The following is a 57,671-nucleotide window of genomic DNA, read 5'->3' as shown; positions in this document are numbered from 1 at the left end:
AATACCGTCCTGGGAATTTTCCAATATCGCGTGGTAGAAGTCCCGCGCCCCTTCCAGATCCTCTTCCGCCTGTTTTCGCTTTTCAATTTCGTCCTGGAGCGTTTTATTTTTATCCTGTAGAGTTCGGGTAATTTCCCTGAAGCCCCGTTGCTGCATTTCAAACGTCGCCAGCGCCTCACTCAGAAATTCGGCGCCCCGGGTTAAAATACTATCGACGGATTCCCCCTCGGGCATCTCCTGAATAAGATCCCTCAGGATAATGTGATACCGCTCCACCATATCCAGAGCACTCTCACCTGCCTGCAGTGCTAACCGTCCGCACTGATAGGCTTCCTGGAGCTCCCCTTCACGGTTTGAATAAACGTATTCCGTGAGACACTGCTCAAATTGTTCCCGAATCTCTGCCGATTCCGCTGACATCATTTTCATCCTAAATACCTGGCTGCGAGTATTAATGCGTCATCAGTCTCCTTAAAAAAATTTTTATTCCCATATTCCACAATTTTTTGCGGAGGCGTATGCACATCAATTGTTGGAAAAAGATCATGTCGTACTCCATCGGTGGCAAATAGTAGCAAATCGCCGGGTTCAACCATGAACATGGATGCCTGCAGTGCCGGCAACCGATATCCGACCACTCCTCCCCGTAATACCAAACTCTCATGGGCCGGCGTTGCATCTTCGTTTGAACGGTATAAAATCCCGTCAACATTCCCGACGGAAGTCCAGGACATTGTATGATTTTCGCTGTCAAATAATGCCAGGCTCATGGTTACCCCCCGGGAGCCTAATAAAATTTCATGAGATTGGCGAATTAACCGCAGCAGCGTTTCATTGGAATAGTTACGCAGTTCATTAATGGCGCGCTGACTCGATTCCGCCGCTTTCTCGCCGTGTCCCAGTCCATCGGTTACCGCCACCAGCACCCTGTGTTCGCTGAAGGTCACCAGGTAATTGTCCCCACACACGCTTTCTCCCGACATTGGTTTTCTGGATATTGCCCATTCCAGTGCATTGGTGATCCCGGCCTGTGACTCGATGTTATCCACTAGTCTCTCCATTTGGCCATTTTAACCGTTGTCCCTTCACCCATCCCGGAGATCAGTTCGAACTGATCCATAATCCGTTTCACCCCGGGTAACCCTAATCCCATTCCTTTGCCGGTAGTGTACCCATCCTCCATCGCCCGGGAAATGTCCATAATTCCCGGACCGTTATCCGTTGCAGTAATTTCAATCCCTATACCATTTTTACTCCGTAATACCCGGAAGGTAACACTGCCGGTTCCAGCGTACTCAATAATATTCCGGCAGACTTCGGAGATCGCGGTAGCGATTAACGTCTGTTCGTTCACCGAGAATCCATGCTCCTTTGCCAGTGCCCGTCCTTCATCCCGAATCCGTACCACATCGGTGTTCGATGTGACCTCGAACGAGTCTTCGTGGTTCTCCGGGTTCATCTTCGTCGCGTCCATTCTGTCTTTCGGCTTTACTCCGATTTTAGTAGTAAAATGCCTTTATGACTATTTTCCAGGGCCTCTATCCTATCTATTCGAAATGAGTACCTCGTATTGTTCCATCATACCGGCAGGATATAGGTGCAAATCTAATGGTCATCCCGGATAATCGAGTAGCTTACTCTTAAGGGATACCATAGGGAAGACTCCTTTACCTGGATTCCTTTCCCTCTTCGCTATTATAATGGTCCAGCAGTGCTAATCCTTCTTCCAGATCCAGCGCCGTCATGACGTCACCGAGTTTCAAGCCCAACTGGACCATAGTGAAAGCCACGTTTGGCTGAATCCCGACGACAACGGTCGGGGCGCCACGCAACTTGACCATATGGGCGATATCCCGTACAGTTCTGGTGGCAAAGGAATCCATGACATCGAGTGCGGTGACATCAACAACCACTCCCTTGGCCCGGGTATTCGAGACCTGAACCACGAGATCCTCGGAGAGTTGTTGAAGTTCCTCATCCGTCAATGCGGACTGGATAGACGCGATCAGATAACTTCCCTGCTGTAATATCGGAACTCTCATTTATGCGGTCGCTTTCATGGTGTCTGCTGTGCTGGCTCTCCACGTTTTACATGGTATCCTAAGCGTCTCTCGGCTTCCTCGATACCGCCCTGCAAGTCACCGACTGTAATAATCTTGGTCAGATCAACGCCAAGAGTAACCAGCGTTTGGGCAATCTCTGAGGACAGTCCCGTAACGATAACGCTGGCCCCGAGTAACCTGGCCGCATCGACCGTCTGGAGCAAGTGATTTGCCACGGTAGAGTCCATGGAAGCCACACCGGTAATATCGATAACCACAACCTTGGCGCGGTTTTTCCGGATAGCCTGCAGCAGCTGCTCTGTCAGCTGGCGCGCCCGCTGCGGATCGATAATTCCGATCATAGGCAGAATCAGCAGCCGCTCACGGACCTGCAACACCGGAGTCGACAATTCGCGAATTGCCTCCTGCTGCTCGCGGATCACACGTTCCCGCTCCTGCACAAATCCCACAGCCACCGTGTTCGCAATCCGGTTGGCTGCCGGTTCGTACGCATCCAGGATATTGTTCAACTTGCTGAAGTCATCCCGGTACTTTGCAAACAGCGAACGAGCCAGCACATCACGAAGCAGGAGAACGATTCCGATAACTTCATGGGTTTCAACTCCCCGGGGAATAATCCGCTCGGAAAGATCCCGGGCGTACGCCTGAAGTGCCTCATACGTTCCTGTCTCTAACGCCTCAACATAATTATCGTAGACTGCCGTCGCCTCGGCAAGAATTTCGTCCTTGTTCATTGCATTTAGCAGCTCGGCTTCCATAATTCGGCGAACCCACTCCTCGCGGAGTTCGCTTCGTTTCTGCCGCAGGTGTGCTACCAGCTCCCGCAGTAGCGTGACGGTTGAATCATCCGGCGGTTGACCGGGAATATGCGGCATTTCCCGTTCCTTGTTTTTTGATTTGCCTTTGCCTGAATCATCAGATTTGGACATATCGTTCTCCCTCGCTCCACATGTTTGCTATTATTATTGTGTTGATTTCTAAAATAGGTATAGAGTATAAGTCCACTTCGACTCTCTGGAAATAGGACATACACCTAAACATCTGTAGTAAATTTTACCACAACACCTATTGTCTTTAGTTACTACATACCCACTGTGGTTTTTAATACTTTTTATCTATTTTTTCTACACAGGAGCAACTAAAGTACTTCCCGTGAATGAACCAAATCAGTTATATCCGGATCCTGGAATCGGGTGAGTTCCCGTTTGTACTGCTTCACCATCTGGTGCAGTCGGTGTTTCTCCCATTCCAAATCGGATACCTTCGAAACCGCCAGCATCGAGATCAGTATCACTCCGGATAAAAATCCACCAAAAAAAATCAGAACATATATTCCCCACATTGTGTTCTCCTCCGGGCTTTTGTTCAGGTCCACCTTTTGATTCCATTACTTATGTTAATCCCAATTTCCGCCGGGTGCGGAAATTGTCAGCCAGAATGTGCCGTGTGTCCACCGACAGCTCCTCGTCAGACATCAGGTTCTCAGTGAAATGAAAATGCTTCCCCGACATACGAGCCGAAGTTACTCTGATTTTATGTAAAAATTTGTTCTTACTCTATAGGAGAGACTTTGAAAGTGACGTCACAGTATTTACTACTTCCGTATTGCAATCCCCGGAGAACAGGGACAGCGGGGATACGGCGAAAATCGTTCAGGTTCGGTCGAAAAGTTGCTGGTTACTGGTATCTTCATTTGCCATACGTTGAGACTTTCCGTGTACAGGTCTCTCGAGATTGTGGGGCGCTACTTGTTGGAGAATTGAAAATTTTACCAGGACACTCGTCACGGTTCCGGCATGTTTAATCGCCTTCAAATATACTTGACCGGCGATTATGGTACGTTCGGAACAATTAAGACGTATTTTCCTGATCGTTCCGTAATCTTGCTCCTGACTCACGAGTTTAAGCAACATGTCCGCAAAAAATTCTCTGTCTTCCCAATGAATTACATCCAGCACGCTTATCCGGCTTTCGGCAGGTTGGCTGGGCGGCATAATTTTATCCAATTGGCCATCCGGAGTAATAATTTTCCCGTCCCTGTTCACCAAAATACTGAGATGAGAGTTGAGTAAACTCCCACTGTCTGCTGCTGAGTCAGAATGCCCCATTTTGTACCTTTCTTTTTCAATTTTAACTTTGCCTTTTTAGCATACTGATTATGTGAAACCACCCCAATAGGACAGAGGTGGATCATGAGGTGGTACTACTTTCCACAGGTGGTCAAAATATCGCGACACCAACCGTCCAAGACGAGTATACCGATGCCCCGGACAGTCCAATTTTGAGATTCATTGTCATGAAGAGCCCTAAGTACTTTTGCAAAATTTTGAATTCTGGCATTCAAACATATTCGCCCATAGACTGTATCATACAGGATAACAATACCACTTGCCTTTCATTCGACGGGACCAACCAGGCTCGGGCCTCTACCAGAAAGATCTTTCGTCTATTCTCCATTTTTTTTCCAACGATTTCAAAGGTCCGGGTTGCAACGCCATGTTCACGGAGTTCACTCAGCAATTCTCCCAGGGAAAAAGGTTGGTCAACGGCGAGCAGGGACTGGATTAAAGTCCCTTCCAATTCCTCAGAAGAAAATCCAAGCATACTAGTTGTAAAGCTGTTTACACTTGTTATCCGTCCGCTGATATCATGCAGAAAGAGCATCGGTTCCTCGGTCATAGACAGGTGCATAACATCGGTATTATTGTCGACCATTATACTCTCATTCATTATCATGTTACCTCTCAGGTTAGGTTACAATCTAATTTTAACTTCCCAATCAGTATACCATCAGTGGTAAAAACGGCCAATAGGACAAAAATGGATACCCTTGTCACATTTAATTTTGCCGCAATCTGGCAAGAAGTACTACAGGTCTGGAAATTGGCAAGGCGAGGACTTCAACCGTGGAACTGTTGAATTTTTGAAAACCTTCAGATTGAATTCTGTATTTATATATAACAGTACTCCTTCAATAATGGACCAATTTCAGCATGGAGGGTTTTCTTTTCTTTCTCATTCAACTCCTGCCATGTTCCGATTGAACTCGTAAATGCCTTGCACGCAACGCTCCTGGCCTTTTCCAATGATTCCTTGTTACAATCGTTTAGAAACTTAAAGATCTTTTCAACCTCTCTGTATGGCTGTGTGACCAAGGACTCGTAAGCCAGGGAATGTACACGTTCTGCCGACATCGTTTGCATCAATTCCAACCCGGCTTCGGCATGGCGCCTCCAGATCCATGCACATCGTTGAATATCACTGCAAGTCCTATATTCTTCCCGCCGGTCTTTCTCGATGTAAAAATGCGGGTTTGGCCCGAAGGCATATCCTCCGGGTTCTACTGATTCAATAGTCTTCCCTTTATGCGTGTACCACGGCTTTTGTACCAGGGATTTTGTGGCGTCCCGGCCATCGCGATAGATATAAAGAAATTGAGCATTCGGGAAGGCTTCTGCCAACGTGTGGACTACAAAGATATTCCGGGGCGTTTTTTCTGTAAACCGCTGCCCCGGCTGCGGCGCGGATTTTTCCAAAGAGAAGACAAAGGTCCGGTAACACCTGTGGGCAACTGGTTCACTGATGGACTTTTCGTACACCAACCTGGCCAGGTATTTCATCAATGGTGGTTCAAAGTAATATGCATATCCGGGGGCGGCATTCAGTATGGCACCGAGGAAGGTGGTGCCGGATCTGGGCGCTCCGACGATAAATACCGGTCGACGTTCCGTTGCGCCTTTCAGGTTTAACAGGTTGGATGCAGAGAGTACCGCTTCGGAATGCTCGTTTCTGGCGCGGGCCTGTCGAATGGAAACCAGCCAGTCTTTCACAAAGAACACGAACGGGTTTCCCATGGATGACATGTTTTCTGGTCGCGACGGATGAAATTGACTCAGAGACTTCATAGCTAACTTGTGGATAAAAAGTACTACGCCCCTGCTGCATGTTTCACTACTTAAAGCAAATTATTAATTCATCGTATTAATTCACTCTCTTGCTGTACGAACCCACTCAGGGCTCGCACCTTTTATCAGGACTTTTCCGTAGATTTTTAACTTCCACAAAAAATATTTTGGCACATAGAGCAGAGACTGATAAAGCGTGGGATCTGCGCCGGCAGCATAAAATCCAACCAGCGCGTGAAACAGGGCTATCCCGAGGATTCCTGTCCAGATCCAGCCAAAGGTGAAGGTTGAAAGAATCCCGACACTCCACAGTACAAAATTGAGCCCGATCATGATCCCGGTGACCCCGACCATATTCACCAGTGGTGGTGTTACCAGATGGATAAACGCGTCGAACAGCTTAAATGCCCGCCGGCTCCAGGCTTCCTGCAATAGTCGTTTTCCAAAACGCTTGACCGAAGGCATCCGGCCTATTTCCCATCGTTCACGCTGAGTTTCGGCATTCTCGGGATTCTCCGGAATCGTATTGTATCCGATAGCCTCCGGCGCGAAAACCACGTCGATATCGTTTAGTAACAACGAGAGCCCGTATTCCAGATCTTCCGTTTGTGAATACGCCGTCCACGGAACCCGTTGCAACACGTCTACAGAGAAACACATCCCGTTCCCGCGTAATCCCGTGGGCAGCCCTAACGCTCTCCGCCCAAGAGGCCGGACATAGTTATACAGTGTAAATCCGATGCGGATTATCTCGCTGGTCCAGCTTCCCGGTTTCACAGGTACCGTTAGGTATCCCTGTACCACTTTAGCCCCTTTATCCATGTATTTATTCATCACCTTCAGCATATTGGGCGAAACTGTGCTGTCCGCATCAACGACGACAATGGCATCATAATCTGCATCGCCTTCAAGTATGGTGTTAAATGCCCAGCGAAGCGCATATCCCTTTCCACGATGTTGCGCGTCATGGCGTTCATAAACCTTGGCGCCAATCTGCTTTGCAATCATAGCGGTATTGTCGGTGCAGTTATCCGCTATGGTAAGGACCTCGTATTTGTCATCATCGTAGTCCAGAGAATACAGACCCCGTAATGTTCCCGCGATCACCTGTTCTTCATTGTAAGCGGGTACTACAATGGCAAACTTCCGCTGCTTCGCGGATTCGGTACGCAGCGAATTGCGTTCACCTACCGCAAGTAAACTCAATATTGCCAAGTAACTCAGGAACCCACCAAGAATTACAATGCCAATTATTTGAAGGATTGTCAAAAGAATCACAACATTACCTCGCTGGTATAGTTAATTCACTTCAGTTCAAATTTTGGTCCAAAGATGGCTTTGCTGCCATTCAAAAGCCGTTTTGACATGGTCACCGGTTTTCATTTTCACTCCACATTGATTGAAGTAACCTGAGAATGGGGTACCTTTTCTTCTTTCCTGGTCGTCTGAACATCATACCCATGCTTCCTAATCCGGCGGCAGATGTTTTCCACGCTGTTCATCCTGGTCACATCTTTTTTGGAAAAGCTACATCGGAACTCAGTTTCCAGAGCTTTGACGAGTTCCATATGCGACCGGCCGTCCCATGCATCAATATCGTGCGGAGTCAGTTTTAAACTGAGCGGAGTCTCCGGATTCCATACTTGCCGCATCACCCGGAATACCCGTTCCTGGAGCGGTGCAGGAATTTCGGGCTGCCCGGTCAACTCGTCACCCCAGAACCGGCGAGCTTCCGGAGTATCCAGTTTTTTTATCACTTTCGCGGGCATACCGGCAGCCACGGTATGCGGTGGAATGATTCCTGAGACCACACTCCCGGCTGCAATGACCGTACCTTCACCTATCAGTGACCCTTTTAGTACGATCACCCGCGTCGCCAACCAGGCATCATCTTCAATCCTGACCTGCTGGCCTTCCGCATGGGTGAACCGTTCTCCCTGGATATGCATATCGGAGTCGAAAATCATGCTGTAATTCCCTATCCGAACCTGATTTCCGATATCAATACAATTCTGAGCAACTATCGAAACACCAAAATTAATGCTGGTCTCCCTTCCGATAGTAATTTTCCCATGCGGTCCGGTTACGAAATCAGTCTGAACATTCCGGGAATTGATATTGACACTGTCTCCGATCTCGATCTGACCGAGATTTTCTATGTGCGGTTTACACCGGGTTCGGACCAGCCGGCCGACCGAATCACACTTCCACAGATACAATCGCGCCATCATTAGTGATCGCAGAAAAATCCACCCCTTCCAGAGAATTCGATACAGCGGATACTCGCTGTCCCGTCTTAAGCTGCGACCGATTTTCTGCAACAGGGTAAACCGGCTCTGCTCACCTACCTTGGCAATCCAATTTCGGAATGTCGACATAATCATAACTGTAACACCTTCAATTTGCCCTTACCATGTAATGCATTCCGAACACGGGACAGCCCACGCGCTTTATGCCAGTGCACTCTTAATTCGCCCGGTAATAAAGTTCCAGTACCGTGGTATAAATTTGAGCCAGCCAAACTGGTTCACGTGAACTTTTACCAGAAGCTTTTCCCGATTAATCCGGTATTTAATACCCGAGGTAAACTCCTGGACAGCGTAGTATGCCCGACCGAAATTCACTTCCTCCCGCTTTGGTCGAATGGTTGCGTGCCAGTTCTGCTCCGTCCGGGCTGCCAGGCGCATCTTATACCGCTCATCACCGCGCAGCAGATCATACACCTCGCACTCCTCTTCAATCCCCTGTTCTATCAGGAAATATACCAGGGCTTTCCCCGGGCTGTATTTGGCCAGTGGCGATGTATCATCAAATGCTTTCAGGTAATCGTAGATTCTGTCGCTAAATGCAATACCGTACTCCACGGCGACACACTTGTCATCCGGCGATACCGCTGTGGACATTCTCAGCCAGCCTTCCTCCAAAAAAGTTCCGGTGACGTCTCTCAGGAAATCAGTATAACGGTTATCGGCAAACGCACCCGGCATCCCCTGTCGGTTCCATCGTGCCTGATGAAGTTCTACGAATCGATCGAAGGCGGTTTCCATTTCTTCTGGGGTACTAATTCGTTCGACCCGGAATTTATCTTTTTCTGTGACGGCCCGCTTTGAATACCGGAGTTCATACCGCGCCTTCCGGCTCAATCCCTGGAGATAATGTTTCATTTCTCCCGACAAAAATATCATCGGGCATTTTTCGGATGGCTCCTTCTGCATTTTCCATTCACCGTGCCGGGCAAGTTTCGGCAACACATATTGATATATCATCCCGTCTTCCCGCAGCTCCCTGAAACTTATCTCGTCGAACTGCTCTTCGCGGGACTCAAGAAACGTTAGGAACTCCTCCGCTACGACCTCCTTGCATTCGGGATAGGCGACAAAATCCAGGTAGTCACTGGGACTATAATCCGTAAACGTCCCCGAGACATCACCTGTTGTCACTGAAGAGCCAATCAATCGTAATCTTCGGTATACTTCATAATTACCAAAGGTGCTCTTTTCAACGAACATCGGAGCAATACCGACGATTCGATCAACATAATAGAAAGCCATGATGAACAGATCATTGTCCTCATGAAAATGTTTCCACCATGTCCGTTGCCACTGATAGGTTTGGAAAATATGCGCACCTGACTCCTCAACAATTCTGTTCCAAACCGGACGCAATTTGTCCCATTCTGCGGTCGATTCTACCAGTTCAACCTTCACCTCCTCTTTCGTGTCCCACTCCTGCCGGGACAACATCACATCCTGTTCCGTCTGATAGTCTGTCGTATCTGTCATTGTTTTATGCATGAGTTTGCACGACCCCCTTATTACCTAATCCGAGCAAGTTATCATTACCGTTAGTTCGGAGTGCGGGTACTTCCTGGTTCAAATATGATTCGAGAAATTGTTCCATTCCTGATACAATTCTGTCCAGCTGATGAAAATTCATACCCTGGTGTATCGGCAATTCAATGACTTTCCCCGCCAGGTATCTGGTGGACTGATATCCGTCCATCCCAAATGGCGCCTCAGGCCATCCGGCTCCACATCCTACACCATATTCGCAAAGAACCTCTCGCATCGGATCACGGATGTGTGCCGGAAGGAGCATCGGCATACTGTACGGAACCCATCCGTCCTTGAGCTCGGGCGCAACCGGTCTCAGTTCCGGAGTATGCGCTAAACCCAGGGCCGCACGAAATTTCTGTAGTCGTTTGCTTTCAGTTATTTGTGAAGCCAGATATGTATAATTTTCGCGACGCCGCCGTATTATATTGGCAAGGTCGACCTTCTCCAGATAATATCTGCCGAATCTTGACATCTCTTTGGTTCGGAAATGCTGCTCTTCACCGAATTTGATGTATCCGGTGCTGGGTATCCATGCCTGGTTGAGTGGATCGGCTCCTCGAGTCAGCTTGAAATAAAGGTATTTCATTCGGGTGGCGAACCACTTTCCACCGGAGTAAATACTGCGCACTTTGGTGCTATAAGAAGGGGCAAACCCATCTGGATTGGCGTTAATAGTTAAAAAACCGCCGCAGGGTAACTGCAGCATTTTCCTTGTACTGAATATTGCGGCATCTCCGAGGGTACCCAATGTGCCCTCGTCGGTTTCAGCGGCGAGCGTGTGAGCGCAATCCTCGATTAAAAATACGCCGCGAGTACTCAATTGCTTTTTTATCTCTATCAATGATGTCGGAATGCCAAAATAGTGAATAGCGAGTGCTGCCTGGGTGTTATTGTCTATTTTTTCGGTGATCTGCTCCGGCTCTAACTCACCAAGGTTCGTGACATCATAAAATCTCGGTTCATATCCTACTGCCAGCGCCAGCCGGTATAATTTCGCCGGGATATAAGCCGGAAGGATCACATTCGGATTGTCAATCGGATTCTCCCGCTGTAACCATAGCAGCAGATCATACATTCCGTGGTTCGCATTCCCGTAATAATACACCGGCTCCGGCAACAGTTTCCGGTATTCTGCAAAGTGGTAACTCATGTTCCGGTCCCTCCGTTTTGTACTCCGCCGCCATCGTGCTCCATTGCCGTCCCCGAAAATCTTTCCGAGTCGATTGTACTCATCATTTTCCACCAGGACCAGTACACCTGTTCCACCGGCAGTAGTAATCTTGTCATGAATCCAAAGAGGCTGATGTCATTGTGAATCTCGATCCGCCGAATTTCATGTGGTTCTTTACCGAATTCAGGCGGACCAGTATAGACACTGCATGCAAAGGAGTACCCGATGGTCCTGGCAAACGATCTGATTTTGTCATCAACGCTGCTATACGGATATGAAAAACTGTGGATCGGCTCTCCCAGTAACTCCGTCAGGTTCGATTTGGACTGGCCGATTTCCCGCCAGGCTTCCCATTCGGGAACCCGGGTTAAATCCGGATGACTCAGCGTATGCGATCCAATTTCGAATCCCTGCTGGTGCAGCTCGCGGATGAGATCATCGTCCATAAGTGGTGCTGGTTCAATAGATATATCCGCGTCCCATTCATTCCACTCCAGCGTTCTGTCTCCCAGCACAAAAAAGACGGCCGTCATGCCACGTTCGTGCAACGCCGGATAAGCCAGGTTGAAGGTATCCAGATAGCCATCATCAAACGTAATAATTATCGGTTTCCGCGGCAGGTGGACTTCGCCCTGAAGATACAACTGATAATCATGCAGGGTGATTGGTGTGTACCCAAACATTTCCAGGATCTCCAGGTGATACCTGAATTGATCCACGTGAGTACACAGATTTGCTGTATCGGTCTTTAACAATTTTTTATCCTCCACGATCCGATGATAAAGCAAGATCTTAATATTCCGTGAATCATCAACATTATCCCGGCCTGTATCCGTAAGGCCTAATGCCGTGTTAGCCATATCATCATGCCCGTTTCCATTCACGGGATCCAACTGTTCCTGTAAATGATCCATTTCTTGAGATCCGTTCTGTTTATCCTCTGAATTCATCATTTCGTTCCTGATTTATGTAATTACAATATACATGCCAGGAGTCGTATCCACTGTCTCACAGGAGTTTCAGCAGGCTCTTCGCTCAGCCGAGTCCCTGAATTTGTTAATTTTTTTACCAACCCCGTTGTCTGGCATGGTAAGTTCTTAACCGGACCGTGCTTTAGTTCAATTGTATCCACTTTCTATCTCACGGCTGAAACTGTCTTGGTCGACCTGGGTTGCCCGTTAAATTTTTGTTCGTACTGCCGATAAATTTCAAGCATCTTGTCGCCCACAGCCTCCCAGTCGTATTTTTTCTTGATCAGCCGGTACCCGTTCATGGCTAGTTCCTGCCGGCGTTTTTCATCTTTTAGCAGATTGATAACCGACTTTGCGAACGGTTTGGGCTCATCTCTGATCAATATGGATTTCCCGTCTTCCACATCTATCCCTTCGCATCCGATACTTGTTGAAACCACCGGCTTTTTAGTCGCCAACGCTTCCAGTACCTTCAACCTGGTGCCGCTTCCCATCCGCAACGGCACGATATACACCGAAGCATTCCTGATATAGGGACGCACATCTTCTACAAACCCGGTAACTTCCACCTGTTTGGACGCATATGACTGGAGTTTTTTCGTCGGTCGTTTCCCGACAATCGAGAGTTGCACATCGGGGACTTCCGCTCTGATGAGCGGAAAGATCTCTTTCATGAAATAGAGCATCCCGTCGTTGTTGGGCGTATAGGCCATCATACCGGTAAAAACCAGGGAATTAGGTTTTACCGGGGAGGACTCCGGTGTAAAAAAAATGGTATCCACACCGTTCGGGATAATGTGCTTCGGCACCTCCGGAATGTCCTGATCCATAATCTCCCCATCATTGCCGGAGGTGACGAAGATCGCATCCTGATTTCCCAGGATGTCAACCTCCTCCTGGTACACCTTTTTATATTCACGACCATAAAACCATTTCCTGATCGGAGAGGTGGACTTCTTCCACATTCGGCGGAAGTTGGCATACTCCACGTTGTGGGTATCGACAATCGTCGGAATATTGTCGGGAACGGCAATACTTCCCATGATGGAAAATTCGAAATGGACCATGTCAAAATTCTTCATGCGGAAGAGGTCGTCTACTTTGGACTGCATGGAGCTTCTGATATTATTGTGATAAAAGTAGCTATGTTGGCTAACAATTGTTCTCAGCTGGGCGATCCGCCGAAATTTCCGCTCCCACGGCTGCGGCACAGCGTGGATCGACTCCACCGCATCTCCAAACTCTTCCCCCAGATTTTGCCGATCTTCCTCAGTCCCATAGAACACGACGGTCACCTGATGCTCCCGTAGAAGGTTCTTCAGGATATAATACTCCCGCAAGGCACCTCCAAATGTGGGCGGAACAGGCGAATACGGCATGATATGTAAAATTCTCATATGGCGCTTCCTTTCTCTGATACCAGTGATTTTAAATGACCGATTGACAGGTACCGCGAGAGCAATTCCTTCTCACGGACACCCAAAATCCGAAAAGCGAATACCATTCCGGCATATACGATTCCACTAATAATTGCTCCGAAAATCCAGAAGACACCAATACTGTGCAACCACCAGACCACCGCTAGCATGACTGATCCGGCGCCAAGAACCCGAATAGTTTCTGGTAGCGGAAATACCTTCCCATAGGAACGCGGTAATACGAAGAAGGCTGCCACCATAACCAGTGCTTCTGTAATGAGGGTTGTTATTGCAGCTCCGACTCCGCCGTTTCCCATAGTATTCTGGAAATGCGGAATCAGGAATAAATTCAGGACGACGTTGAGGACAATAGCGATCCCACCAACGGCTGCCCACGGCACCTGTTTATCCGTGGCCAGGATTGTATTACCCAGGATGAAATCGATATAAACCAGGACAATGCCCGGCGCGAACACCTGCAGCACAATCACCGAGCTCCTGTACTCTTCTATGCCGTAAAACAGGTCGATAATCTGTTCGGCGTACCCGAAGAAGAGAATGCTGACCGGGATCCCGGCAAGAATGATATATTTTAGGCTGGGGCGGAGCGTTTCCAGCAATTTATCCTCTCCGTCAACCCAAAGTTTCGAAAGAATCGGAAACAGGACGGTGGTCAGTATCGTCGGGAGAAACATTACCACGTCAAAAAACTTGTACGAGGCGCCGTACCACCCGATGACCTGTTCAGGAGTCATCAGTGAAAGCATAACCGTATCCACACGATAATAAATTACCGACGAAACCGACCACAAAAAGTAGGGAAGACTCTGGCGCACCATATTCACTGAAGTGGCCACGTTAAACGCAGGTAAGTGATCGAGGATTTTCGGAGCAAATTTAACGCACACCAGGAAATTCACGATTGCCGCCGTCGTCATGACGATAACGATGGTAAGGGCATTCGCCCCTAATAATAGAGCCGCGACTGCCAAAGAAGTCAGAAACACCTTTTCCGCCACATTTCCGATAGAGGGATATTCCATCATCTCACAGCCCTGGAAACATCCACGCAGCGCCTTCTGCAGGCCTTGCCACAGGGTTGAGAAGGCCATGATCAGAATCAAAAGCCGGACGTATCCGGAATAGCCCGCGATCAAGGTAAACAGAGCTATTCCGCCAAGTACCGCAAGCCAAATCCCACTTCGGACTCCAATAAAACTCATTAAAACATCCGGCAATCGCTCCCGACTCTTGGCCACTTCTTTGGGAATCAGGTGATTCCCGCCAAAATCGATGATAATCCGCAGGATCATCGCAATAGAGAGCGCCAAATGGAGCCGCCCGTACTCCACACTGCCGAGATACCGGGGCAAAAACATCAGCAGCACAAAACTGCTCACCCAGGTGATCATCTGGGCGATCATCATCACCCCGGTATTTTTCGCAATCGATTTTTTGATATCGCCGTTCATGAAGTGACCGTCTCAACCATGGCATTGCTTTTCATTCGAAGCCAGTTAACGAATATGAATCCCAGAAAGAGTGGAATTTCAACAAAAACCCGGTTCCACTTTTTCTTTGGTTGATGTAAAAAGCGATACACCCATTCAATTCCCGCATTTCGCATCCAGCGGGGAGCTCTGGGAGCCTCGCCCCCGAGGAAATCGAATAAGCCTCCCACTCCAAAACAGATACGCGCTTCCAGGTCATCCAGGTGGTTCGTAATCCACTTCTCCTGTAACGGCGCCCCCATTCCAACCAATACGATGTCCGGTTGATACCGGAAAATTTCCCGCAGAATAATTTTTTCCTGTACCTCATCAAAGTACCCATGATGGTGCCCGGCGAGAATCAGATCCGGAAAACGTCGCCGGATATGTCGCACACAGTTATTCATGACATTCGGTTTTGCCCCAAGGAGATAAACCGACCATCCCTGTTCTTCAGCAATGCCTAGCACTTCAGGTGTCAGGTCGGTTCCATTCAAGTTTTCCCGTATGGGTTTCCGGAACAGCCGGCCGGCCAAATCCAGTCCGCTGCCATCCGGCAGCACCAGATCCGCCTGTTCAATAATCCGGTGGAATTCCGGATCTTTCCTTGCCAGATGAATCGTATGAACATTGGTAAAATACACCTGAGCAGGCCTGGAAATATTCTCCGGTCTTCTCTGCGATATCAGAGAATGAATGGCTTCCAGAGCTTCACTTTTCGTCAAACTATCCACCCGGGTTCCCCAGAAATGGTAAGTTTGCACCGTTGGAAACTTGTAATCTCCATGTAATGGTTTGGTACTTAACTCAGTATTTAACGCGTTATTGTTTTGCATTATTCTCTCCTTTTTCTGGTGCCAGATGTTCCAATGTTGGCAGAAGCCCCATGAGTGCTCCCAGGTAAATCATGTTTCGGTAATAGGTCAGCTGCAGGTCATAGAATGAAACCGTCATCTGGTTAATAATTGCAATGGCGATCATCACGGCTATGGCTTTTAAATACGGATCCTGAATTCGCATAGATAGCGATGCAGCCTTCGCTCCCACTGAGTTGAAAAACAGCCAGAACAGGAAGAAACCAATCCCCCCGGTTTTCACAATAACCCAAAAAATCTCATTGTGCGGTATGTAATCGCGGAGTGGAAAGTTGATATTAGCTAACCCGAGTGGCTGTTCGTATTTCCTCCCGAAACCGACTCCCATTACCGGATGTCGTCGAGTGGTATACGCAAGGTTGTAATTCTCATACTCCCGGTAGAGATTCGAGTAGTAATCCTGGTCCGAGACTACATCCCGGTCCAGCCCGTAGATACCGGATTTGATTTGCTGGACTGGTGAAGCAAGTGTACTGTTACTGTTCCAAAAGGCGGCGAAGTAAATCAGCGCCAGAATGACCACCGGTACGGCCGCCTTAATAAACTTCCACCGGGCAATCCTCGGTAATAAAAACACAAATGCTCCCATCGAAATAATAAACGAGGCGTACGCTGCGCGTCGCTGGCCCAGGAAAAACCCCATATATAACGGTAAGGCCAAAAGGAGTAAAATGAGCTTTTGCCGATGCTTCGAGTTAAAGAGGACCAAGCCGATGGCCAACACGAAAAGGGTGACTATAAACACCGGGTCTTCGTGATTCGTGAGTGTGGGACGTCCGCCAAAACTGAACCCGAGCGCTATGAACCGGGCAATGGCTTGCAGGGCCTTCACCGTGATAGCGCCAATGGTCACCCACATAAAAATCTCAACCTGGCGCCGGGTCTGTATAATCTGCGGAACAACAATGTACACCACGCCGAGATAAAACAGCGCCCTCACTTCCCAGAGGGCGGTGAGGAAATCTCCGCCCTGCTGGATTCCCATTGCGTATGCGAGTAAAAGCCACCCAAAGAATAATATTGCTGGTCCCCACGCCGGAACCGATCGGAGTGCAAACCGCTTCTTAATAGCTACCACCAGGAACCAAACAAACAAGATCAATACCAGATGAATCTCAATGGGATTCATTACTCCGGCACTAATCGTCGGTAGGAAAGATATCTCCTTCAGGTTTCGGAAAAAATCCAGTGTGTAGGTGATGGGATAAAATCCAGGAATATGGAACTGATCGAACACTAATACCATACCGTAGAGCACATATAAGCTCAGATCAACCCGATACCAGGTGATCAGGAGTAATCCCATCACGGCTAAGACAGCGGCACCTGCAAAAATGTTACCATGGGAAAAGTACAGTGCCCCACCGATGAGGACTGTACCCGCCAGGATAATCAGAATGCTGGGTGCTGTTTCAGCATCAAGCCCCAGGACTGGCCAGAGATTACTATCAGCTCTCCGATTGGTCCCAACGATGGTGCCTCCGTTCGTTCGGTTCGAACCGTACATATCGATTTCGACCCCGCCTATGGAGTCGGAACTTCCAGCGTAAACATATAGAACAGAACAATCCCAACCTGGAGCAGCGCTCCAAATAACAGTACGAGGCCATAGAATAATTTAGACTTGTTAATGTATCGTGTCAGAAAAATGACCAAAAAATAACACACGACCAGTCCGAGTAATGCTTTCATAGTTTTATCCACCTCATTGAATTAATCTTCTTGCACCCGGTTATAGATAAATCCGTATATCTTGTTGTTATTCACATGCCGAAATACCTTTTGGATGTCCCCATACTTTGTTTTTGTCGTATCCACCACGACTAACAGACTATCCAGTTCGTTCACCAGCATCAGCGGGAAATTTCCAACCGGGAGCGTTGGCCCCATATCCATAATAACAAACTCAAATTCCTGCCGGAGGCTGTAGATGACGTCCCGGAGGGCTATCACGTCATCAATATCTAATCCGATGCTCGGCCTGCCGGCAGGAAGTAAGTAAAGTTGTTCAAATTTCGTCCTTGAAATATGGATGCTTCCGTTTTGCATTGATTCCGTCAATCCGGGCGATTTCTCCGTTTCGAATACGTCATGCAACCGGGGCTCCTCAATATTCAGGTCTACGAGTATTGTTTTCCGTTTATGTCCTATCGCAAATGAGGAAGCCAGATTGCATGCTGCAACGGTTTTACCCTCTTTGGGGTTCGGACTGGTTATGCCGATGGTGTGTTTAAAATCTCCGGGAGGCAGGCTATACTGAAAGGCGTTATAAAAATTTTTCTTCACCACCTCACGGTCTACGGCCTTTCCCTGGACGGAGTTCACCACTATCGGGCTGGCAGATTTCACGACTTCATTCACATTATTGCTGCTGTCATCCATAAACATAGTTTTATTCCGACTTCAAATTGGAAGTTCTAGTTCCCTTCCGGAATGAATGCGACCACCGGTTTTTGAAATTCTTTTATGTCTTCAGTCCTTCGCACTGTGGTGTCCAGGAGTTCCGCGATAGCGGCAGCCAGTAGGCCGAGAATTCCACCAAGGCCAAATCCGCCCGCCAGTAACAATTTTCTGTTCGGTTTAGTTGGTTGCTGTGGAATTATTGGCGGATCGAGGACAACGAAAGAGTTCTCAGCCTGTTTGCCCAAGTCCCGGCTTGTTTTGGCTTGCTCCATTTTAACCTTCATCTCATCCAGTAATTTTCGGTACACCTGGTAATCCAGTTGCTCTCCCTTTGTACTCCGTTCGGCTACCGATGCTTTTTGAATCCGGCTCGCCAGTTCAGAGCGTTCGGAGGTCAGATAGGATTTCTGGGTATTCAGCTGATACCTTTTAGATTTCACTGCTTCCAGCACCTGGTTGACCTGGGTAAACACCTCTTCTTCCAGGTTCTTCACCTTTGGATATTGATCCGTATATTTTTGTCGCACTTGCCGGTACGTATTCAGCGTGGATTTGAGTTGTTCGCCGTCTGGTAATTCCGTGAGTGACAATTTTTGTAAATCGTCGGGATTGGATTTTCCCTGGTCAACCTGTCGCAGCACCTTAATCGCCTGTTCGTACTGCAAAATCCTCCGATCAATTGACTGTAAATCCTGATCAACCTGCTCCATCTGTGCTTGTAACGTTCTGGTATCCACCGGCGTCTCTTTCACATCTTCCTTGAGCCTGTTTTCCAGTTGCCGCTGCCGCTCGTCAACCATTTCTCTGAGATCGGTGAGCTTTTTATGGAAAAAGTCTACCGTCTGTTTGTTTCGCTTGTTCTCCAGTTTCAGTTTGGTATTGATAAAGTGATCGGCCAGCAATTGGACTCCCTTTTTTGCCTGAGCCGGATTGGTGTTATAATAGATAATACTGAAAGAGTCTGACGCTTTAAGTCGCGTTTGAATATTTGAGCGGACCTTGTCTATTAATGCCTCGCGTTCAGCCCGGTTGGAGACGTTTTTATCCAGATTCAGGCTATCGATAAGCATGGTAATTGTTGCCCGGCTATAGAGAATCTCGTTAAAGGATTTCAACCGATCCTCGGATGCCATGGCCACCGCCATATTATACCGGACCATCGGATTCAACGTCTCGTCCCGCTGAACCAGGATGGTCGTCGACGATTTATATTGCAAGGGTAAATAAAACGCAACCGCTGCACTGAGCCCTGTGACAACCACCACGGCTATCGCCAGGAGCTTCATTCTGCGCCTGAGAAAACCTTTAACTTCACTTTTTGCAAGCTGTGCCTGATGCACGACTTAAGACCTCCGCTACTTTGGTATTCAGTTTCCAACTCTGTTATTCCGGACGAATTTCATTTAAACAATTCACCCGGTTTTTCCTCATATTCACTTTATACCAGCGCAAGGGATATGCCAACAGGTAAATTTTTATTCCCCTCGCATGCGCGATCCTAATAATACAAGGTTTCTCCAGGGAATTCTTTGGGATCATCGTCTGGACACTTATTAAATCTATCGCCAAAAATTTTGGCAGGCCTTTCATCCTCATGTGGAAAAAAACTAACCAAACCCATATATGGGATCGAGAGAGTACGAATACTAAAAGTCCCTTAAAACCCTTATAGGTCAGGGATTTCAGGGATTTTTCAAATCGCTGGCACAGGCCTTGCGAATATACATAGTGACAATATGAACCCAGCGAGGACAGAATGAAGCGACTTACTCAAATAAATTTTCTCTTGTTAATACTGATCGCCACTGGTGTGCTTTTGAGTGCGTGTTCAGGAACGCGTACGTCCTCTACTGAACTGTTCTCCAGTTCGGAAGCCGGGTCATTGATTATTGAGCGTAAGTCGCAAGATTACGTCATTCAATCCGGCGATGAAATCACGTTGTCGGTGTGGGGGTATGAAGAATTTGAGACAAACACTCAGGTGAATAGTCGCGGCACGATTACGATACCGTTAGTCGGGGAGCTGAAGGCCAGCGGATTAACGAAACAGACGTTCAAGGACACCGTGAAGTCCAAACTCGCCAATTATATCAAGGGTGAAATCCAGTGTACGGTCACCATTACGAGCCCGGATGACAATATCGTATCCGTGCTGGGCTCTGTTGGCAGGCCGGATAATTACCAATTGATGAATTCGGTGAACCTCTTTGAGATCCTCTCAAAGGCCGGCGGTACCACTGAGCAGGCAGATCTCCGGAATATCCGAATTTACCGGAACAGCGGTACCGGCGAAACGGTCGAAGTCGATTTGGCAAAATATTTTGAGCAACAAGAGATGCGCAATCCGCTCCCCCAGGTTCGTCCGGGTGACGTGGTTTATGTGCCCAGACAGGAAAACTTTATCCGGGATCTTTCCGGGTTCCTGCGGGATGTCGTACTCCTGTTCAGCATCTTTAGGGTGGTGTAATTATGTACCAGCGATTTAAAAAATACCGAAATTTGTTCGTCGCAGGTATCGTCGGTTTCGCTGTATTGACGACCAACGCAGTAGTTGGACAGACTACCGAACAGCTGACATCAGAGTACCACCCCTGGAAATGGCAACCCAATGCCCGCACCTTTGCCATGGGTACACCAATGACCGGAATTACGAACCAATTAAACGACATGTACGCGAATCCGGCACTCCTGAGTTTTCAGGAAGTCACCAAGAGTATCAGCATAAGTCAAAACTACTACTGGACACAAGGTGTGATCGCCGAAAATGTAACGATCCCGGTATTAACGAATCGAACCTTTCCGCTAGCTGTCGGCTTCACTGCGCATCACTCAGGTCTGGACCCAATTGAGGCGAATCAGCCGCTCAAAAAATTTTCCAGATTTGACGGTCATATCGGCGGAGCGGTAAAGGTGTCAAATACCGTGAGTCTTGGTGCTCTGGTCCAGATGAACCATAATATGGCGTCAGACAATTATAAACGAAGCGCCTCTGCATTGGCGGGTGCATACTATGCTCCCTCTCCCGGAGTCAGTTACGGTATTCGATATCATTATTACGAAGACGACGTCGCATTTCGTTCGGATTTTTCTGGCGAAGAGGCGCTAATGGAGTCCCGTGATGTCCCAAACTTAATCGAAGTCGGAACATCAATGCGGTTTCCGGAAGTCTCCGAATCTCCTTTGGTCATCCTCTCCTTTGCCAGTGAAAAACGGTCAAGTCAATCAGGAGTCACCTATAAAGGCGGGATTGAGTATCACCCACTCTCTCTAATTGATTTTCGCGCAGGTTATTTACACGGTCCGAATTATGTAGGCGGTCGATACGGGATTGGCCTGAAGCTCGGTAGGCAATTCCAGGTCGATATCGCGCACGGCCCCGGATATGTCGGGAGGTCAGTTACAACCATTAATTTACAAATTCATCTGCCGGAGTAGGAAATGAACAATAAATACCATAGCGAGCCAAAAAAGATTATAGAACCTTTGAGCACAGCGTTTACCAGTGAAGTCATGGACAGAATATTGAACCAGATTATGATAATTGCTCGCACGGATCAAAATGTATTGATTGTCGGCGAAGTGGGCTCCGGGAAAGAGTGGACGGCCCGCACCCTGCACAATGCCAGTCTCCGGGCGAACGAGCCCTTCTGCGTGTATCACGGTATTACCCCGAATCAACTTGAAGTCCGTGAGGAATTATTCGGGCAAATGGTTTTCACCATGAAGGGGGCGAAAGTGGAGGTCGGATTAATTTCCAAAGCCAACCGGGGGACACTCTTTATCGATGAGCTGAACGCGGTACCGCATGAACCCAGAATTGAATTAGCAAATATCATGGAGGGAAAACCGTCAGGAAATGGATTACAGGTCTCATCTTCTCTGGATGTCCGGTTAATTGGGGCTGTCGAAAACAGGATGTATCGCAACTTGTCCGCAAATCCTGAATGGCAAGAATTTATCACCAAGTTGCAACCGACGGTTTTTTATCAACCGGCGCTCAGGGATCACCGGGAAGATATTCCAAAATTAATCGACCGGTTTCTTTATTTGCATAGTACTGAGAAATCTCTTTCACCCAAAGCCCTCTATAGATGCATTAGTTATCCGTGGCCCGGCAACATTCGCCAGTTGAAAAATGCAATAGAGCATGCTGACCTGGTTTCCCGGGATCCGGTAATCCGGACAAAGCATTTACCCGAATCTATCCGGAAATACAATCCTGAGGGGCAAGTCAAAAAGCAGTTGGAAAATGATCGGAGTTTTCAACGAACGGAGAAAATATTGTTTCAATTGGTCATCCAAAAGGCGGGTTCGGTGAAAGAAGCAGCGCAACAGATTGACTTGCCACTGGAAGAATTTCGTTCAAAAATACATCAATACAACGTCGGCGAAGAAATCTTTCAGTCGGAACATCCTAACCCGCAAACGTCGTACTTTCACCATACCTGGGAGAGATAATATGATGATATACTTAGCCCTGGCGTTCCTCTTAGCCTGCGCCACCAGTCTGGTCCTGACCCCCCTCTCTATGCACCTTGCCAGTATCACCGGAGCCATCGACCAGCCCAATGACCGGAAAATCCATGGTAACCCAATTCCACGCTTGGGCGGTATTGCTGTGGTTGCGAGCAGCCTGGGAATTCTGGGGCTGTTTCTCTTGGTGTCTCCACTAAATATAGAACTGGATTATATCAAAATATTTAATGGGGTGCCTTTACTTACCGGCGTACTCCTGATCGTTGTCGTGGGGATATGGGATGATCATAAGGATATCAGTCCGGGGATAAAATTTGCCGGCCAGGGTATCGCGGCTATGCTCATCTGCCTGGCCGGTATCCGGATTGAATATATTACCAATCCGTTCAGCCAGGAAGTTATGCAGCTTGGGCTATTCAGTTATCCGCTGACTGTTCTTTGGATAATTGGCATTACCAATGCGTTCAATCTCATCGACGGGCTTGATGGCCTAGCGGCTGGTGTCGCAATTATTTCGTTATTCACTATCACTGGTATCAGCCTAATCTCCAACAATCAGGGGATTGCTATGATGGCGGTAATACTGGCGGGCTCCCTACTTGGGTTCCTCCGATACAACTTCCATCCGGCCAAAACCTTCCTTGGAGATAGCGGTAGTTTGTTTATCGGGTTTACGCTTGCTGTCATATCGGTACAGAGTTACACAAAGGTCTCCGCAACTTTTGCATTTGTTGTACCGCTTTTGGCCCTTGGCCTTCCGATTACGGATACGCTAGTTGCAATGGCGCGTCGATATCTGAACTGGTTTCTTCCACATCGCAACTCTGAACAGGGGAATCAACAGGCATCTCCGACAATTGGTAAGGTCCTCTCCTCCCTGTTTAAGCCGGATGCTTCACATATCCATCACCGGCTTCTCTCCCAGGGAATTTCGCAGCAAAATGCCGTGCTCTTGCTCTATCTTATCTCCGGGATTTTTGGTGCCGGCGCCGTGGTCGTTGTCGAGGCACCTGCGGAAATGACCTTTATGGTCCTGGTGACCATTGCCGTCCTGGCTCTCTTTTTTATCAGGCAATTGCGTTACCGCGAAATGGAAGTGTTAAAAAACGGCATTCTTTTCTCCATGTATGAAAAATTCTTTGTCCGAAACGGTACCACCCAGTTCTTACTGGACTTTTTCTTTGCTTTTCTTGCTATGAATATCAGCCTGTCACTCACCGGGCAAACCCTCCATATCCAGTTGACGGATAACTGGTATGTCATCGGGACGGCAAAAGTCGGGGGGTTCCTCTGGGTCCAGATGGCTGTCTTTGCTTTACTCGGGTTATACCGCGAGCCGGTTACCCGCATCGGAATCGCCGAAATGCTCCGGTTCACCAAGACCCTCACAGTCACGGCGCTCCTCGGATTTGGGTATCTCTACTTGTTCCCGGCGTTTCGGGCATGGGTCACGCCAACATTTATGCTGCTCTATTTTTACCTGCTCACATCCATGGTGCTTGGAATACGGGTGGCGTTTCATGCACTGCGCTATTATTTCAATCGGCACAAGGATGGCCAGAAATCCGTGCTGATTTATGGGGCAACCGATACGGGTATACTCACCCTTCAAAACCTTTTGACTCAACTCAACGATACGTACAAACCTATCGGGTTTCTGGATGACGATCCGAACCTTGAAGGCACTACAGTCAACGGATTTCCGGTGTTCGGAGGTCATTGGAAACTCAGCGGCCTCCTTCAAAAGCGGCCAGTTGATCATATTCTTATTACGGATCAAAATATTTTGCCCGAAGCGCTGAAACGGATTCAAAAACGGGCAGAGGAACACGATGTAGCCCTCAGCAAGGCAACATTTGCCCTTGAAAATTTGAATCAAAAACCTGAGCGGTATTCAAAGCCAAAGAGAGAATTGACTTATGCTTCATCATAAATTTTTCCGTGTGATAATACTGACGGCCTTTGCGGCATATTCGGCTATCATTCCGGGATATGGCCTGAAGGCTACTCCGCCCCCGGGTATTCAAAACGTCCAGTTTCAGTCGAAAAGAGAACTGGTACGGGTCACCTACGATCTTATCGGAAATCCGGAAGAAGTATACAGGGTAAAACTCCAGGTGAATATTAGCGAGGATTCAACATTCTCACCGACAGCTGTGACCGGTGAAGTCGGCGAAGGAATTACGCCAGGTCAGGGCAAGGTGATACGGTGGAATGTATTACAGGATTTTCCAAACGGGTTTGAGACAGAGAATATATCCTTTACGGTCAAGGCAGTCCAGGAATCGAATAATGGGCCCTGGGTAGTGTACGCTGTTAACACAGCGTTAGTGACTGCCATCGGAGTCAGCATCCTTTTGTTGGCAGGCAGCGGGAGTGCCGGTGATTTTCCTCCACCGCCCCAGCGTCCATAAGTCTAAAACCGAACTATTTGAATTTATGAATCTAATGAGGGATGGAAGATGATTTTCCCACTTCGAAAAATCATGTTCGCAATAATAATGATGGGTATTGCGGCAACACTGCAGGCTCAGCCTCCCACTCTCAGTTCGCCGCCGGATAGCGCTGAAGATATCTCCACGACGATAACATTGGACTGGCAGGAAGTGACTGGTGCACAAGGCTATCACCTGCAGGTGGCAACCGATTCTGGCTTTTCATCCTTAGTCGTGGAACAGAGCAGCCTGAGTTCGACGGAATACACCGTTGAAAACCTGGATAATAGCACGATCTATTACTGGCGGGTTCGCACCAATTTCCTTTTGACAACAAGCAGCTGGTCCGACGCGTGGTCTTTCACCACAATTATTGCGCCTCCTGCCCAGCCGGCCCTTAGCTCACCAGCCAACGGTGTTGGGGATCAACCGCAGGATCTGACTTTCCAGTGGGAAGCCGCCACCCGGGCGGAAAGCTATCAGGTTCAGGTCTCAACAAGTTCGGATTTTTCGGCGCTCGTATTTAATCAAAGTGGAGTAGCAACGACCGATTATTCTGTCTCCGGCTTACAAAAAAACACTACCTATTACTGGCGGGTCAGGGCATCAAACGCAGGCGGTACAGGCGAGTGGTCTGCGAACTGGTCGTTCTCTACCGTAGAACTGCAATCTCCGCCTGAAACACCGGCATTAATCGCGCCTGAAGCCGGGGATACTCTCGACGCTTCAACCGTAGAATTCCGATGGACCAGCAGCACAGGAGATGCGGTGGGATACCACATTCAGGTGGCTGAAAACACGGCATTCTCTTCCGTGAGTTACGAGCGGACGGCTCTGACTGATACGGTAGAATCGGTGTCAACCCTGGAGACCGGCACCTCCTACTATTGGCGGGTTCGCTCCACCAGAGATACGGCTGTCAGCGATTGGTCGGAGATCCGGAACTTTGCTACAAATGTTATGCCTCCAAGTACACCAAGATTGGTGACTCCTGCGTCAGGATCCACGGAAATTTCGGTTACTCCGACCCTCACCTGGCAAACCGCGGAACGCGCGCAGAGCTATACGATACAGGTCAGCACATCCGATCAGTTCACATCCACGCTTGTCAATTCTGCCGGTAATCCGGACACTACATTCACACCGGACTCCCTTGAATATGCCACTACCTTTTATTGGCGGGTCCGGGCATCCAATTCCGGCGGTGATAGTGACTGGTCAACGGTAAATTCCTTCACCACCGAGTCTAGACCATCAGCGCCGGTCCAGGCGACATTGAATTCGCCTGCAGACAGTGCTGTGGAAATACCGGTTGCCCCGGAATTCTCCTGGTACCAACTGGAAGAGGCGGATTCCTACCATATACAAATTAGCAAATCGGCATCTTTTGAGACGCAGACCATCAGTCAATCCGGCCTCACGGACACAACATATGCTGCCTCCGGGCTGGACTCGTCTACTACCTATTTCTGGCGCGTTCGCGGCATCAACGATCAGGGCAGCGCGCAGTGGTCTGCCGCCAGACGATTTACAACGGTTCAGTACCAGCTCTCCGCTCCGGTTCTCTTGACACCTGAGAACGGTTCCACCCATCCGTATGGAACAGTTACATTCCAATGGGAATCCGTACCGGAAGCGGCACGTTACCACCTGACAGTCGACACTTCGGATGACTATACTCAACCGGTAATATCCACCGGGGATCTGGAAGAGGAGAGCTTCTCCACCTCAGCGCTCGACGGAGGGACCACCTATTTTTGGCGAATCAATGCCAGCCGCTCCGGAGATACCAGTGCATGGTCCAACACCTGGTCTGTGACATTGGATAATCCCCCCTTGATTTCGCCTTCCCTGCTGGCACCGGCTGACATGGCCTCGGTTCAGTATGATTCTGTTGCGCTGGAGTGGGAAGAAATTTCCGAGGCGGATTCCTATCAACTCCAGGTCGCGAACGATAGCCTCTTTTCCGACATTATCATAGATACTGCCGGGATAGCGAAGCGGACTCTTATTGTCACTGGACTTGCTCCCAATCGAACATATTGGTGGCATGTGCGCGCGAGCAGAGAAAACGGCCAGGGCGAGGGGGAGACCGGCGAGTGGTCCGAATCCCGGCAATACAAAACGATGGATACCACCACTTCGTCCAACCATGTCTCCCCACCGGATGGTTCAGTAGATCAACCGACTACGCTTTCCCTGAACTGGGAGGAAGATACGAATGCCAATTCTTACCAGGTTCAGGTTGCCGCGGATTCAACATTTAGTTCAACTCACACGGATAAGAATGGGTTGTCATCATCCAATTATGAGGTGGCGGGGCTCGAATACTCAACAACCTATTACTGGCGAGAGCGTTCGAATTATCTCCTCTCCACCAGCAGTTGGTCGGAAACATGGGAATTCACCACAGTTGAGGCACCGCCGGCCGAACCGGTACTGGAATCCCCTGTCTCCGGCAGCGAAGGAGTGTCCACCACACCTACGCTTGAGTGGGCGGCATCCGCCCGGGCCGAATCCTACGAAGTTCAGATGGATTCTTCTGAATCCTTCACTAATCCACAATTTCAACAGGCTGACATAACTGAGACTAGTATCACAGCCAATACGTTGGAATCCGGAACGAAGTACCACTGGCGGGTACGAGGCGTCAACAAAGCGGGACCTGGCAACTTTTCAGAGACGTGGACATTTACCACAACAGCCGGTGACCAGCCACCCGCACAGCCGACACTCGTCTTTCCCGAGGATGGCGCAGATAGTCTGTCCACGACTGTGAATTTCCAGTGGAATTCTATCCCAAATGCCGAGAATTACCACATCCAGGTGGGGGCAGATTCGGAATTTTCACAACTCGAAGGCGAAGTCGATTCCGTAACGAACGAATCCATCGAAATCGCCGGTCTCCCAAAAGAGACCGTTCTCCACTGGCGCGTTCGGGCAGCCAATGCAAACGGTTTCGGCCAGTGGTCTGCATCCCGGCAATTTACAACCACGAACCAAGAAGGAGTCCCTGCACCACCTGAAATAGTTTCGCCTGCTGATGACTCCACAAATCTACCGTTGGAGACTACACTGGACTGGGCACCAGCAGAATATGCTGATCATTACGACCTCCAGGTGAGCACCGATAGCACATTTTCCACGACTATTGTAAGCTTGTCTGACGTCACCTCTACCCAATACCCGATTCAGAATCTGGAATACGATACCGATTATTTCTGGCGTGTCAATGCCTCAAACCAAGCAGGCACCAGTCCCTGGACGGTTCCCCACCTGTTCACGACTGTTATGGAGGCGCCAACGACTCCTGTTCTTGTAGCCCCGGAAGACCGTACGGAGAGAACCTCTACAACTCCGGAATTGGTGTGGGAACAGGCAGAGCGTGCTGAAAACTACCGCATTCAGATTGGTCGGGATCAGGCATTCAATACCACGGTACTCGATTCCACAAATATTGATTCGACAACATTCGTCCCGGCAACCCTGGATAGCAATACCACCTATTACTGGCGGGTCTTGGCAAGAAATCCGGGCGGTGAAAGTAATTGGTCGACACACCGGCAATTCACGACAATTTCGCCTGGACAGCTACCCAGAGATGCCTATGTCAAACTCCTCCAGCCTGATTCCACAGTCATATTGAAGGCCGGAGAGACCTATACCATCGAATGGGAATCTAATTATCAGGAAGCTGTGAATATCCTCTACTCGTCTGACTCTGCAACAACCTGGCACACAATTCAATCGAATTACTCGGCATCTTCACAATTCTCATGGGAGGTGCCCGATATGCACCCAGAGACCGTACGAATTAAAATTGCATATGCCACGCACCCAAATGTACAGGAAATCAGCGCCCCAATCTCCTTTTATCCAAAAACGATTCCCGTGCAGATCACCATGAATTTTCCGGACAATCCGTCCGCGGAAGATTACAGGCTGGTCGGCTTACCCGGCAATGAGACAATTCCGGTTGAAGATCTGTTGGAGGGCGAGCCGGGCATTGACTGGATTGTGTACCGGGATACCGGTGACTCCACCTCCTATTTACAGAAGTATGACGGCTCGGACGTGTTTCAATTCCGGGCTGGTCTGGGATTCTGGATACTTGCCAAAGGTGGCATTTCACTCGACCGGTCAATTTCGTCAGTCCCGCTCAGTGAGAGTGACACCTATACCATTCCGGTCCGGCAAGGTTGGAACATTATCTCCAATCCCTATTCGCAATCAGTTGATTGGGAAGCGGTCAAACAGATAAACCAGACGGAACAACCGATCTGGGCATATGGTAACGGCTACTCCGAAAGCCAGGTGTTACAACCGTATACAGGATATTATTGGTATAACCAAGCCGGACTGGATAGTCTGGTGGTACCCTATCTCCGTCAGGAAAACGGGTTTGACAAGGATGCCAGGGACGTTCAGCGCGATCCGTCCCGTTCCATACGGATCATCGCATCAACCGATTCCGGAAGTAATGCCTCGGTGCTGGCTGGAATGGATGTCCAAGTCACCCAAAAGGAGCAATCAATGGTGACGTATGCCCCACCGCCGGGCTTAGCTCCAGTTCACTTGAGCCTGATACATCCGGATTCAACGCTTCGGTATCGGAAACTGACCAGGGAAATTCGTCCTGATAACGGATCAGGACAGGAATTTCATTTGAGATTACAGACATCCTCCAATGAAAAAATTGCCCTCCGGGCACAAGGAAATTACGATCAGGAGACAGAGATACAGTTACGGTTGGTCAATAAACAGACGGGTGAATGGTATGATCTGAAACGCACAAAGCAATTTCAGGTAGTTACCACAACAGGTAGTAAATCGTATGCACTTTTGATTGGCAGCAAAGCTTTTGTCGAGGACAGACAAGCCTCCTATCTGCCAAAGAAAATTACACTGAGTCAGAACTTTCCGAATCCGTTCAACGGGCAGACTACGATAGCATATGTAATTCCTCAATCATTGGAGAAATCTCAGGTCACGATTCAGATATTCAATATCATGGGGCAAAAGGTGAAAACTCTTGTGAATACTCAAAAAGCACCCGGACGCTATCAAGTGGTGTGGAATGGTGCCAACCAAAATGGCAATCGGGTTGCCAGTGGCGTATATCTTTACCGGTTACGGATAAATGATCAACAAATTACCAGAAAACTGCACTTCATTAAATGAGATGTATATTTAGCCTTCATCAACAATGGAGAGGTGGCCGAGCGGCTTAAGGCAAGCGATTACCCCGAATAAACTATTCAGGGGCATCGTTTCCCGCACTCGCGGGACGAGGGTTCGAATCCCTACCCTCTCCGCTATTACTCACGAGGAAACAGGGGAGCCGGAACCGGCTCCCCTGTTTCTTTATAAATCATTGTGGTGTTTTGGAAGAATTTTCTCCACCGGAAACATCTGCAGAGTCCGATTGAGACTTTTGCGGCGGTGGAGACCGTGGCCCTGCCCTGATGGTAATTTCTTCAGGCGAGACCTGGTACAATCCTAAATCCGCCGGCAACTGGATGTGCTTTTCCTGAATTTGCAGTACATTGGTTCCTTCCTGCAGGGAGGCGACATCAAATGAGAGAACCAGGTTCGTGGGATCCAATAGGCGAAATCCCTGCTCGGAACCCTCAATTGTCACCTGTGCATTGGTCGGAACCGGTTCCTGGATGCGCCAATTTGATGGGACATTCCGGAATTCGACAGGCACATTAAATGACCGGTAGACCGTACCAGTCCTGAATCCAAAAAGAAACCACAGAAGAATAGCCAGACTCACCGCAAGGATTCCGGTCTGAATAGATCGTTGCCTCCACCACGGCTGTTCAATCCTGCTTTGGATTTCCGCATGCTTCTGATAAAACTCCTGTAATCGTTTTTTCAGCTCCCCGGTATCAGAAATTGTGTCAAATTTCCCGTTCTCTGCCACGCTGATGGTTCCGTGCTCCTCAGAGACGATGATGACAAATGCATCGCAGCGCTCGGCCAAACCTAATCCCGCTGCGTGCCTGGTTCCATATCGACCGATATCGGACAGGTTGGTCGAGAGTGGTAAATGGGAGGCAAAGGATTGTATCCCGTCGCGATCCATCATAAGAGCGCCATCATGTGCCGGAGCATTCGGATTAAAGAGACTCAGTAACAACGGCGTACTTAATTTTCCGGAAAGCTCAACACCTCCATGGATATATCTGTCCCATGGATCCTTACCCTGGATCGCGATAAGCGCCCCGGTCTTATCAGCAGCCAGCTTATCCACTGCCTGGACCAGCGCATCTTCCGTTGGCGAATAGTCCCCCTCATCCTTTCCGCCTCTGAAGAACCGAAAGGTCCCGAGCCGGTCAATAATTCGACGGATATCACTCTGGAATACAATAACAGCCACAAACAGGATCACCACTAAAAGAAACTGGATCAACGTCTGTACCAGATACAATTGCAGTACTTTGGCAAGTAAATAAGCAAGGATAACTCCCCCGGTGATAATTAACGTACTCCGCATCGTGGCGGAAGTGGTACTGCGCCGTAACAGGGAGAGCAACGCGTAGAAAAACATCGATACCAAAATTATATCCAGAAGATCCGCAATGCGGACCGATCGAATAAACGTGTCTACTGTGGTGAGTAATCCATCCATAATTATAGATATTTTTGAAACATTAGGAGCCCCGCCTTTCATCAAATATAGGCATCTGATCGAATATATCACTTAAAAAGTCTCAAACACCGCAGGTTGAAGACGAATCAAACCTTTTACTTCCCACTCGAAAATTACTAATTGTAGCAAAACTTTTACGATGAACCTTTTTGGCTTTTACTCACTACATCAAAAGTCACCGAAATTGTTGACACACCTCACAGATTGAGCAGAAATTTTGCTCCGGAATCATTTTTTTCCAAACTGCCCGTATAAAGCGTAAAAACAGTCAAACGACGGTAGCATTCACCTGGTGTTTTTCCAATATCCAAAGGGGTTGCAGCGGTATTCAAGGGTAAGATATTTTCGATCCCATTCAGTTTTGGTGTTCGGATTTCATATTTAATTTTCAGGAAGGTTGGCCTTATCCCTGTCCTATTCAAATGCCTTAACTATGCGGCTTTCAGGCGGAAAAGTCCTTATCTCACGCCGTCATAAAATATACTACAAGTACTTGTTTTTGCTACAGATAAAACTATTGACTTACCACAAATCTCATATTATCCTTGCTTCGAAGTGATTGACGAATATTTCAGTGGTCATCGTACTTAATTCGATTGTTCACTTGTATAAGTCAACCTTTTAAGTGGGGCGTAAGAAACATAGTTCGAGAGAGTATAATATGATGAAATACAAATTAATTACACTCACGTTAACGGTATTCCTGTTTGGCTGCTCACAGCTGACGGAACCGCCACAGAAGATTCCTGAAAATACCGAACAACCTGTTTCTCAGGTGAATAAAACGGGAGCAACCACAACAGCAGATGGCAAATGGGTCACCGCCTATCTGGCGTCCTATAACCATTATGCACCTCCCGGCGGAAACTGGGGGAACCTCCCAACTGATGAAATCGACTGGGATGCATTTACCCATTTGAATTATTTCGCGTTTAACGTGAATAGCGACGGAACATTGTCAGAAATTCTGGACTATCACAACATGAGTCCGGACCGGATTAATGCGATCGTCTCTGCAGCGCACGAGAACGGGAAACCTGTCCTGTTCACCATCGGAGGCTGGGGAAATTATGAAGGTTTCAGCACCGCTATTTCTCCGATAGTTCGGCCGGTTTTCATCGCGAACCTGGTTTCTATTCTCACCACTTGGGGTTTTGATGGTATTGACGTGGATATGGAGCCCATTAATTCCGGCGACGAGGCAAATTATGTCGCCTTTATAAATGAGTTGCACACTGCGCTTCAGGCCGTGGATACTCCCCTCCTTAACGATCCTCTGTTGACCGTTGCAACAAATTGGCATGCGGATATGTTCGCGGGACTCCAGGATAAAATCGATCAGATAAACCTGATGACCTATGACTACAGCGGTGCCTGGCAGGGATGGACCACCTGGCATAACTCTCCAGTCTATAACGGCGGAGAGACCTTTCCGAACCTCGACAAAACTCTGCCGTCCATAGATAAAACGATAAACCAGTTTCTCCAGGCGGGTGTATCCCCCGGTAAGCTCGGTATCGGAATCGACTTCTATGGGTATCTCTGGGATGGTGTATCAGATCCGCAGGAAAACTGGACGACTGCTCCGACCGTGACCGATAACGTGCCGTATCATAAGATTATGGCCGACTTCTACCAGGATAAGTACCGGAAATGGGACAGCAACGCTCAGGCTACATATCTGAGTATTAACGAAAACGGTACAGAACAGTTTGTCTCGTATGACGACGAACAGAGCATCCAGGCAAAGTACGACTACATGATGCAGAAAAACCTGGGTGGCGCCATCATCTGGGAGCTGAGCGGTGGATACCGCGAAAACCAGCCCGCTGGTGAGCGTGACGAATTGCTCCAATCCGTTAAGCAGACCTTCATGAATGGTACTCCCGGAACAACCAAGGATACAACCCCTCCGACCCTGACGGTTACTAATCCCAGCGATGGGAGCACGGTTTCCGGCTCTGTTAATTTCACTGTCGATGCTACGGACAATATCGGCGTTACTTCTGTGGAGTTCGCTGTAAATGGTAATGCGTACGGCAGTCCGTTGACCGCAGCGCCGTATTCAGTTTCTGTGAACTCGACTGACCTTGCCGACGGCACACACAACGTTAGCGCAACAGCCACCGACGACGCCGGTAATCAAACGACCGTCTCCGTGACCATCGAAGTAGCCAACAATTCTACCGAGCCCGGCGATCCGACTGAAGGCACATACGCTTACGATGACGCGCTGAACGGCGATTGGATCAATAGTTCCTGGAGTGCCAATGTTGATTTTTCTAATTCAGCTACCGTTTATACCGGCTCTCAGGCCGTCAGAGTAGTTCAAAAGGCCTGGGGGGCATTGAGCCTTCATAATGGCCCATGGGGTGCTGCTGTGGACGTTCTTCCCGGTTCGGCAGAATCGTTGAACTTTGCCGTGTATCCGGATGGCGAAGATGCGAAATTCAGCGTTCGACTCCAGAATGACAATGGTGATTCATTCCCCAAGGTGCAGCACGGAACCGTTCCGGCTAACCAGTGGACAGTCGTTTCCATGCCGATGTCGGAACTCAACCCCAATGGCAACATCATTCACCGGATCAACATTCTTGAAACCAGCGGGTCCCGGAAGACCTACTACATAGATGAAATCCTGTTCAGCGGCTCCACCACCTCAGGAGAGACCGGGATCGACGCACCAGTGGCACCGGTGTTATCGTCACCGGCTTCGGGAGCTGAGACTGACACAGGATTGACTCTGGCATGGAACAGCTCCGTAGACGCGGCTACGTATGACCTCCAGATCGCAACCGACAATTCATTTGCTGCCCTGCAGACGAACGTGACCGGGCTGACGTCAACCAGTTATACCGTCACGGGGTTAGAGAATTCAACAACCTATTACTGGCGGGTACGCGCAGGAAACTCGGCTGGCCAAAGCAACTGGTCGGAAATCGCTACGTTCACGACCGAAGCGAAAGTGATAACCGGTCAGGCAACACCTATCTATGATGAAGCACTGCTTTCTCCCTGGATTAACTCCTCATGGAGCGCGAGCGTTAGCTTTTCGAACAGCGAGTTGCCGTATAACGGTACAAAATCCGTCAAGGTCTCTCAAAGCGCCTGGGGCGCACTGAGTCTGCACAGCGGATCATGGGGCAGCGCGGTAGATGCTGGCACGGCCAATTATTCTTCGCTGGAATTTATGGTTTATGCCGCGACCGGGGACATTCAATTCAACATTTCACTACAAAATGACGATGGCGGCTCATTCCCCAAAGTTAAAAGTGAAACAATCTCCGGGAATGGCTGGGTAAAAATCTCTATTCCGGTAGACGACCTGAACCCGCAGAATCTGGCCGTACATCGGCTGAATCTGCAGGAGATCAGTGGGGCGTCTCAGACGTATTACGTGGACAACATCCAATGGGTTGATTAATACTCACCCATAGAGCACGTCTGAAACCACGGAAAAGCCGGCGCTAAAACGCGCCGGCTTTTTCTATTTCATTCATTTTTTCCCAAACTTTTATAGCAGGGGAAGACGATCTTATGGCAATATATAACCAAACGCCCTCTCCGCCTGGAATTCTCATCGCCGATAAAGATGAGCAACTCTTCTCCATCTACACAAAATTTTTCAACCGGCGCGGCAATACCGTATATCTTGCTGTTGGCGGTGAGTCCGCCATACAAAGGTATCATGATCATTCCACTGAAATCGCCCTGGTAATCATCGAAATCCAAATGCCGGGTATGGATGGGCTTACTTTGCGCCATGCTATAAAGACACTCGATCCCCAATTACCAGTTATTGCAGTTTCGATCGTCGACGAATATAATACAGCCTTTTCCGATAATTCGCGGCTCAATGAAGAGTTCAATGAAATTATCCGGAAGCCATTCCATCCAGATATACTGCATAAAATTGTCGATCAATATTTGTAATATCTCTCTTTTCTTTTACAAACTCAGGACACAATCATAAGGAGCTGTTCCCGCCCCCACAGTCAGATGGACAACTTGCTCACAATTTTTACCTCATCATAATCGATCTTCGTCCTATTTGATATCAAGGTGCCATCCGGTAATGTTGACGAAGGTTAGAATCGGAACAGGGGTGTGAGAAAATCTGTGGATGTGGGAGTTATCAATATGGGCAGCAGTGCGATTAAAGGCATTCTCGTGATAGAACAGGATCCACTTCGTCTTTCTTATTATGAAAAAACCTTGCAGGAAAAGGGATTCAACGTCTTTGCAACGATGAGTATCCTCTCAGGGCTCCACATATTCCAAAATAATAGGGATAAGATCGATGTGGTTGTGACTGAGACAAATTCGCCAAACGAGGATGGCCTCACCCTGGAGAGTATCCTTCATAAAGATTCCCCGGACCTGCCATTGATAACGCTTACCAATCCAAGGCAAGGCAAATCCGGTTTTCCCACCTCCGAACGCATTATCGCGACATCCTATAAGGTCAATGACTTGCTTGAGACCATAGAAAGTCTTGCCGATCGTTAAAGTGTTTCTGCCCCTCTTACGATGACGATTCAGGATGTGAACTAGCTAACGAAACCGACCGGCGTAGGGACTACTCTGCCTGGTAATACTTGGTTCTGTTTTCTGCTAGCTCAATACGGGTACCGCTAGTGAAGAATTTGTTGACATCACATAATTTCTGGATGAAACGATTTATGGTAATCTATGGGGTATTTGCGTTTATATGGATTATTGAAGATTCCCCCTCGAATCTCACCGTTGCCAGGGAGCGTTGGGTTACAGCCTATCTTGCCTCATGGAACCACTATGCGCCACCTGGCGGAAATTGGGGGAACCTTCCTACCGAGGCCATCGACTGGGATGCGGTCAGTCATATTTCGTATTTCGCCCTCTCGGTAAATTCGGACGGGAGCCTCTCTCCCATTCTGGAATGGCATAATATGAGTCCCTCCCGCATTAACGCCATTATTTCGGCCGCCCATGCTCACGATGTCCCTGTGTTGCTCGCCGTGGGCGGTTGGGGGAATCATGCCGATTTCAGCGCCGCCCTGGAACCGGTGGTCCGGACTCTTCTGGTACAAAATCTGATCAATATTTTGATTACGTGGGGTTTTGACGGGATTGATCTGGACATGGAACCTATCGCCTCGGATGATGTCGAGAATTATGAGGCGTTTGTGCGTCTTCTGCATACGGAACTGGAACTACTGAGCACTCCCTTACTGGAGTCACCGCTCCTGACCGCCGCAACCAATTGGCAGCCTGTCCTTTTTGGCCGCCTCCACCCCTTGTTTGACCAGATCAATCTTATGACGTACGATTATAGTGGTGCCTGGCAGGGATGGGTGACATGGCACAATTCTCCAGTGTATTCGGGTGACTATAAATTCCCGAACATCGAAAGGCCGGTGCCCTCCATCAATCAGGATGTCCGGCAATATATTAAATCCGGTGTACCGCCCGAAAAACTTGGCATCGGAATCGATTTTTACGGATATATCTGGGATGGCGTCACGAAACCGGGTGAATCCTGGGAAGACCCACCCCAGGTACAACCAAATGTACCATACCATACTATCATGGACGACTTTTACCGGGAATCCTTTTTCCACTGGGATAGCATTGCCCAAGCCGCATATTTAAGCATCCAACAAGATACTACCTTTGTCTCTTATGATAACGAGCAATCAATCCATTCCAAATTTCGCTATGTTCGGGAGAATAATCTGGGAGGCGTCATCCTGTGGGAACTCGGTGGTGGGTATCGTCAGAACGAGCCGGCCGGCGAACGCGACAATCTGCTGCAGACCGTGAAAAATACGTGGAAGAATGATACGACATTGACAACCACAGAACCACAGGATACTGAATTTACGGGATTATCCTGGGAATCTGCAGCACCGAACCCGTTTAATACGGAGATATCCCTGACATTTACGGTTCCAGCCCCTGCTCCGGTCCGCCTGGAGATTTACTCCCTCATGGGGAGACAAATCAAGACCCTGGTTAATGAAAAACTGGCAAGTGGCCATCATTCGGTGGCGTGGCGTCCCGATGACATTGCAAGCGGGACCTATTTCTGTGTACTTCGGTGGACGGACAAAGTCATCACGCGAAAAATACTCTACCTGAAATAGGCAACACTGCCCGACCCACTCAGGTCTCGAGACGACGGACACAAAAATGTTCCGGGTTGGAACGGCCATTGCTTTAATTATATGTGGTATTGAATAACGCAACTTTGTTGAAAATTTGTCCATAATTGAAGGGAGCCTGGAAAATATTTTAACAACTCAGTGTATATCCCGGTGGATTTGGATCTGTCTCATTTTGACATTCGCGTGGATAGGAGGCACGCCATCTTCGACTTTAGGTGTTATTCCACCGGAGAGTGAGTCTGAAGAAATATGGGTGAGTGCATATCTTGGCGCGTGGAATCATTATGCTCCGCCAGGTGGTAACTGGGGTATTTTGCCCACGGATGCAATAGACTGGGACGCCTTTACTCACCTGTTTTACTTTGCCATGAATGCAAAGCCTGACGGCTCCCTTTCCCCTATAAAAAAATACCACAATTTTAATCCGGACCGGCTGAAGGCCATCGTGAGTGCGGCACACGCATCCGGCACCCCGGTCTTGTTCTCCATCGGGGGCTGGGGAAATCATACAGAGTTCAGCCGGGCTATCTTGCCGAAAAACCGGACAAAATTTATTAATAATCTCATTGATGTCCTGAAAGAGTGGGATTTTGATGGAATCGATCTGGATCTGGAACCTATTAAAGATCCGGATGTCCCCTACTACAAAAAGTTCGTAGCGGAGTTGTACTCCAGACTCCAGAGCCTTGAAACTCCGATGCGATCTCCCCCGCTCCTGACTACTGCCACCAATTGGCAACCCGAGATGCACAGAGAGATTCATCACTATTTTGATCAAATTAATTTGATGACCTACGATTACAGCGGCCCGTGGCGGGGATGGGTCAGTTGGCATAATGCTCCGTTGTATCACGGCGGTTACAAATTTGAAAGCACCAATCGGTATGTTCCCTCGGCGGATGGGGAAATCTCGGAGTTTACAGCAGCCGGTGTCCCTCGGGATAAACTTGGCATTGGTATCGACTTCTATGGGTATATCTGGCATGGTGTGACCGGGCCCCGCCAGGACTGGAAGCAGCGGCCGGTGGTCAAGCCAAACGTTCCGTATTGGCTTCTGATGGAGGAATACTTCAAATTCAGGTACTATCGCTGGGATGACAGAGCAAAAGTCTCCTATCTCTCCATTGATGAGGGGCCCAAACAAAAGATGTTTATTACGTATGATGATAAACGTACCGCCCGTGAGAAAATCCGATACGCCCGCAAGCACGGGATTGGTGGAGTTATTATCTGGGAGCTAGGCGGCGGTTATCGATACAACCAACCGGCCGGCGAACGTGATCAGCTTCTACAGGCAGTGAAGGAGGCATTCCGGCTCGGGATCTACTTGGATTCAACCTCGGCACAGTCTCCGGTCTTGCTGCAAAATTATCCCAATCCATTTAATGCCTCTACGACATTCGAATTCCACCTGCCGAAGAGACAACACGTGAAGCTGTTTGTTTACGACGCCTCGGGACGGAAGGTGAGAGAATTGGCCAACCAGGTCTTACCACCCCAGCGATACGTATTTGAGTGGAATCCGGAAGACCTTCCCAGCGGCATTTATTTCTGCCATCTTATTACAGGAAGCAGAAAAATCACGAAAAAGGTAACCCTGCTGCAATGAATAATTATGGTACGACACAATTCAGCAGGAAGGAGGAATTATGAGGTATAAAAGAAATATATTTACTCAGATAGTCATAATAATGGCATTGTGTTTCGTAATAGTTGTCAGCGGAATTGCACAGGAGCAGGAGTCGACTCAGGATAAGGAACTGGTGGTGACCGCATACTTAGCTTCATACAATCACTTTGCTCCCCCGGGAGGCAACTGGGGAAACCTCCCGACGGAAGCTATCGACTGGTCTGCCTTCGACCGCCTGCATTATTTTGCCCTGAACGTGAACGCCGATGGTTCACTTTCCGAAATCAAGAAGTATAAAAATATGAGTCCCAGCCGGATTAATGCCGTAGTAACGGCAGCACATTCCAACGATATTGGGGTGTTCATGTCTATCGGCGGATGGGGAAATTACAAGGATTTTCACACGGCGATCCAGCCGCAAAACCGGCAAAACCTTATCGACAACCTAACTTTTCTGGTGAAACGCTGGCATCTGGACGGCATAGACCTGGATATGGAGCCCATCAAAGACCAAGATGTAAAAAATTACTCCGCGTTTGTCCGGGAACTCTCAGGTGCGCTGCAACAGCTTCCGTCACCGGTTTACAAGCGCCCCCTGCTGTCGACTGCAACCAGCTGGCAGCCCGAGATGTTCGCAGATCTGCAGAAATATTTTGATCAGATTAACCTGATGACCTACGACTACAGCGGTGCCTGGGACGGTTGGGTGACGTGGCACAATTCCCCGATCTATAACGGCGGGAAATCATTCCCAATGCGGCGTAAAAAACTGCCGTCACTCAACAGCCAAGTACAGGAATTTCTGGAGGCCGGTGTTACTCCAGGAAAACTCGGCATCGGCATAGACTTCTATGGCTATATATGGAAAGGAGTGTCGAAGCCGGGCGAAGGCTGGATGATTAACGCCCCGGATGTGGAGGATAATGTCCCCTATCATAAAATTATGAAAGACTACTTCCGTGACGGGTCCTACAACTGGGATGACTCGGCACAGGCCAGTTATCTCAGCCTGAAAAAGAACGGACAAGATCTGTTTGTATCATATGATGATGAACAGGCTATTGAAGCCAAGGTTCAATATGCACGAGAACATGATCTTGGGGGTGTATTTATCTGGGAACTCAGCGCCGGATACAGGAAAACACTGCCAGCAGGACGTCGTGATCTATTGCTTCAGTCCGTCAAATCAGCTATAAATACCAGCTCGGCACTCTGATAGTAAAAATGGCCCCCGGAAAACCGGGAGCCTTTTTTTACCCTGGAGTAATCCAGGGGAGGAGTCGGAGGGTTGATCTTTTTATTTCTTTTAGAAGGTGTACTAACTGAGATTAAATTTTTGCAGTTTATTCCTGAGTGTCTGTCGGGTGAACCCGAGTATACGTGAAGCTTCGGACTTGTTGTCACCGACCGCCGACAATGTATGCCGAATTATTTTCCGTTCTGCATCCTCCAGAGATGTCCCGAGTTCTATTTGGATCTGCGGATTTTCGGGAGCACCATTTGTAGCCCTTGTACCATTACCATTCCCGGAAAACTGATTTGGCAAATGACGACTTTCAATCTGTCGGTCAGAGGAGAGGATAACCATCCGTTGAATGACATTCCGGAGCTCCCGGACGTTTCCGGGCCAGTCATATTCACAGAGCTTGACTAGACACTCTTCCGAAATTGCCGTTGTCGGATGTTTGTATCGATCGCTGAATTGGGTAAGAAAATATTCAGCCAATGGGTGTATATCTTCTTTCCGTTCCCGAAGTGGTGGTATATGTAACTCGATAACGTTGAGCCGGTAAAAGAGATCTTCCCGGAACTCGCCCGTTTCAAGCGCATCTGTTATGTCCTTATTTGTTGCAGCTATGATCCGAACATCAGTCTCAATCTCCTCATGACCACCAACTCGCCGGAATGAGTGGTACTCGAGCACCCGGAGTAATTTCACCTGAACCGCCGTGGACATTTCGCCGATTTCGTCTAGGAAAAGTGTTCCACCGTCTGCCAATTCGAAACATCCCTGTTTTTGTTCCACAGCGCCGGTAAAGGCACCCTTTTCGTGCCCAAAGAGCTCACTCTCCACCAGTTCACTGGGAATAGCCCCACAGTTGATAGCAACGATATCATTATCACTGCGATTGCTGTGCGAATGGATAAGATGGGATAACACTTCCTTTCCAGTCCCACTTTCCCCTGTTATTAGAACCGGAGCATCAGATTCGGCGACCAATCTGGCTTTCTCTGCCAAATCCTTCATTTTGGGATTTTTTGTGATCATTTCCGGTTCATGCCTGTTTTTAATTTTACTCCGCTTTGCAAACCGCTTATTCTCTTTCGCTGTCTTCATTGTTATCCTCTCTTACCCGCATTCAATATCAATTTTTGACTGACCATTTTCAGTTGGTTTCAATCGTGTCTGGTATTTTTCTCAATTTCACTGGTTAAGATAGCTTTGACGACGATGCATTAAAATAGGACAGGCGTCTATTCGAATGTCAGAGGCAGCGGAAACAATATTGTAGCAAATACTTCTATCTCTTGACAGGCATGTGATACAGCGCACATGACCGTATCTAAAGTAGCAGGAGAGGAGGATTATTCCTGATGTATAATTCGTGCAATAGTAAAATACTGGTTATGGCAGGTTGGTCGGCACCCTATTTACAAACATGATGCAGTAATTTTAGGAGTGAATAATGGTCTCCTACCAGCAAACCATTCATCCAGTCCCGCCCCAACGGTAGGGTTTTCCGGATGGCGGAATAAACAGGCAGATCGTTCTATTCGTTCAAGGAGCTGCCATATCCAAGGGTGCTGGGATCCTTTAACTCACTCATATTACGGGCTAGAAAAGGACACTATCCATCCCACGTCCCGAATTTGCCCTGTTGATATTCTTCGTAGGCCTTCCGGACTTCGCCCTCGGTGTTCATGACGAATGGACCTCTGGCGACGACCGGCTCGTTTAGCGGCTCGGCGTGGCCGAACAACAGGATGCTTTCTTTATTCGCCGTCACTTCCAGAGATTCGGCATCGTTTTCGAACTCGACCAGGTGTAACTCCTCAACGGCGGTTCCGTTGACCTCGAGTTCGCCGCGGATGACGTAGAAAAAGATATTTCTGTCCGGGGAGATATCAATATTAAATTGACCGTCCGGTTCAAATTCTACTGTGCTCAGAAAGACATCCGTTATCGACTCAAACGCACCGTCGGTGCCGTTCCATTGACCGGAGACCAGGTTGAGCGTGACCCGTTCATCATCCAGTGAAATGGACGGAATTTCATCTGCCTGCAGGCCCCGGTAATACGGATCCTTCATCTTATGCCTTTTTGGCAAATTCAACCAAAGCTGCAGGATTTCCAGGTCACCGCCCTGCTCTTTGAACTCCTCGGAGGAGATTTCGGCGTGGATGAGCCCGCGGCCGGCGGTCATCCACTGGACGCCACCGGCGTCAATGACGCTTTTGTTACCGTCTGAATCCTTGTGGGCAATATCACCGTCCAGGATGAACGTCACCGTCTCCATCCCCCGATGCGGATGCGGGCCAAACGGCAGCCCAGTATTGTTTGGTTGATACTTCTGTGGTCCATGGTGATTCAAAAACAGAAATGGATCAATCTGATCCAATTTCCTTGTTGGTAGGGGCGACCATGTGATGAGATCCTGAATGGTGCTGTATTCTGCCTTGTGTATCTGCTTTATAGAACGCATAGCTCTTCCTCTTTCGTTTTAAGTGATGTCAATCAGATTAAATTATATTGAAATTCATCAATATAAATCCGTAAAATTTTTTAATCCGGGTTTTTTGCATCGAGCAGATCTTCGAATAGCTCCATAAATTGCTCAATGCCCGGCACATTCGGCGAGAGCAGCAGATGCCGGCTTTGCTTTTCTGTGTGTATTAACCCACTCTCTCCGAGCAGCTTCAGGTGATGCGAAACCGTCGGCTGCGAAAGCTGCGTCAACTCCTCGGCCTTCTCGCAGCTCAGCTCGCCCCGTTCATAGATCTCCAGTAACAACCGCACGCGGGACGGATCGCTTAGTACCTTCGCCGTCTTCACTATCCTGTCTATTCGTTGCTTATTCATATATTGAAATGTATCGATATGTTGGAAATATGTAAAGGGTCTGTTGGTTTGCAAGAAAGAAATGACCAATAAAATGTTCCGTAGCGGCTAACCTAAATGACCCTTTCAGGGGTTGAAACCCCTGAAAGGGTCACAACACTCAGGTTAGTAATTTTACCCTAAGTGTGGATTTGCTAATGGGCGTTGGGTTATATCTGTAAGGAAACATTGTAAAACCATAGCATGCTGAGGCTCAACTGCTAATAATATCTCTTTTGCAAATCATTGTAGAGGTGTGCCCTAACCAGAGATACTAACGCCTCTGATACACCTCTACCATGAGATCGAACGCGGTGAATTTTATAAATATGTAGGGACGCGGTTTACCACGTCCGGTATTTTATGTCACCCGGACCTTTCGGACGCGATGAATCGCGTCCCTACAAGAATGCTTTAAAGGCTACTACTTCCCCTCAACCGGCATAAACCGATACGAGAAGGTCTTGGCTTCGTTTTTCACCCGGAATTCCTCGGCCGGAAATGCCTGTGGCGACCAACTGTCAAATCCGCCGACGCCCATCATCTCCGCATCAATATTCAGATACGTTTGTGGATCGGAGTTCATCATCCAGGAGTAAGCACTCCGCTCCAGCTCTTCTCTGGGATAGTGAGTAACGCCGAATCCGAACAGTCCATCCGAGGTAAAGTGCAGTCCGGTGCCGTTCTTATCGGTGATTTGCATCCACCGGGTGTCAACCTTGTACCCGTTCTCCTGTGGCTGGGAGTAATCCACGAATTCGCTGGCGACGTCGGAATTGTATATTCCGACCATCTCCAGTTTCCGATCGGCATAGGTCGGACGTGGGCCCCGGCCATACCATTCAATTTGATTGAATCCCCGCGCTACGACGAGTCGGGTGCCAAAACGCGGCATATATTCGCTGACCTTCGATCGGCCGGGTTCGTATTTTCCGGTGACTGCCACTGCACCAGTTCCATCGATGGTATATTGCAATTGATAATTGGCTTCAACCCTGGGCAGGCTGGCGTAGATGGTCACCACCACATCGTCATCGGTCTCCGTGGTCACAGAATCGACGCTCCATGCCGAGGCATCCTTCCAGATCATTGTCCGGTGCAGCTCCTCGAACCGCTCCTTGCCCATGGAACCGTAATCGTTATCGGTCATGGGGCGCCAGAAGTCCGGCATCGGCCCGCGCTCCAGGAGCACCTTCCCGTTGTAGCGATAGGTCTCCATTTCGCCGGTGACCTTGTTGATCTCAACGGCGAAATTCTTGCCGGAGATGGCGACGGTGTGATCGGACGACCGGGCGACCTCGGGTGCACCGCCACCATTGGCCATCGCAGGCGTGAACCCAGTTTCCGGCACTTTAAACTGATCCCACGCCAGCTGGAATCCCTTCTCTGCGTAGAAAGTCTTCTCCTTTGTGTCAAACCGGAAGTTCACGTGGTACTCTTTCCCGTCCTGCATTTCCACATCGTCCAGATTCACCTCGTACTCTGTCTCCTCGCCTGCATCGACATCCAGATCATCTATGGTACCGGACTGAATAATCGTTCCGTCCTCGATAATTTCCCATGTCCCGGTTACCGCATCCTGCAGATTGGTAAAATCATAACGATTCATAATCCGGAATCGGCCTTCGGCGACATCTACCGGTTCCACGTGCACATACCGGTAGTGATATTTCAGCGCGCTGAGTCCCGGGTGCGGCTTTCCATCGCCGGAGATCAGGCCGTTCATGCAGAAATTGTTGTCGTTATTCAGTCCGTGAGGATGCTCGAACCAGCCGCCGTACGCCAGAAACTTTTGCTTTCCGGAGATGTCCTGATACGCTTCCGGTACCTGCGCCCAGAGCGACTGATCGCGCCAGTCCCACACAAACGCACCCATAAACTGCTCCATGGTATCGATGATGCTCCAGTAGGCATCCACGTTTCCATTGGTGTTGCCCATGGCATGTGTGTATTCACAGAGGATGTAGGGCCGGTCACCGTACTTTTCCATCATCCGGAGTGCGTAATCCACCGATGGATACATATTGGACTTCACGTCGGAGTGGAGCGTACCGTCGTAATCCTCCGCGCCTTCGTAGTGCACCGGACGCGTGGTATCCGCTTGATGTGCATGATTATACATCGCCTTGATGTTCGGGCCGTCGCCGGCTTCGTTGCCCAGCGACCACATAATCACCGACGGATGATTCCGATCCCGCTGTATCACCCGGTCGATTCGATTCACCTGCGCGGCCTTAAAATCCGGATTGTGCGCTACCCGGTTTCGTTCGTTGGTTCCGAATTCATGGGTTTCGTTATTCGCCTCATCGATGAGATACAGGCCGTACTTGTCACAGAGATCGTACCATTCCGGCGCATTGGGATAGTGACTCGTCCGTACAGCATTAATGTTGTGCCGCTTCATGATCCTGATATCCTGCATCATCTGCTCACGCGTGACCGTATGGCCTGTTTCCGGATATTGCTCGTGCCGGTTCACACCCTTGAACCGCACCGGTTCTCCATTCACCAGGAACCTATTCCCATCGATTTCTACCCGACGGAATCCCACCTTTTGGGGGATGACTTCCAGGATCTGGCCGTCACTATCTTTTAACGTGATGACAAGATCGTACAGATTCGGATATTCGGCGCTCCAGCGATTCACGTCATCTATGATATGAGAGGTGCCCTGGAAGACATACTTTTCGCCAGATGACTCGACTGCCGCTTCATCCTCGACAATCGCTTCACCTGTGGAATCATACAGAACATATGAGACGGAAGACCCGGCCATCTCTTCCGAGATCACCTCACCCTGGAGCCTGAATACGCCATTTTCGTAGGAATCACCCAGAGATGAGTACACCGAGTAATCCCGGATATAGGTCGAGCCCGGCGACCAGAGATAGACATCCCGGAAGATGCCGCTGAGCCGCCAGAAGTCCTGATCCTCCAGGTAGGCGCCATCCGTCCACCGAATCACCTGGACTGCCATGAGGTTCTCGCCCTCCTTCAGATACGGCGTGAGGTCAAATTCTACCGGCGTCCGGCTCCCCTGGCTGTAGCCCACCTGTTCCCCGTTCACCCAGAGATAAAAGCCCGAATCCACGCCGTCAAATACCACATGGGTCTTTCGATTCTGCCAATCCTCCGGGACGATATACGTCCTTCGATACGAATGGACGGGATTAAAATCTCTTGGAGCGCGAAAATTCTCCTCATCAAACGGATACTCGATGTTGAGATAAATCGGAATGCCGTAGCCCTCGACCTCTACGTTCGACGGGACGGTAATCATATCCCAGCCGGAATCGTCGAACTTTGACTGATAAAAATCTTTGGGACGATCCGCCGGCTTTTTGATGGTCTGGAACTTCCACTCTCCATTCAGACTTTGATGCCACGGAGATTGTTCGTATTCGTAACTTAGCGCCGCCTCTTCGCTGGGATACGTCATTTTGGTGACGTGCGGCTCGACAGTATTCACCTGGAAAACGCGCGGATTGTCCCAGTTCGGACGGTCACTCATGTCCGACTGAGCCACAAGCATTGTTGAGAACACGCCTGCCAGAATTAGTAACATCGGCAGTGTAAGAAATAATTTCTTCCCCATAGATGACCTCGCCTGATTTAGATTTTCGGTAAATAGTTAGGTGAAACGTGCCCTCCCGAATCCCCGGATTCAGTACTGCTTTTCCCCCAGGGAAGATGCTTACACGCGCCTGGTGTAATGCGTTGCCGGGACATCCCGCAGTCTCTCCGCTGCTGCCTCGGCGGTGATGTCCCGCTGCGGATTGGCCAGCATCTCGTAGCCCACCATGAACTTCTTCACTGTGGCCGATCGCAACAATGGCGGATAGTAATGCATATGGAAATGCCACTCCGGATGCTCTTCACCGTCGGTCGGCATCGGATGAAAACCCGCCGAATACGGAAATGACGTATTAAACACATTATCGTACCGGATTGTGATTTGCCGGATTACTTCCGCCAGCGCCGATTTTTCGATCTTATCCATTTCCAGGAAACTTCCGAGGTGGCGTTTACTCACCAGGAGCACCTCGAACGGCCACACTGCCCAGAACGGCACCAGCACAGCGAAATGTTCGTTCTCCACGACGATTCGCCGGTTTTTCTCCTGTTCCAACCCCAGATAGTCACAGAGCAGACACGAATCGTGTGATTCCATGTACTCCCGCTGATTAACCAATTCTTTCGCCGGTTCATCCGGGTTGGTCTTCTGTGCCCAGATCTGCCCATGCGGGTGCGGATTGCTGCACCCCATGATCTGTCCTTTATTCTCAAAGATCTGAACGTAGTTAATATTCTCCCGCCCCCCGAGTTGCCGGTATTCATCCGTCCAGAGATCCACTACCTCTTCAACCTGTGAGACCTCCATCTCCGGCAGCGTCAGATCGTGCCGTGGCGAGAAACAGATGACCCGGCAGGTACCCTGTTCTCCCTGTGCAATCAGTAGATCGTCTTCATCGACATTTGCCTCCGGAGTGTCCAGTTTCAGTGAAGCGAAGTCATTGGTAAAGACGAACGTGGAGCCATATTCTTCATTTTGTTCACCACCGGCTCTGGTATTACCGGGGCAGAGATAACAGTCCGGATCGTACTTCGGACGCGTATTCTGCGGTGCGTCCTCTTCCTGGCCCTGCCACGGTCGCTTCGCCCGGTGGGGACTCACCTGTACCCAATCGCCGGTTAACGGGTTCAATCGCCTGTGTGGATGGTCGTCAAAATTGAAGGAGGTCATGGTGTGATTCCAGGGTTAATTAATTCTCTTTTAATCTTAATCAGTATTAAGTATAAAAGTGTTCAAGTGTTCGGGTGTTCAAGTGTTTAGGTAAAAAACGTCATGTGTCGAGTGTCCTGAGTCATGTGTTCGAAATACAAAGGTTGTTGGTAGTACCTGCTTTAGCGGGGTTTTGTTTGTTGTTATTTGTTAGTAGTTGGTTGTTCGAAATATCATTTTGAGTCATTCAATTCTCTATCGCCTAGTTGAAGTCTTCACCACGAACTACCAACCACGAACTACCAACAGTTTTTCCTTTTCTCTGTTCTCCCTTCCCTTCTTCATTCTTCATTTTTCATTCTGTCGTTTCTTCTTAAACACAGCTGATTAAGAGTAAGATTATGATTAAGATTAGGAAACCCCACCCTTATACCTTATACCTTATACCTTATACCCTATACCCTATACCCTATACCCAATCCCCATCCACGATCATCGTCCCGCCCATAATCCGGCTCACGTAAATCAACGCGTCTTTGCCAAAGTCCTCCTGGTAACGTTTTTTGATATAGGCCGAAAACTCCTCCAGCGCATCGGCCTGCACCAAGTTAATGGTACATCCCCCGAAGCCTGCGCCCATCATCCGGCTGCCGAGTACGCCATCGATGTCACCGGCGGCATCGGCCAGGAAGTCCAGTTCCACGCTGCTCACTTCGTACTTGTTGCTGAGTCCGTTGTGGGAAGCGTTCATAAGCTCGCCGAATTCTCGGAAGTCCTCCTGCTCCAACAACCCGCACGCCTTTTCCACACGCAGGTTTTCCTCCACTACGTACTCGCACCGTTTATAAACCACCGGATCGAATTCTGACTGGTGTTTTTGCAGCAATTCCAGGGAGACATCTCGCAGGCTCTCGATATCCGAGTCATATTTCCGCAGAATCGCCACTCCCGCTTCGCACTGGCTGCGGCGGACGTTGTACTCCGACGTCGCCAGTTCCCGGCGCACCTGGGTATCGCACAGCACAATCCGAAGATCGTCGCGTTCGAACGGATAGTACTCAAAATCCAGGCTGCGGCAATCGAGTTTAAAAACTCTTCCATCTTTGCCGTGAATATTCGCAAACTGATCCATGATACCGCAGTTGACACCCACGAAGTTATTCTCCGCTTTTTGTCCCAGCAGTGCCATGTCCGTACGCGATATATCAAAATCGAATAGTTTGCTCAATCCCAGGATAAGGCCGCCTTCCAGTGCCGCTGAGGAGGACATGCCGGCGCCGATTGGGATATCACCGCCGAAAACGCAGTCGAATCCACCTGGGGAGAATCCGGCTTTCTTCAGCACATCCACCACGCCCAACAGATAGTTCGGCCAGCCCAGGTCACTCTTTTCCAGGGAATCATCTTTGGTGGAAAATTCGAACGACTGCTCCATATCTGCCGAGTAAATATTCGCGGTATCTGTACCGTTGGCCGCCAGCGCAAATATGATGCTCTTGTCGACGGCTGCAGGCAAGACAAATCCGTCGTTATAATCCGTGTGCTCTCCGATAAGGTTTACCCGGCCAGGGGAGCGGACGATAATGAGCGGTAAAATGTCAAATTTGTTCTCGAACTGTACTTTGAGGTACTCAGGTGTCATGGCAGGGCATTTCCTTTGACTGATGATTGTTAGTGTGGCGGAAAAGTGAAGCAGATAAACTTAACTCATCAGGTCAGCCAGTGCAACATTTACCGCCTTGCCGAGGTCACCGCCGACCACCGGTTCTTCGTCATTCAATACTGCCTCGGTAAACTGCTTTATCAGCGGCCAGTGTACATTGGGATGGGGCGGATGCTCTTCCGTCCAGACTCGTTCAGTGGTCTTCACTTCCAAAGATTTTCCGTTGAGTACCGGCACGTGGATCGATCCGCGGGTTCCATAGATGTCCAGAGTATCCTGCGGCTCCGAGGCGGCATGGGTGACGTTGAGTACCGCCATTGTCCCCGATTCGCACCGAAAAATTGCGGTTCCCGTGTCCTCCACCTCGCGATCAAATACCAGGGTATCCAGCAGACCGGTCGTCTCCTCCAGTTGGCCAAACAGATGCTGAAACACCTCAATCCGGTGGCACCCGAAATCCCACATCGGTCCGCCGCCGGATTGTGTCTTATCCAACAGCCAGGCCCTCGGTTCGCCCGGTTTGCGATCGAAATATTCAAAGGCATTCACATGGGCATAGACCGGATGACCGATTTCACCCTCAGCAATTAACCCCTTTATCCGATCGAGAATAGGATAAAAATGCCGGTAATAGGCGACGCCGAGTTTTACACCGTTTTCCTCCGCCGCATCAATCATTGCATTGCACTCCTCCGTATTCAAAGCCATTGGCTTTTCACACAGGATATGCTTTCCGGCTTCGGCCGCCGCAATGGTGATCGGTGCATGCAGGTTTACCGGCGTTGCGATGTACACGGCATCTAGGGTATCGTCCGCCAACAATTCTTCCCAGGTTTCGTACCAGCGATCGGCGCCGAATTCATCGGCGAACTCCTGCGCCAGTTCATTCCGCTTTCGGTTGATCGCAACCAGGTCACACTCTGGCAGTTCCCGCAGAGCCGGTGCAACTCTTTTTTCGGCAATATCGCCCGTTCCGATAAGTCCCCATTGTAACTGTGTCATATATAATTCGCCTCCCTCGCCATCCTGAAAATTTATTACTCTAAGAGTGGAATTGTCCCATATCAATCATGCCAGAATCTCTTCAATCTGCTCTAACTCGTTCTCGCTGAAGTCAGGGTTATCCAGTGCTTCGACGTTCTCCTCAATCTGTTCTACCGAACTCGAACCGACCAGTACGCTTGTGACCTGCGGATGTCTCAAAATCCATACGATGGCCATCTGCGCCAAGCTTTGGTTCCGTTTCTTCGCCAAATCATTCAGCGCCGCCACCTTTCGGAGTTTCTCTTCAGTAATGTCGGAGCGCTGCAGAAAGGTTTCCTCCCTCGACGCCCGGGAACCCTCGGGAATTTCCACCAGATACTTATCCGTCAGGATTCCCTGCGCCAGGGGTGAAAAGACAATGCTGCCGGTTCCCGTCTCTTCCAGGGCATCAAGTAAATCGTCCTCTATCCACCGATCGAACATATTATACCGCGGTTGGTGAATCAAAAACGGCGTGCCCAGCGATTCCAGGATCTCGGCTGCCTGGCGGGTTTTATCCGCCGGATAGTTCGAGATACCCGCGTAAAGCGCCTTCCCCTGGCGTACAATTTGATCCAACGCCATCATCGACTCCTCCAACGGCGTCTCCGGATCCGGTCGGTGGTGATAGAATATATCCATGTAATCCAGCCCAAGTCGCTTCAGACTCTGATTGCAACTGGCGATAATGTATTTCCGGGATCCCCAGTCGCCATATGGTCCCGGCCACATCCAGTAGCCTGCCTTGGAGGAAATAAGAAGTTCATCCCGGTACCTGGCAAGGTCTTCCTGCAGTATCTTTCCAAAATTCTTCTCCGCCGATCCCGGCGGCGGACCGTAATTGTTCGCCAGGTCGAAGTGAGTGATTCCCAGGTCGAACGCCCGGTGAATTATCGCCCGCATATTGTCCAACGCATCCACATTGCCGAAATTATGCCACAATCCCAGTGATACGGCCGGCAGATGGATTCCGCTGTCTCCACATCGTCTGTAGGCCATCGTGTCGTAACGAGATTCTGCCGCTGTGTACGTCATCTTGGTTGCTCCGTCAGTTGTTCAGTGATTGTATTTCGTTTATTCGTATCCGTTGGGATATTTCGATTGCCATCGCCATGTATCCTCACACATATCCTCGATGCCGCGTTTCGCCCGCCATCCCAGTTCGGCTTTGGCTTTGGACGGATCGGCATAGCATTCGGCAATATCGCCCGACCGCCGGTCGGTGATTTCGTACGGAATATCTTTGCCGGAGACTTTCTCGAATGCCTGAACCATCTCAAGCACCGAATAACCGCTTCCCGTGCCCAGATTATACGTCACCACTCCCGGATCATCCCGGAGTTTTTCCAGCGCCTTCAAATGTCCCCTGGCCAGGTCCACCACATGGATGTAATCCCTTACACCCGTGCCATCTTTGGTTGGATAATCGTTTCCGAATATCGAGAGTTTTGGAAGTTTTCCCACTGCCACCTGCGAAATATACGGCATCAAATTATTCGGAATCCCGCTGGGATCTTCGCCGATTTCACCGCTCGGATGTGCTCCCACAGGATTGAAATACCGGAGAATGGCGGTATTCCAATGATGGTTCGCGGTGTGGAGATCCCGGAGAATTTCCTCGATCATTAGTTTTGTCCGGCCGTACGGATTGGTGGCGGACAGTGGAAAATCTTCGGTAATCGGTACGGTTTCAGGATCACCATACACTGTGGCTGATGAGCTGAACACAATATCGGTTACATCGTATCGCTCCATCACTTCACAAAGTGCCAGGGTACCGGTAATATTGTTGTGATAATACGCCAGCGGTTTTTCCACCGATTCTCCGACAGCCTTCAAACCGGCAAAATGGATCACTGCATCAATTACATGATTATGGAACACTTCGGTGAGACCCTGTTTATTTAACAGATCAACCTTATAAAACTCTACCGATTTATCGGTGATACGCTCAACCCGGTTCAGTGCTTCCTTCTTACTGTTGGACAGGTTATCTACAACGATAACTTCAAATCCGGCGTTCAGTAATTCCACGCAGGTATGGCTGCCGATATACCCGGCTCCCCCGGTGACTAAAATGGTCTCTGGCACAATAACTGTCTCCAATTGCAGGTTACGTTAATTTAGTATAATGTAACAAGAAAACCGGATGAAGTGTACCGGAGAAATGGGATATCAACTCCAGTCGTTTGAGAAATTAATGCAGGAAGGCTGCCAACTTGCGGTATAAAAAATGACCTGTCATCCCGAGTGAGAGCCAAGTGACTCGAACCGACGGATCTCACTCTTGACGCTAATTTGTGTACTTTTCGAGAGTCCTCATCTGAGAGGAGTCTCTGGGGAGACACTCGCTTCCGCACAGTCCGAATGACTTACTTAATACTATATGCATAAACCAACACCCGTCATCCTGAGCGACTCCGCGCAAGGGGAGGAGCCGAAGGATCTGGTTTTTTATTCTCCGGAGGTTGCTTTACGGGATTCCTCCGCTCACTAACGTTCGGTCGGAATGACTCTTTTTTTTACTTTGTCCGTAAGAAATACACCACCAGTCATCCCGCGCAACCGGAGGAGCCGAAGGATCTCGTCATTGAACCTCCGGAATATCACCAGCGAGATCCCTCCGCTCATCCGGCAGCGGCCGGATTCGGTCGGGATGACTGGTATTTCATTCCTTCTCCCCCACCACCCATGCGCTGTGCGAATCATCACGGAAAATCTGAGTGCCAGCGCCATTTCCTTCAATGAGTGCTGCAATCTTTTCCGGACTCAGGAAATGACTTCGCATAAACGCCAGTTTTTCCAAAAAGGCGACTACCTTCACTCCAAACTTGTGGATATCGGGTTCGCCGACGACTATTCGTCCGCCTGGTGTAAGCACCCGTACAGATTCATAGAGTGCAATTTCCTGGTCGCAGAAATGATGAAGAGCGTCTACAATCAAGACACGGGAAAACGTATTATCCGGAAAAGGCAGTTTTTCAATATGAGAAGAAACCGGTATAACGCCGGTTTTTTCCGCCGAGCGATCCAACATCGATCGATTCAGGTCCGCCACCACAATTTGGCTGAAATATGACTGGAGTTGTCCTGACACCCTGCCGGTCCCGCCGCCGGCATCCAGGAGTCTGGCTGGTGGAACATCCGGTTGCAGATACGGCAGTATTTCATCCTGATCCGGGGGCGGAATAAATTTCTCGTATACCGGCGCCAAAAAGGAGAAGTGATCCATTAGAACAGCCGCCGTGCGATAGTCATTTTTTCTGCCTCCTTGGTTCCCTCGTATATTTCCAGGATTTTGGCATCCCGGTAGAATCGCTGGATATCGTACTCATCAATATATCCGTAACCGCCATGCATCTGAAGCGCCTTGTCCACAGTCCAGACGGCATTCTCGCCGGTATAATACTTTGCCATCGCATTCAGGGAAGGGTCCATTTGGCCGTGATCCGTTTTCCAGGCTGCCTTGTATGTGATATCCCTGGCAAGTTCCACCCGTGTCGCCATCTCTGCCAGTTCGAACTGGATACTCTGGTTGGCTGCCAGCGGCTTTCCAAATGTCTTGCGCTCCTGGACATACTTCAGTGCCATATCCAAGGCGCCTTGAGCTAATCCAACCCCCTGTGCGGCAATCATTATTCTGGTTTGGTCGAAAAAATGCATCAGGTGATAAAATCCCTTACCCTCCTCGCCAATGAGGTTTGATGCAGGCACGTGTACATCTTCGAAGATGATCTCTGCGGTGTCCGATGCCCGTATTCCCATTTTCCCATGGATTTTGTGTCGAGTCACTCCGGGAACTTCCGCATCCACCAGGATCAGACTATACTTCTGTGTCCGTTTTTCCGCATCCGGATTCGTCACACACAACGCTACGATGTAGTTACAGACAGAACCGTTAGTGATAAACATCTTTGTCCCGTTAATTACGTATTCATCTCCCTGCCGTTCTGCACGGGTATTTGTACCGGCGACGTCGGTACCGGCGTCAGGTTCGGTATAGGCTCCGGCAAAAATTGACTCCCCGCTGGCTATTCCCGGTAAATACGTCTCCTTCTGTTGCTCAGTCCCAAACAGAATTATATTTTCCGAGCCAAATCCGGCACCAACAACAACCAATCCCAACCCCATATCGATTCTGGAAAACTGTTCCGTCACGAGGGCAACTTCCAGCCACCCACCACCGAGCCCTCCGTATTCCTCTGGGATCAGGATCCCGGTGAAACCGGTCTCCGCCCCTTTTTTGACCAGATCCAGCGGAACCTTTTCTTCTCGATCACATTCCTGGGCCAAAGGGCTAAATTCATTTTCCGCGAATTTGTAGGCCATTTCCTGCAATGCCTGATGCTCTTCACTCAATTGGTAATCCATATAGACCTCCCGATGTATTTTGTTGGGGACATACGTCTACATATGCTACTTATATTTGGAATGGAAGAACCTGCTCTATCCTAAAGTAGCCCTCCAGTTCAGCGTATGCTATAAATATTATGTCCCATATAAAAAAGCCCCGGAAATCGGGGCTTTTCTTCCAAACATCTATGGATAATCTATTTGTTACCCTTCACCACGTTGATCAGGCTCCCCTGGAGGATCATCTCCACCTGCCGATCAGTCATTGCGTGTTCGGCCTGGTAGGTTTCATCCTTGGTTTTATTCCGAACCTCTATAATCGTGCTTTGCTGAATAGCATTCCGTACATCCGGGATCTCCAACACGTCATCCTGGTCGATTTTGTCCCAATCAGATTCGTCCGCGAAGGTCAAGGGCAAAATGCCGAAATTTACCAGATTCTGCCAGTGGATCCGGGCGTAGCTCTTGGCCAGAACGGCTCTTAGCCCAAGGTATAGCGGAGCCAGCGCGGCGTGCTCCCGACTGGAGCCCTGTCCATAGTTTGAACCGCCAACGATGAGGGAGCCGGTTTCCTTCATTTCCATAGCACGATCATAATACGATTCATCCACCTGATAGTAGACGTACTTGCTAATCTCAGGGATGTTGCTCCGGTACGGCAGGATATTGGAGCCGGCCGGCATGATTTCGTCCGTGGAGATATCGTCGCCGACTTTAAGCAGCACAGGGCCCTCTACTGTTTCAGGCAGCTTGTCAAATTCGGGAAGTGGCTGGATGTTCGGACCCTTTTCAAGTTCAACAGTGCTCCCGTCCTCCGCCGGCGGCACCAGCATGTCGGTGTTGATGCGGATGGATTTCGGCTCTTCATATTTCGGGTAATCCATATCCAGCGTCCGCGGATCAGTAATTTCGCCGGTGAGCGCCGAGGCTGCTGCCGTTTCCGGACTCACCAGGTGCACCTGATCCTCCTTGGTGCCGGAGCGTCCCGGAAAGTTCCGCGGCACGGTTCGCAGGCTTATTTTCCCCGTAGCAGGCGCCTGTCCCATGCCGATGCAGCCGTTACAGCCCGCCTGATGAATCCGGGCACCTGAACGAATCAGTCTTCCGAGATAACTCTCGGCGGTCAGATTTTCCAGGATCTGTCGCGAAGTTGGGTTCACATCGAAGGAGACACGATCGTGTACCTGTTTTCCGTCGACAATCATCCCGGCGATGGCAAAATCGCGGAATCCGGGATTTGCCGAAGAACCGATGTATGACTGATAAATCTCTTTGCCGGCGATTTCCCTCACCGGTACTACGTTACCGGGGCTGGTCGGCTTCGCCACCAGTGGTTCGACTTTTGAAAGGTCAATCTCTTCGTATTCATCGTACTCGGCATCTTCATCGGCCAGAATTTCCGTAAACGCCTCTTCTCTGTCCTGTTGTTTCAGAAATCTGCGAATTTCATCGTCTGCCGGAAATACCGTCGAGGTAGCGCCAAGCTCCGTCCCCATATTTGCGATCACGTGCCGATCCATAGCGCTGAGGTTCTTGAGTCCCGGGCCGTAATATTCGATGACCTTACCAACGCCGCCGTCCACATCGTGGCGGCGAAGCATCTCAAGGATGACATCTTTGGCACTCACCCAATCCTGCAGTTCACCGGTGAGTTTCACGCCCCAGACCTTGGGCATCTTCACGTAGAACGGCTCACCGGCCATTGCAAGCGCCACTTCCAGTCCGCCGGCACCTGCCGAAAACATGCCCAGGGAACCTGCCGCGGGTGTATGGCTGTCCGAACCAAGCAGCGTTTTCCCCGGAACGCCGAACCGTTCCATATGCACCGGATGACTCACACCATTGCCCGGGCGGCTATAATATGCCCCGAACTTCTTGCAGGCGCTGCGTAAAAACAGGTGATCGTCCGGATTTTTAAAATCCTCCTGAATCAGATTATGGTCCACATACTGCGCAGACAATTCCGTCTTCACCCTCGGAATGTTCATGGCCTCGAACTCCAGCATGACCATGGTTCCGGTTGCATCCTGGGTCAGCGTCTGGTCAATTCTGATCCCTATCTCTTCCCCGGGAATCATCTCCCCCTCCACCAGGTGGTTAGCAATTAGCTTTTGTGTAACATTTTGTCCCATCTGAATTTATCCTCCGTTTTCAAGTTCGGTAATCGGATAGATCGTAAGTTGTTTGTTTAATTAACCCGTTGTGTGAAACTAGGCCAAGGCATGTTTCACCTGATTGAGCGGTCGTTTTTTGACAAATTTATTCACGTATTGGAGCAACGTAAACGCCGTGACTTTGGCTAAGACGCGCGTGGCCACCCCTGCAAAGGTTTT

General features: G+C 49.3%; 46 protein-coding genes and 1 tRNA gene (1 of these 47 running past the window's edge). 13 read left to right on the top strand and 34 right to left on the bottom strand.

What is annotated here, in order from left to right; translation table 11 throughout:
- The 21 genes from K9N57_00235 to K9N57_00135 all read right to left on the bottom strand — a co-directional run.
- A protein-coding gene (locus K9N57_00235) for a PAS domain-containing protein (GenBank protein ID MCF7802596.1) crosses the window boundary here: on the bottom strand, positions 1-429 show its 5' end (the start). 2,166 nt of this gene lie to the left of the window's left edge; 429 of the gene's 2,595 nt are visible here — the first part of the coding sequence; the start codon lies at positions 427-429; its stop codon lies off the left edge, out of view.
- Complete coding sequence (locus K9N57_00230) at positions 426-1,049, bottom strand: SpoIIE family protein phosphatase (protein ID MCF7802595.1); 624 nt, start codon at positions 1,047-1,049, stop codon at positions 426-428. Before K9N57_00230 ends, K9N57_00235 begins: the two co-directional genes overlap by 4 nt.
- Positions 1,049-1,459 carry an anti-sigma regulatory factor gene (locus K9N57_00225; GenBank protein MCF7802594.1) on the bottom strand — a complete coding sequence of 137 codons (411 nt, stop codon included), beginning with the start codon at positions 1,457-1,459 and terminating at the stop codon, positions 1,049-1,051. Before K9N57_00225 ends, K9N57_00230 begins: the two co-directional genes overlap by 1 nt.
- Before the next feature lie 208 nt (positions 1,460-1,667).
- Positions 1,668-2,042, bottom strand: a complete 375-nt coding sequence (locus K9N57_00220) for an STAS domain-containing protein (protein MCF7802593.1) — start codon at positions 2,040-2,042, stop codon at positions 1,668-1,670.
- 14 nt (positions 2,043-2,056) lie between these two features.
- Entirely contained in the window at positions 2,057-2,938 is an 882-nt protein-coding gene (locus K9N57_00215) for an STAS domain-containing protein (GenBank protein MCF7802592.1), read from the bottom strand.
- A gap of 263 nt (positions 2,939-3,201) precedes the next feature.
- A complete protein-coding gene (locus tag K9N57_00210) occupies positions 3,202-3,405 on the bottom strand; it encodes a hypothetical protein (protein MCF7802591.1) in 204 nt (67 codons plus the stop codon).
- Positions 3,406-3,715: 310 nt separating this feature from the next.
- Positions 3,716-4,171 carry a hypothetical protein gene (locus tag K9N57_00205; protein MCF7802590.1) on the bottom strand — a complete coding sequence of 152 codons (456 nt, stop codon included), beginning with the start codon at positions 4,169-4,171 and terminating at the stop codon, positions 3,716-3,718.
- Positions 4,172-4,403: 232 nt separating this feature from the next.
- Positions 4,404-4,793 carry a PAS domain-containing protein gene (locus K9N57_00200; GenBank protein ID MCF7802589.1) on the bottom strand — a complete coding sequence of 130 codons (390 nt, stop codon included), beginning with the start codon at positions 4,791-4,793 and terminating at the stop codon, positions 4,404-4,406.
- A 221-nt stretch (positions 4,794-5,014) separates the two neighbouring features.
- Entirely contained in the window at positions 5,015-5,968 is a 954-nt protein-coding gene (locus K9N57_00195; protein ID MCF7802588.1) for a sulfotransferase, read from the bottom strand.
- Positions 5,969-6,049: 81 nt separating this feature from the next.
- Positions 6,050-7,246, bottom strand: a complete 1,197-nt coding sequence (locus tag K9N57_00190; GenBank protein ID MCF7802587.1) for a glycosyltransferase family 2 protein — start codon at positions 7,244-7,246, stop codon at positions 6,050-6,052.
- Between the two features lie 107 nt (positions 7,247-7,353).
- Complete coding sequence (locus K9N57_00185; protein MCF7802586.1) at positions 7,354-8,346, bottom strand: acyltransferase; 993 nt, start codon at positions 8,344-8,346, stop codon at positions 7,354-7,356.
- A gap of 72 nt (positions 8,347-8,418) precedes the next feature.
- The gene (locus K9N57_00180) at positions 8,419-9,762 is read right to left on the bottom strand and encodes a GNAT family N-acetyltransferase (protein ID MCF7802585.1); all 1,344 of its coding nucleotides are present in this window, start codon (positions 9,760-9,762) and stop codon (positions 8,419-8,421) included.
- The gene (locus K9N57_00175) at positions 9,755-10,954 is read right to left on the bottom strand and encodes a DegT/DnrJ/EryC1/StrS family aminotransferase (GenBank protein ID MCF7802584.1); all 1,200 of its coding nucleotides are present in this window, start codon (positions 10,952-10,954) and stop codon (positions 9,755-9,757) included. Before K9N57_00175 ends, K9N57_00180 begins: the two co-directional genes overlap by 8 nt.
- Positions 10,951-11,889 carry a polysaccharide deacetylase family protein gene (locus tag K9N57_00170; protein MCF7802583.1) on the bottom strand — a complete coding sequence of 313 codons (939 nt, stop codon included), beginning with the start codon at positions 11,887-11,889 and terminating at the stop codon, positions 10,951-10,953. Before K9N57_00170 ends, K9N57_00175 begins: the two co-directional genes overlap by 4 nt.
- 221 nt (positions 11,890-12,110) lie before the next feature.
- Positions 12,111-13,343: a glycosyltransferase family 4 protein gene (locus K9N57_00165; GenBank protein ID MCF7802582.1), complete on the bottom strand. Its 1,233-nt coding sequence runs from the start codon at positions 13,341-13,343 to the stop codon at positions 12,111-12,113.
- Positions 13,340-14,836: a flippase gene (locus K9N57_00160; GenBank protein MCF7802581.1), complete on the bottom strand. Its 1,497-nt coding sequence runs from the start codon at positions 14,834-14,836 to the stop codon at positions 13,340-13,342. Before K9N57_00160 ends, K9N57_00165 begins: the two co-directional genes overlap by 4 nt.
- Entirely contained in the window at positions 14,833-15,690 is an 858-nt protein-coding gene (locus K9N57_00155) for a WecB/TagA/CpsF family glycosyltransferase (GenBank protein ID MCF7802580.1), read from the bottom strand. The genes K9N57_00160 and K9N57_00155 overlap by 4 nt, the downstream gene beginning before the upstream one ends.
- Entirely contained in the window at positions 15,677-17,236 is a 1,560-nt protein-coding gene (locus tag K9N57_00150; protein ID MCF7802579.1) for an O-antigen ligase family protein, read from the bottom strand. The genes K9N57_00155 and K9N57_00150 overlap by 14 nt, the downstream gene beginning before the upstream one ends.
- A 17-nt stretch (positions 17,237-17,253) precedes the next feature.
- Positions 17,254-17,421, bottom strand: coding sequence for a hypothetical protein (locus K9N57_00145; protein MCF7802578.1), 168 nt, complete (start codon positions 17,419-17,421; stop codon positions 17,254-17,256).
- A 21-nt stretch (positions 17,422-17,442) separates the two neighbouring features.
- Positions 17,443-18,117, bottom strand: a complete 675-nt coding sequence (locus K9N57_00140) for a hypothetical protein (protein ID MCF7802577.1) — start codon at positions 18,115-18,117, stop codon at positions 17,443-17,445.
- Between the two features lie 29 nt (positions 18,118-18,146).
- Positions 18,147-19,472 (bottom strand): hypothetical protein, encoded by a 1,326-nt coding sequence (locus K9N57_00135; GenBank protein ID MCF7802576.1) that lies wholly within the window; start codon positions 19,470-19,472, stop codon positions 18,147-18,149.
- Positions 19,473-19,888: 416 nt separating this feature from the next.
- Here K9N57_00135 and K9N57_00130 point away from each other — a divergent pair, with 416 nt between their 5' ends.
- The 7 genes from K9N57_00130 (at position 19,889) to K9N57_00100 (ending at position 30,358) form a co-directional block, all read left to right on the top strand.
- Positions 19,889-20,599, top strand: coding sequence for a polysaccharide export protein (locus K9N57_00130; protein MCF7802575.1), 711 nt, complete (start codon positions 19,889-19,891; stop codon positions 20,597-20,599).
- Positions 20,600-20,601: 2 nt separating this feature from the next.
- Complete coding sequence (locus K9N57_00125) at positions 20,602-21,567, top strand: hypothetical protein (GenBank protein ID MCF7802574.1); 966 nt, start codon at positions 20,602-20,604, stop codon at positions 21,565-21,567.
- Between the two features lie 3 nt (positions 21,568-21,570).
- Positions 21,571-22,590 carry a sigma 54-interacting transcriptional regulator gene (locus K9N57_00120; protein ID MCF7802573.1) on the top strand — a complete coding sequence of 340 codons (1,020 nt, stop codon included), beginning with the start codon at positions 21,571-21,573 and terminating at the stop codon, positions 22,588-22,590.
- 1 nt (position 22,591) lies between these two features.
- On the top strand, positions 22,592-24,541 hold the full coding sequence (locus tag K9N57_00115) for a hypothetical protein (protein MCF7802572.1): 1,950 nt from the start codon (positions 22,592-22,594) through the stop codon (positions 24,539-24,541).
- Positions 24,528-25,022: a hypothetical protein gene (locus K9N57_00110; protein ID MCF7802571.1), complete on the top strand. Its 495-nt coding sequence runs from the start codon at positions 24,528-24,530 to the stop codon at positions 25,020-25,022. Before K9N57_00115 ends, K9N57_00110 begins: the two co-directional genes overlap by 14 nt.
- 48 nt (positions 25,023-25,070) lie before the next feature.
- Positions 25,071-30,224, top strand: a complete 5,154-nt coding sequence (locus tag K9N57_00105) for a fibronectin type III domain-containing protein (protein MCF7802570.1) — start codon at positions 25,071-25,073, stop codon at positions 30,222-30,224.
- 27 nt (positions 30,225-30,251) lie between these two features.
- Positions 30,252-30,358, top strand: a tRNA-OTHER gene (locus K9N57_00100).
- Between the two features lie 56 nt (positions 30,359-30,414).
- Here K9N57_00100 and cdaA read toward each other — a convergent pair.
- Entirely contained in the window at positions 30,415-31,680 is a 1,266-nt protein-coding gene (cdaA, locus tag K9N57_00095; GenBank protein MCF7802569.1) for a diadenylate cyclase CdaA, read from the bottom strand.
- Between the two features lie 682 nt (positions 31,681-32,362).
- On the opposite strand from cdaA, the gene K9N57_00090 reads away from it, so the two are divergent.
- The 6 genes from K9N57_00090 to K9N57_00065 all read left to right on the top strand — a co-directional run bounded on the left by K9N57_00090 (position 32,363) and on the right by K9N57_00065 (position 40,693).
- Entirely contained in the window at positions 32,363-35,125 is a 2,763-nt protein-coding gene (locus K9N57_00090; GenBank protein ID MCF7802568.1) for a fibronectin type III domain-containing protein, read from the top strand.
- A 113-nt stretch (positions 35,126-35,238) separates the two neighbouring features.
- On the top strand, positions 35,239-35,634 hold the full coding sequence (locus tag K9N57_00085; GenBank protein ID MCF7802567.1) for a response regulator: 396 nt from the start codon (positions 35,239-35,241) through the stop codon (positions 35,632-35,634).
- A gap of 174 nt (positions 35,635-35,808) precedes the next feature.
- Positions 35,809-36,210, top strand: a complete 402-nt coding sequence (locus K9N57_00080) for a response regulator (GenBank protein MCF7802566.1) — start codon at positions 35,809-35,811, stop codon at positions 36,208-36,210.
- 161 nt (positions 36,211-36,371) lie between these two features.
- Complete coding sequence (locus K9N57_00075) at positions 36,372-37,826, top strand: T9SS type A sorting domain-containing protein (GenBank protein MCF7802565.1); 1,455 nt, start codon at positions 36,372-36,374, stop codon at positions 37,824-37,826.
- A gap of 193 nt (positions 37,827-38,019) precedes the next feature.
- Positions 38,020-39,456: a T9SS type A sorting domain-containing protein gene (locus K9N57_00070; protein ID MCF7802564.1), complete on the top strand. Its 1,437-nt coding sequence runs from the start codon at positions 38,020-38,022 to the stop codon at positions 39,454-39,456.
- 40 nt (positions 39,457-39,496) lie between these two features.
- Positions 39,497-40,693, top strand: a complete 1,197-nt coding sequence (locus K9N57_00065; GenBank protein MCF7802563.1) for a glycoside hydrolase family 18 protein — start codon at positions 39,497-39,499, stop codon at positions 40,691-40,693.
- Positions 40,694-40,795: 102 nt separating this feature from the next.
- Here K9N57_00065 and K9N57_00060 read toward each other — a convergent pair whose 3' ends face one another.
- The 12 genes from K9N57_00060 to K9N57_00005 form a co-directional block, all read right to left on the bottom strand.
- On the bottom strand, positions 40,796-41,815 hold the full coding sequence (locus K9N57_00060) for a sigma-54 dependent transcriptional regulator (protein MCF7802562.1): 1,020 nt from the start codon (positions 41,813-41,815) through the stop codon (positions 40,796-40,798).
- A gap of 511 nt (positions 41,816-42,326) precedes the next feature.
- Positions 42,327-43,181, bottom strand: a complete 855-nt coding sequence (locus tag K9N57_00055) for a pirin family protein (protein MCF7802561.1) — start codon at positions 43,179-43,181, stop codon at positions 42,327-42,329.
- An 80-nt stretch (positions 43,182-43,261) separates the two neighbouring features.
- Entirely contained in the window at positions 43,262-43,558 is a 297-nt protein-coding gene (locus K9N57_00050) for a metalloregulator ArsR/SmtB family transcription factor (GenBank protein MCF7802560.1), read from the bottom strand.
- Between the two features lie 442 nt (positions 43,559-44,000).
- On the bottom strand, positions 44,001-47,171 hold the full coding sequence (locus K9N57_00045; GenBank protein MCF7802559.1) for a DUF4981 domain-containing protein: 3,171 nt from the start codon (positions 47,169-47,171) through the stop codon (positions 44,001-44,003).
- 99 nt (positions 47,172-47,270) lie between these two features.
- Positions 47,271-48,320, bottom strand: coding sequence for a UDP-glucose--hexose-1-phosphate uridylyltransferase (locus K9N57_00040; GenBank protein MCF7802558.1), 1,050 nt, complete (start codon positions 48,318-48,320; stop codon positions 47,271-47,273).
- 448 nt (positions 48,321-48,768) lie between these two features.
- Positions 48,769-49,941 (bottom strand): galactokinase, encoded by a 1,173-nt coding sequence (galK, locus tag K9N57_00035; GenBank protein ID MCF7802557.1) that lies wholly within the window; start codon positions 49,939-49,941, stop codon positions 48,769-48,771.
- A gap of 60 nt (positions 49,942-50,001) precedes the next feature.
- Positions 50,002-50,964 carry a Gfo/Idh/MocA family oxidoreductase gene (locus tag K9N57_00030; protein ID MCF7802556.1) on the bottom strand — a complete coding sequence of 321 codons (963 nt, stop codon included), beginning with the start codon at positions 50,962-50,964 and terminating at the stop codon, positions 50,002-50,004.
- Positions 50,965-51,030: 66 nt separating this feature from the next.
- The gene (mgrA, locus tag K9N57_00025; protein ID MCF7802555.1) at positions 51,031-52,020 is read right to left on the bottom strand and encodes an L-glyceraldehyde 3-phosphate reductase; all 990 of its coding nucleotides are present in this window, start codon (positions 52,018-52,020) and stop codon (positions 51,031-51,033) included.
- A 39-nt stretch (positions 52,021-52,059) separates the two neighbouring features.
- On the bottom strand, positions 52,060-53,076 hold the full coding sequence (gene galE, locus K9N57_00020) for a UDP-glucose 4-epimerase GalE (GenBank protein ID MCF7802554.1): 1,017 nt from the start codon (positions 53,074-53,076) through the stop codon (positions 52,060-52,062).
- Between the two features lie 577 nt (positions 53,077-53,653).
- A complete protein-coding gene (locus K9N57_00015) occupies positions 53,654-54,217 on the bottom strand; it encodes a class I SAM-dependent methyltransferase (protein ID MCF7802553.1) in 564 nt (187 codons plus the stop codon).
- Positions 54,217-55,356, bottom strand: a complete 1,140-nt coding sequence (locus K9N57_00010) for an acyl-CoA dehydrogenase family protein (protein MCF7802552.1) — start codon at positions 55,354-55,356, stop codon at positions 54,217-54,219. The genes K9N57_00015 and K9N57_00010 overlap by 1 nt, the downstream gene beginning before the upstream one ends.
- Positions 55,357-55,535: 179 nt before the next feature.
- Positions 55,536-57,470 (bottom strand): aconitate hydratase, encoded by a 1,935-nt coding sequence (locus tag K9N57_00005; protein MCF7802551.1) that lies wholly within the window; start codon positions 57,468-57,470, stop codon positions 55,536-55,538.
- Positions 57,471-57,671 lie beyond the last annotated feature (201 nt).

The sequence above is a fragment of the Candidatus Neomarinimicrobiota bacterium genome, assembly GCA_021734025.1.
Lineage (GTDB): Bacteria > Fidelibacterota > JAANXI01 > JAANXI01 > JAANXI01 > JAANXI01.
This window is presented reverse-complemented; position numbering and strand designations above follow the sequence as displayed.

Excerpts from the sequence above, each read along its gene's own strand:
- K9N57_00180 (MCF7802585.1), bottom strand. The coding sequence starts at position 9,762 with ATGCATAAAACAATGACAGATACGACAGACTATCAGACGGAACAGGAT.
- K9N57_00015 (MCF7802553.1), bottom strand. The coding sequence starts at position 54,217 with ATGGATCACTTCTCCTTTTTGGCGCCGGTATACGAGAAATTTATTCCG.
- K9N57_00040 (MCF7802558.1), bottom strand. The coding sequence starts at position 48,320 with ATGACCTCCTTCAATTTTGACGACCATCCACACAGGCGATTGAACCCG.
- K9N57_00185 (MCF7802586.1), bottom strand. The coding sequence starts at position 8,346 with ATGTCGACATTCCGAAATTGGATTGCCAAGGTAGGTGAGCAGAGCCGG.
- K9N57_00110 (MCF7802571.1), top strand. The coding sequence starts at position 24,528 with ATGCTTCATCATAAATTTTTCCGTGTGATAATACTGACGGCCTTTGCG.
- K9N57_00145 (MCF7802578.1), bottom strand. The coding sequence starts at position 17,421 with ATGAAAGCATTACTCGGACTGGTCGTGTGTTATTTTTTGGTCATTTTT.
- K9N57_00215 (MCF7802592.1), bottom strand. The coding sequence starts at position 2,938 with ATGCCGCATATTCCCGGTCAACCGCCGGATGATTCAACCGTCACGCTA.
- K9N57_00165 (MCF7802582.1), bottom strand. The coding sequence starts at position 13,343 with ATGAGAATTTTACATATCATGCCGTATTCGCCTGTTCCGCCCACATTT.
- K9N57_00140 (MCF7802577.1), bottom strand. The coding sequence starts at position 18,117 with ATGTTTATGGATGACAGCAGCAATAATGTGAATGAAGTCGTGAAATCT.
- mgrA (MCF7802555.1), bottom strand. The coding sequence starts at position 52,020 with ATGACGTACACAGCGGCAGAATCTCGTTACGACACGATGGCCTACAGA.
- K9N57_00055 (MCF7802561.1), bottom strand. The coding sequence starts at position 43,181 with ATGCGTTCTATAAAGCAGATACACAAGGCAGAATACAGCACCATTCAG.
- K9N57_00050 (MCF7802560.1), bottom strand. The coding sequence starts at position 43,558 with ATGAATAAGCAACGAATAGACAGGATAGTGAAGACGGCGAAGGTACTA.
- K9N57_00045 (MCF7802559.1), bottom strand. The coding sequence starts at position 47,171 with ATGGGGAAGAAATTATTTCTTACACTGCCGATGTTACTAATTCTGGCA.
- K9N57_00060 (MCF7802562.1), bottom strand. The coding sequence starts at position 41,815 with ATGAAGACAGCGAAAGAGAATAAGCGGTTTGCAAAGCGGAGTAAAATT.
- K9N57_00220 (MCF7802593.1), bottom strand. The coding sequence starts at position 2,042 with ATGAGAGTTCCGATATTACAGCAGGGAAGTTATCTGATCGCGTCTATC.
- K9N57_00160 (MCF7802581.1), bottom strand. The coding sequence starts at position 14,836 with ATGAACGGCGATATCAAAAAATCGATTGCGAAAAATACCGGGGTGATG.
- cdaA (MCF7802569.1), bottom strand. The coding sequence starts at position 31,680 with ATGGATGGATTACTCACCACAGTAGACACGTTTATTCGATCGGTCCGC.
- K9N57_00030 (MCF7802556.1), bottom strand. The coding sequence starts at position 50,964 with ATGACACAGTTACAATGGGGACTTATCGGAACGGGCGATATTGCCGAA.
- K9N57_00205 (MCF7802590.1), bottom strand. The coding sequence starts at position 4,171 with ATGGGGCATTCTGACTCAGCAGCAGACAGTGGGAGTTTACTCAACTCT.
- K9N57_00170 (MCF7802583.1), bottom strand. The coding sequence starts at position 11,889 with ATGGATCATTTACAGGAACAGTTGGATCCCGTGAATGGAAACGGGCAT.
- K9N57_00005 (MCF7802551.1), bottom strand. The coding sequence starts at position 57,470 with ATGGGACAAAATGTTACACAAAAGCTAATTGCTAACCACCTGGTGGAG.
- K9N57_00200 (MCF7802589.1), bottom strand. The coding sequence starts at position 4,793 with ATGAATGAGAGTATAATGGTCGACAATAATACCGATGTTATGCACCTG.
- K9N57_00130 (MCF7802575.1), top strand. The coding sequence starts at position 19,889 with ATGAAGCGACTTACTCAAATAAATTTTCTCTTGTTAATACTGATCGCC.
- K9N57_00065 (MCF7802563.1), top strand. The coding sequence starts at position 39,497 with ATGAGGTATAAAAGAAATATATTTACTCAGATAGTCATAATAATGGCA.
- K9N57_00225 (MCF7802594.1), bottom strand. The coding sequence starts at position 1,459 with ATGAACCCGGAGAACCACGAAGACTCGTTCGAGGTCACATCGAACACC.
- K9N57_00210 (MCF7802591.1), bottom strand. The coding sequence starts at position 3,405 with ATGTGGGGAATATATGTTCTGATTTTTTTTGGTGGATTTTTATCCGGA.
- K9N57_00150 (MCF7802579.1), bottom strand. The coding sequence starts at position 17,236 with ATGTACGGTTCGAACCGAACGAACGGAGGCACCATCGTTGGGACCAAT.
- K9N57_00120 (MCF7802573.1), top strand. The coding sequence starts at position 21,571 with ATGAACAATAAATACCATAGCGAGCCAAAAAAGATTATAGAACCTTTG.
- K9N57_00090 (MCF7802568.1), top strand. The coding sequence starts at position 32,363 with ATGATGAAATACAAATTAATTACACTCACGTTAACGGTATTCCTGTTT.
- K9N57_00175 (MCF7802584.1), bottom strand. The coding sequence starts at position 10,954 with ATGAGTTACCACTTTGCAGAATACCGGAAACTGTTGCCGGAGCCGGTG.
- galK (MCF7802557.1), bottom strand. The coding sequence starts at position 49,941 with ATGACACCTGAGTACCTCAAAGTACAGTTCGAGAACAAATTTGACATT.
- K9N57_00085 (MCF7802567.1), top strand. The coding sequence starts at position 35,239 with ATGGCAATATATAACCAAACGCCCTCTCCGCCTGGAATTCTCATCGCC.
- K9N57_00115 (MCF7802572.1), top strand. The coding sequence starts at position 22,592 with ATGATGATATACTTAGCCCTGGCGTTCCTCTTAGCCTGCGCCACCAGT.
- K9N57_00155 (MCF7802580.1), bottom strand. The coding sequence starts at position 15,690 with ATGCAAAACAATAACGCGTTAAATACTGAGTTAAGTACCAAACCATTA.
- K9N57_00195 (MCF7802588.1), bottom strand. The coding sequence starts at position 5,968 with ATGAAGTCTCTGAGTCAATTTCATCCGTCGCGACCAGAAAACATGTCA.
- K9N57_00125 (MCF7802574.1), top strand. The coding sequence starts at position 20,602 with ATGTACCAGCGATTTAAAAAATACCGAAATTTGTTCGTCGCAGGTATC.
- K9N57_00075 (MCF7802565.1), top strand. The coding sequence starts at position 36,372 with ATGAAACGATTTATGGTAATCTATGGGGTATTTGCGTTTATATGGATT.
- K9N57_00105 (MCF7802570.1), top strand. The coding sequence starts at position 25,071 with ATGATTTTCCCACTTCGAAAAATCATGTTCGCAATAATAATGATGGGT.
- K9N57_00010 (MCF7802552.1), bottom strand. The coding sequence starts at position 55,356 with ATGGATTACCAATTGAGTGAAGAGCATCAGGCATTGCAGGAAATGGCC.